This is a genomic window from Jannaschia marina (assembly GCF_013404595.1).
Lineage (GTDB): Bacteria > Pseudomonadota > Alphaproteobacteria > Rhodobacterales > Rhodobacteraceae > Jannaschia > Jannaschia marina.
On sequence record NZ_JABVAX010000004.1, the window covers coordinates 222,676 to 279,362 of the forward strand.

Genomic DNA, 56,687 nt, shown 5'->3' on the forward strand with positions numbered 1-56,687 from the left:
CGCGCGCGCGCCGCTGCCGGTGGCGCGGCTCGACCTGGCCGAGGTGGCGCGGCTCGATTTCCGGGCACCGGACCTCGAACGGTTTCCCGCGCTCGATCTGGCGCAGGTGGTGATGGACCGGGGCGGCCTCTCGGGCGCGGTCTTCAATGCGGCCAAGGAGGCGGCGCTCGACCTCTTCATCGACCGTCGCATCCGCTTCACCGACATGGCGGTGCTCGTGAAACGCGTTCTTGATCGGCTCGAGGGGCAGGGATGCCTTGATGCTGACACCTTGACCCTCGATATGGTGCTGCAAACCGACGCCCTGGCCCGGCGGACGGCGCATGCGCTCGCGCCGGACCTGACCTGAGCCCCCGAAGAAGGATCGCAGATGGCAGACCTCGCAAATATGTTCGGCGGCTTCGCCTGGATGATCCTGGCCTTCGTGGTGGCGCTGTCGATCATCGTGGCGATCCACGAATACGGCCACTACATCGTCGGCCGCTGGTGCGGGATCAAGGCGGACGTCTTCTCGATCGGCTTCGGCCCGGTGCTCGCGTCCAAGGTCGACCGGCACGGCACCCGCTGGCAGGTCGCGGCACTTCCCCTGGGCGGCTACGTCAAGTTTCGGGGCGACGCCAACGCGGCCTCGGTCGGCGACGACGGCACGGTTTCGGAGATGAGCGCCTCCGAACGCGCCGAGACGATGACCGGGGCCGCGCTCTGGCGGCGCTCGGCGACGGTGGCGGCGGGGCCGGTCTTCAACTTCATCCTGTCGTTCTTCCTCTTCGCGGGCATGGCGCTCATCCTCGGCCGTGCGGCCGAGACGCCGACGGTCGGTACGGCCGTTCCGTTGCCGGCGGAGATGCAGACGCTGGAGCCGGGCGATGTGATCCTGGCGATCGAGGGCACCGAGGTCGAGAGCATCGCGGCGATCGGGGCGATGCTGGAGGATCTGCCGTCGGAGCCGCTTCTGAGCTATACCGTCGAGCGCGACGGCGCGGTCACCCAGGTCGAGGCGATCGCGCCCGTGCCGGCCCGCGCCGCGACGGTGCAGCCGCGCTCGGCCGCCTGGGACATCGGGATGCGCCCGGGCGATGTGATCCTGACGGCCGACGGCGCGCCGCTCCATTCCTTCGCCGACCTGCAGGCGGCCGTCGCGGCCGTGGGCGAGGGGACGGTCGCGCTCGAGGTCTGGCGGGCGGACGGCGGGGCGGGCGAGCGGCTCGAGTTCGCGTTGCAGCCGCGCATCCGCGACGTGCCGCTGCCCGACGGCGGCTTCGAGACGCGGGCGCTGATAGGCATCACCTCGAGCCTCGCCTTCGAGGCGGCGACCGAACGCGCCGGCCCGGTCGAGGCGATCACCTTCGGCGCGGAGCGGGTCTGGACGATCCTGTCGCGCTCGATCTCGACGCTGGGCTACATCGCGACGGGGCAGATCAGCACCTGCAACATGTCGGGGCCGATCGGCATCGCGCAGACGAGCGCGGTGGCGGCGAGCCATGGCCTGTCGAGCTTCGTCAGCTTCATCGCGCTCCTCTCGGCCGGGGTGGGGCTCCTGAACCTCTTTCCGATCCCGGTGCTCGACGGCGGGCACCTCGTCTTCCACGCCTACGAGGCCGTGCGCGGCAAGCCGCCGTCGGACGGCGCTGTGCGGGTCTTCATGACGATGGGTCTCGCGCTGATGGCGGCGCTGATGCTCTTCGTGGTCTTCAACGATGTGACCTGCGTCTGACGCGGACGCGCGCCGCCGCAACAGAATCGCCCCGGCTTCGCCCCATTTGGGGCACATTCCGGGGGCAGGAAGGCAACGAGCAATTTCGAGGTCTTTCCGATGCGTCACGTACAGAATGGATACCGCGGTCTGTCGGTCTTTGTCGGCCTGAACATCGACCGCGTCCTGGCCGCCCTGTCGATCGGCGGCGCGGTGCTTCTGGCCGGCTGGATCCAGTCGCTCTGAGCGATCGGTCGCCGCGGGCGACCGCCCTTCGAGATTTCTGCGACAGCCCCCAGATTTAGGGGACTTGCCGCTTTGACATGCTTCATGGCGTTCGGTATCGACAGCAAAAGACTGTCGAAGCGGGGCGGATGACATGACGGATCACCACGGTGCAGGACCGGCTCGGGGGCTGGGACGGCTGGTCGCAAGTGGCCTTTTCGCGATGCGCCTCGGACTTCTGGCGGGGACGAGCACGGTCGTTCTCGGGTTCGCCGCCCCGGTGCAGGCACAGACCTTCCGCTTCAACACCTTCGAAGTGCAGGGAAACACCCGGATCGAGACCGCCTCGATCCTGACCCAGCTCGGCGTGACGCCCGGTGCCCCGATCAGCGCGGGCCAGCTCAACGACGGGTTCCAGCGCCTCCAGGCCTCTGGCCTTTTCGAGACGGTCGAGATCGTGCCGCAGGGCTCGAAGCTTCTCGTCATCGTCAACGAGTACCCGACGATCAACCGCATCTCTCTCGAAGGGAACGCCCGGCTCGACGACGAGGCCCTTCTGACGGTCGTGGGCAGCCAGGTGCGCCGCGTCTATTCGCCCCGCCAGGCCGAGCGCGACGCCGCCGCCATCGCCGACGCCTATGCCTCCGCCGGCCGGCTCTCGGCGACGGTGCAGCCCAAGATCATCCGCCGCAGCGACAACCGCGTCGACCTCGTCTTCGAGATCGCCGAGGGCCGCGTCTCGGAAGTGGAACGGTTGAGCTTCGTCGGCAACCGCGTCTTCTCCGACCGGCGCCTGCGTCGCGTGCTCGAGACGAAGCAGGCGGGTCTCTTCCGCGCGCTCGTCGGCTCCGACACCTTCGTCGCCGACCGCATCGCGCTCGACACCCAGCTTCTGCGCGACTTCTATCTCTCGCGCGGCTATGCCGACGTGCAGGTGCTGTCGGCCACGCCGGAGCTTTCGCCGAACCGCGACGCCTATTTCCTGACCTTCCGCATCCAGGAAGGGCAGCAGTTCCGCTTCGGCGAGGTCACGGCCGTCTCGGCACTGCCCGAGATCGACACCGCCGAGTACCAGTCCGAGATCCGGGTCCGCCCCGGCGACATCTTCAATCCGCAGAGCCTCGAGCGGCAGATCCAGCGACTGGAGCTTCTGGCGACGCAGCAGGGCCTCACCTTCATCCGCGTCACCCCGCAGATCACGCGCAACGACCGGACGCAGACGCTGGACGTCGATTTCGTGATCGAGAAGGGCGAGCGCGTGTTCGTCGAGCGGATCGACATCGAGGGCAACGCGACGACGCTCGACAGGGTGATCCGGCGCGAATTCGACACGGTGGAGGGCGACCCCTTCAATCCGCGCGCCATCCGCGCCGCGGCCGAACGGATCCGCGCCCTCGGCTACTTCAGCCAGGCCGAGGTCACGGCCCGCGAGGGGACGGCCGAGGATCAGGTGATCGTCGATGTCGACGTCGAGGAACAGCCGACCGGCGCGCTCGGCTTCGGGGTGAACTATTCGGTCGAACGCGGCGTCGGCTTCTCGCTCAGCTTCTCGGAATCGAACTTCCTCGGCCGGGGCCAGATCTTCAACTTCGCGGTCGATACGGGCACCGACAACGGCTCCACGAACCTCACCTTCGTCGAGCCCTACTTCCTCAACCGCGATCTCGCCCTGTCGTTCTCCGTCTTCTACAACGAGAACTCCTCGGACACGCTGACCTTCAACACCGAGAGCATCGGGTTCCGCACGGGCCTCGAGTTTCCTGCGGGCGATTTCCGCCGGCTCTCGCTCTTCTACGGCCTGACGCAGGACCGGCTGGAGGCACGCTCCGACACGCCGCTGTCGCCGATCCTGCTGGAAGACGAGGGCAAGTCGCTCACCTCCTTCGTGGGGTATACCTACAGCTACAACACGATCGGCACCGGGCTCGATCCGACGCGTGGCATCCGCCTGCGCTTCGGTCAGCAGTTCGCCGGTCTCGGCGGGGACGAGGAGTTCGTGAAGACGACCTTCCTCGCCGCCGCGCAGCGGACGATCCGCAACGACGAGGTGACGCTCAACGCGACCTTCGAGGGCGGGATCCTGAACTCGCTCGGCGACGACAACTCGCGACAGTCGAACCGCTTCTTCAACAGCCCCTCGATCATCCGGGGCTTCGAAAGCGGGGGCATCGGCCCGCGCGACCTCAACTTCTCGGACGCTGCTCTGGGCGGCAACTATTTCGTCGCCGCCCGCTTCGAGGCGCAGTTCCCGCTCGGGTTCGTACCCGAGGAATACGGCATCACGGCCGCGACCTTCCTCGACATGGGCTCCGTCTGGGGGCTGGACGATACCTCGTCGACCGGCCCGATCGCGGTGGACGACGACTTCTTCCTGAACTCGGCCGTCGGCGTCGGCTTCCTCTGGGATACGGCCATCGGGCCGCTGCGCTTCAACTTCACCCGGGCGATCAACAAGCGCAGCTTCGACCAAGAGCAGAACTTCGACCTGACGATCCAGACCCGTTTCTGATGCGTGGCCCCGCCCTGATCCTCGGGGCCGCGCTCGCCTTCGCGCCCGCGATTGCGCAGGAGCAGCTCGGCCCGGCGATCGGCGTGCCGCAATCGGCCGTGGTCGTCCTCGACCGCGACGCGCTCTTTTCGAGCAGTCTCTTCGGTCAGCGCATCTCCCGTGACATTGAGGCGGCCTCGGCCGCGCTCGCCGCCGAGAACCGCCGCATCGAGGAGGAGCTCGAGGCCGAGGAACAGGCGCTGACCGAACAGCGCGATACGATGGACATGGCGGCCTTCCGCAGTCTGGCTTCCGATTTCGACCGTCGCGTCACCGACATCCGCGAACGTCAGGACGCCAAGGCACGCGCCATCGCGCAGCAGACCGAGCGCGCGCAGCAGATTTTCCTGGAACAGGCGAACCCCGTCCTGGCGCAGCTCGCACAGGAGACGGGCGCGCTCGTCATCCTCGACCGCCGGTCGGTCATCGCCTCGGCGGACCGGATCGACATCACGGTCCTCGCCACCCGCCGCATCGACGCGGTGCTGGGCGACGGCGGCGATCTGGACGCCTCCTCGACCGAAGATCCCGCGCCCGGCGACGGTACGCCGGGCGGCGACTGAGCCCGCTTGCCCCGCCGCCCGTGTGCGCGTTAAGCCGGGATCACGATCAAAGGGGACGCCATGACCACCGAAGCCGACATTCACCTGATCCAGCGGATCATTCCGCACCGATACCCCTTCCTTCTGGTGGACAAGGTGCGCGACATCGTGGTCAACATCTCGGCCGTCGGCATCAAGAACGTCACCATGAACGAACCCCACTTCCAGGGGCACTTCCCCGGCACGCCGATCATGCCGGGCGTCACCATCGTCGAGGCCATGGCGCAGACGGCCGCCGTCATGGTGGGGGTGTCGAACGATTTGGCCGACAAGGAATTCCTCGTCTATTTCATGGCGATCGACGGCTGCAAGTTCCGTCGCAAGGTCGTGCCGGGCGACGTACTCGAAATGGAGGTCACGGTGACGCGCGGCAAGCCGGGCGCGAAGGTCTGGAAGTTCCACGGCAAGGCGACGGTCGAGGGCGAGACGGCGGCAGAGGCCGATTTCACCGCGATGATGGACCTGCCGAAGGACACCGCATGAGCATCGACCCGAGCGCCGTGATCCACCCTTCGGCCGTGGTCGAGGCGGGGGCCGTCATCGGGGCCGGGGCCTCGGTCGGCGCGTTCAGCCTGATCGGCCCCGAGGTGAGGCTGGGGCCCGGCGTCGACGTGCGCAGCCATGTCGTCGTGACCGGGGTGACCTCCGTGGGCGAGGGCACGATGATCTTCCCCTTCGCCTCGATCGGGGAGATTCCGCAGGACCTGAAATTCGGCGGCGAACGGACCACGCTGACGATCGGCGCGCGCAACCGCATCCGCGAGCATGTGACGATGAACACCGGCACCGAGCAGGGCGGGGGCGAGACGGTCGTCGGGGACGACGGCCTCTTCATGGCGGGCTGTCACATCGCCCATGACTGCCACATCGGGGACCGCGTCGTCGTCGTGAACCAATCGGCCGTCGCGGGCCATTGTCATATCGAAGACGACGTCATCATCGGCGGCCTCTCGGGTATCCTGCAGCGCGTCCGCGTCGGGCGCGGGGCGATCATCGGCGCGCTCTCGATGGTGACGCACGACGTGGTGCCCTACGGCCTCGTGACCGGACCGCGGGCGGAGCTCGACGGGCTGAACCTCGTGGGCCTCAAGCGCAAGGGCGTCGCGCGCTCCGACATCCAGGCACTCCGCGTCGCGCTTCTGACGCTCAAGCAGGGGGAGGGCACGTTCATCGAACGCGCGCGCCGCCTCGGCGAGGAAAGCGAGAGCGACTACGTGCAGCGGATGGTGGAATTCATCACCGGCACCTCGGGCCGCAGCTTCCTCGTGCCCAAGTGACGCTCGCGCTGATCGCGGGGCAGGGGGCGCTGCCCCGCACCCTGGCGGCGGCGCTCGGGGGTGACCCGGCCTGCTATCATCTCGTGGGCTTCGCGCCCGAGGGGCTGGCCTCCGCGCCGTTCCGCGTCGAGCACCTCGGCAGTTTCATCGCCGGGCTTACCGCAGAGGGGGTGACGCGCGTGTGCCTTGCCGGCGCGATCGCGCGCCCGAAACTCGACCCAGCGGCAATCGACGCGGCCACCCTGCCGCTCGTGCCCCGGATGATGCAGGCGCTGCAGGCGGGCGACGATGGGGCGCTGCGCGTCGTGCTGTCGCTCTTCGAGGAGGCGGGGATCGAGGTCGTCGCGGCGCAGGACCTGGCCCCCGACCTGTTGCGCATCCCGGAGGTCGGAACTCCCTCCGACCGCGACCGCACCGACATCGCCCGCGCGCGGGAGGTGCACGCGGGGTTGGCCGCGCTCGACGTGGGGCAGGGCTGCGTCGTGGCCGGCGGGCAGGTCCTCGCCCTGGAGGCGCTGCCGGGCACCGACTGGATGCTGCGGAGCCTCGCCGCGCCCTTTCCGCGCCCCGAGGGCGGGGTCTTCTTCAAGGCAGGCAAGCCCGCGCAGGACCGCCGAGTCGATATGGCGACCATCGGGCCGGAGACGGTGACGGCGGCGGCGGCGGCGGGGCTGTCCGGCATCGCCGTCGTGCAGGACGCGGTGCTGGTGCTGGAGGGCGAGACCCTGGCCGAGCGTGCCCGCGCGGCCGGCCTCTTCGTCGCCGCGCTGCCGGAGTGACGACGCTCTTCCTCATCGCGGGCGAGCCCTCGGGCGACCGCCTCGGCGCGGCGCTGATGCGCGGCCTCCGGATGCTGGAACCGGGTGTGACGATCCACGGGATCGGCGGGCCGGAGATGACAGCCGAGGGCCTCGAGAGCCTGTTTCCGATGGAGGTATTGTCGGTCATGGGCCTGACCGAGGTGCTGCCGCGCCTGCCCGACCTCCTGCGCCGGCGCGACGAGGCGGTCGAGGCGATCGCGGCGCTCAAGCCCGACGCGCTCGTGACGATCGACAGCCCCGATTTCTGCCTGCGCGTGGCCCGGCGGGCCCGGGCGGCGCGGCCTGACCTGCCCGTCGTCCACTACGTCGCGCCCTCGGTCTGGGCCTGGCGCGAGGGGCGGGCGGCGAAGATGGCGCGGAGCGTCGACCACGTGCTGGCCCTCCTGCCGTTCGAGCCGCCCTATATGGAGGCCGCGGGCATGAGCTGCGACTTCGTGGGGCATCCGGTGGTGGCCGAGCCGCAGGCCACGGACGCCGAGCTCGCGGCCTTCCACGCGGCGCACGGGGAACGCATCGCGCTCGTCCTGCCGGGCAGCCGGCGCGGCGAGGTCTCCCGCCTCGGGCCGATCTTCGGGGAGGCGCTGGAGCGTCTGCCGGACGATACGCGCGTCGTCGTGCCCACGGTACCGCACCTCGAAGGGACGCTGCGCGAGATGACGGCGACCTGGCCCGGGCGACCCCTCGTCGTGACCGACCCGGCGGAGAAGCGCGCGGCCTTCGGGGCGGCGACGGCGGCGCTGGCCGCCTCTGGCACGGTGAGCCTCGAACTGGCCGCGGCGGGGACGCCCATGGTCATCGCCTACGACATGAGCTGGCTCAGCTGGCAGATCATCAGCCGGATGATGAAGATCGACACGGTGACGCTCGTGAACCTCGTCGCGGGCGAGAAGGTCGTGCCCGAGTTCCTCGGCCCCGCCTGCCGGGCGGAGCCGGTCGGCCGCGCCTTTGCCCGGCTCCTAACCGTGCCCTCCGAGCGGGAGCGGCAGGCGGCGGCCCTCGGGCAGACGATGGAGCGGCTGGGCCGCGGGGGCGAGGCCCCGGGCCTGCGCGCCGCGCGCTCCGTTCTCGCGCAGGTGACGAAGTGACTTGCGGCCCTGCGGGTTCGCCGCTATCCCCGCCGCGTAGGCACCCATAGCTCAGCTGGATAGAGCGCTGCCCTCCGAAGGCAGAGGTCCCAGGTTCGAATCCTGGTGGGTGCGCCAAACTTTTCAAATACTTATGTGTCTGTAAGGCTTTATGGTCTATTTGCAGGTAGCAAATAGGTAGCACCGTGAGGGTAAAGCAAAGTCACTTTGCGCCGATTCCGGCCCCTTCTTCCCCTAAGATAGTTAGAGATAGGTATACCTATAAGATAGCTTGTTTTCCTCGGAGCCGCTTTCGCGCCCCTCACATGCGCGGCGGAGGCGGCTTCGAGGGAAACAAGCGGGTTTTCCTTGGTGAGCAAGAGCAAATCGCGGTTCGGGCCAACCGTTCCGTTCTGAGTCATCGGACGTCATCGGATGCCGTCTTTCTTTCCCTACCTCGCTGAACGCTCCAGACTCTCCTTTGGCCTTGCGTCAAAAGCCTTTGCTGTCTGCCCATATTTCGGGCTAAAGCTTGGGACGGAACTGTCACGCGCGGTTCTGGGGCGTAGAACACCCCTGCACTAAGCGGTAGGTGCTGACCGTTTTCAGCGCCACTCTCCTTGACCCCTGCGGTCGGGGAGCCTGTGGCGTATGTACAGGACCCCGGTCTAAAGGCCACAGGGACCGGCTTAGTGCGGTTGTTCTAACTCCCCGATCACCAGGATCAGGATCGAGACCACCTTGCGGGGGCGTACCGCAGGGAACGGTCTTTGGGAGAACCTCCCTTGCTTGCAAAGGATATTTCAGCCGCCGTTTCGATTTTTGATGGGACAGATCAGATCATCCATGACGCCCTTGGATTGCGCCCGGGGCAGTCACTCAAACAGATTTCAACCTGTCGCAGCCTTTGCAGTTCTCCGCTCCCCGAAAGTTTTTCGCCTGAAATCGTCACGATGCTTTTCGAGCAGGTCGTCGGAAATTGGCATGGCCGTATTCCGTCCCGCGAAAACTGGCGGCATGAGCGTAGGACCGAGATTGCCGATCAGAACAAAAGCCCGGAGGTCGTTTTGGAACGGGCGATTGTAACTTTGGCAGAACTTGGTGACTTGCCCGGATGGTACAATCAAATTCCCGTGGCTTCCGGGCTGGTGGATGATCGCTCTGATAAACGCGCGGCTTTGGATCTTGCCCGACTAAACAGCGACACCGCAGAACTGATTGAATTGAAGTGGGCCAGCGATACGCCGCTTTTCGCCCTGTTTGAGGTGCTTCGGTATGGACTGGCGCTGCTTCTGAGCAGGCAGAACGCCGCGAGTTTCGGATACTTGGGACGCCCCTTTATTGATGCCTCAGAACTGAGGCTCGTGGTATTGGCTCCTGCGCAATACTATGCGAATTGCAATCTCACTGGATTTGCAGGGGTTGTGAACAGTGGTTTGCGCGATCTGTCGGGCCAGCACTCGGATTTTCCTCCGATGGGCCTTGCTTTCATGTCATTCCCACAGGGCTTTGAGTTACCTTTTCAGCGCGGCTGCCAAGTCAACGCCATGCGGGACGGCGGAATGGCCGTCGCACGTTCTCAGTTGCTGAGCGCGGTCACCTCGCTACAGCCAATAGGTGTGATTTTTCAATGAAGATCAGGATTCACCGGGGCGGAAATGAGATCGGTGGGAACTGTGTTGAAGTCCATGCAGACGGCGCGTCAATCCTGCTCGACCTTGGGGAACCTCTCATGGGCGAAGTGTTTGGCGAAGCTGCGTTGCCTGCTGTTGAAGGGCTGACCGATGGTTTAAACCCGAACTTTCTAGGAATTGTGATCTCGCATCCGCATTTGGACCACTATGGGCTTGTTCAATTCGCATCGCCCTTGGTTCCGAAATACATAGGACAAGAGGCGGACAAGCTGTTGCGGGCGGCTAGCGCGTTCACCCCGTATGGGGTGACCTTTGACAATGTCCATCACTATCGAGATCGGGGGTCTTTTGAAATCGGGCCATTTCGGATCACGCCGTATTTGGCGGATCATTCCGCTTTTGACTCCTATTCACTGTTGATCGAAGCTTCTGGTAAGCGCCTGTTTTATTCTGGTGACCTTCGTGGTCATGGTTGGAAAAGCTGGGCTTTCAAGCGGTTGTTGTCCGATCCGCCAAGGGACATCGACGCCCTGCTGTTGGAAGGCACGACCCTGAGTAGGGATGATCGCGGGCCAGCTTTGACCGAGGCTCATTTGGTTGAGCAGATAGCCGCAAAAATCCGGGAGACCGAGGGCATCGTTTTGGCTGGTTTCTCCGGGCAGAACATTGACAGACTGGTCACCTTCTACAAGGCTACACTGAAATCGGGCCGGATCTTCATTGCCGACTGCTACATCGCCCATCTGCTGCGCTCGATAGGACGCGCCACGCTCCCCGATCCAACTTCGGGGGCGATGCGTATTTTCCTGCCAAGCCGCATGAAAGGACAGATTGTGCGGAACCAGCTTTTTGATGTGGTTGCGCCCTTCCGTAGGTCGCGCATCTACCCGGAGGAACTTTTCTCCGACAAGTCCAAATGGGTGATGACATTCCGCGCCTCGATGGCTGGCGATTTCGAGGGTGATGGCAAATTAGAGGGTGGCAGGCTGATCTATTCGATGTGGCCCGGATACTTGGAGCGTGGTTCCCCGAATTTGCGTGATTGGTGCGGCCAGAACGGTGTGGCTTTTGATATTCTACACACCTCTGGACATGCCAGTAGGGATGATCTCGCGCGGGTCGTCCAAGCTCTCAAGCCGAAAACCGTTCTGCCCATTCATACGGAAGCCCCCGAAAGGTATGGTGACTTTGGTGTCGCAGTTGAATTTTCCGCGAACGGACAGTGGCATGAGGTTGTGTAGATCTTGGTGGATTGTCCGGGGATAGAGTTCTTACCATCCCCGGACAAATATCGGTATCTCCCAACCGATAAGGGTCTGATTCCTTGATCCTATCATTTTGTCCTTGGGCAACGTCTTCATCCTTCCAAAGATAATGACTGCTGCGATCTTCTATCTGCACATCATAAACGGGCAGAACATGCTGAGTTTGTTTTGGGTGCCGGGCGCCCCGCCGTCGTCCTTGGTCACGCGATCTCGGCCCCGGCTGGCGAACGCGCGTGATTGCTGTCGGGCGTTCCATTGCCCGACGATCTTCAATACCGCCGCACAGACTCAAACACAGGAATCGGCAATGGCGATTCAGTGGTGGGTTTTGGTGTTGCCTTCCTGTTTCCTGATTCTTGCCGGGTGTTGCTGATCCGTTTCGCCTCTGGCGTTAAATCTCCGTGTCAGGGTCGATCTCTACTGCATAGGTGTCTTGCAGCGTGTTTCTTTCGTGTTTGCAGCCTATTGGCATAACGTGAGGTCTGCTGGTCTCCTTGGGGATGGTCTCGGACGGCAAGGCGTTTCCCTGTTTCTCTGGGGTAACATGGGGGAACCCGTCCAAGACGCGCTCTGATTGATGCACCTGTCGCAAGAGTTGGCCGCGTTTGTGCATCGGTCGCGGATCGTTCCCTACGGATGCCTCAATCCGCGCCTCCCGTGCGAGTTTCCTTGCCAGTTCCAAAGGAAAACCACCCGCTTTGCCAAGGGTTAGTTTGTATTGGCGCTTGTTCCCCTTGATCCTGAACATCACGATGTAAGATCGGGCACCGCTTGGGCGGATGCGCAGGCCGAACCCATGCGGTGTTTCCGACCAGATCGTGTATTCCACCGCGCGGGGTGGGGCAGTTGCCACGGTTTCCTCTGTCAGGTCAGGGCGTACCATGACAGCGAGCACTTGGCGGTCTGTATCAACGTGAGGAATGAAAAGCAGGTCCTCCGGGTCCACATCCGCGATGTATTCCTCGGAGACGCGCAGTTCTTCCTTGTAGTAGCGAGGTGGTATGTCTCGGAGGGCGCGTTTGGCGCACTGGTCCGAATATCCTTGCAAGCGGAGCGCCCAGTAGGGATCGTTCCTTGCTCTGGGGTCTTTCGGGTCAATGGGTTCCCGCTGCTGCCGCCGAACCATCTGAGAGTCGGTTGGGTTCTTGCGGGGTTTCATGGCGAGACCCCGCAAGTCATGGCCGGATCAGGCGATCTCAGCCTTTCGTGCCCCCAGGTATTCCGCAAGCTGGGGAATGGTTGCCGTCGTGTAGACCGATGGGCCGGAGGCCAGATAGAGGATTGCGCCATCGGCACCGTTGGCGCGGCCTCCTGCGACCTGACTGCGCCGCACGAGCGCACCGCCACCACTTTTGGCCGGGATGAGGATGAAGTTGTCTTGATTGTTTTCCATGACATGGGTCCTTTCATTGGCTTGCTGTCATGGTGAGGCCCTACAGCCTTCACCTTCCAATACAAACCAGACCCACAGATGGTGTCAATAAAGCATTTCTTGCAAGTCATTGGAAACACTCCTCAATCCAACTCCACCCAACCATCATCATAGCCAAGGGCTATTGGCTTTTGATCTGGATGAGGGCAAATACTTCCATGCTGGATTGCGGTGGCTTGCGTGGCGGTGCTGGCTTTGGGGGTCCTGTTTTCGCGCACCCAGTTGTCGAGGTCGATCTGGTCGTAGAAAACTGATGAGCCGATCTTGTAGAAGGGTGCACCGCCGCCAACGGATCGTAGCTTCGCCATGTAGGAGCGGCGCAAAGGTTTATTGTAGCGGGCTTTCAGATACAGAATCGCTTGATCCGGGTTCAGGGGCGTTTGTTCCATGGGAAGTCTCCAAATGCTGTGGTTTCACCCAGAGTGACCCTCTAGGTGGGTATATATACAGATTTGGGCGGATTTCTTTCAGCGACCCGGTGGAGAATCCAACTGACGCCTACTCAGGGTCCTCTCTGCCGTTTGGGATCATTGCCGAAATGAGGCTTTCGCTGCCTTCATTCAAGGCCCGGCGCAGTGGGTCTTCGGTTAGGTGGGCGTATCTTGCGGTTGTGGATGTGGATTTGTGTCCGAGCAACGCGCCAATTTTGGGAAGGCTCATGCCTCGGGCGACGTTCACGGATGCGAATGTGTGGCGTAGATCGTGCAACCTGACGTCATCAAGTCCAGCGTGTCGCGCGATCCGTGTCCAAGGTCTCTTGAGGTCTGATCTGGGCTTGTCCGGGTTCTTGCCGAGAATGACGTAGGTGCCGACCTTTGGTAAATCGTGTAGAACCCGCGCAGCGCCTTCGGAAAGGTAGACCACCTTTCGGCCCGTTTTGCTATCAGGCAGGTTCAACAGGTTTCTTTCAAAATCAACGTCTTTCCAGCGTAGATGCAAGATTTCGCGCAATCTGCACCCGGTCAGGAGCAAGAGGCGAATGGCCCCTGTGACATGAGGAGGGACAATTTCGCGCAGGTTGTCGTCGGACTTTGGGCGGTGCTTTAGCTTTCCGTCCTCGTTCAAATGCCAAGGGAGGCCGACCGTTTCGGCCAGAGAAAGGGTTTCGCCGAGACGGTTGATTTCGTCCTGCGACAGGAAGCGGTCTTTGGGATTATCAGGGAACTTCTTGACCCCGGTGCAGGGGTTGGATTGCAGATAGCCTTGGTTGATAGCGTAGGTAAAGATGCCCCCCAGCAGTCTGACAGTTCGTGTTGCTGTGCCTTTGCCGCCCTTCACGATGGATCGGCCTTTTGCGGTCTTCTCGTCCTTGGCGGTTTTTCCCTTCGCAACGTCATGCATGAACCGCTCAACCTCGGCCCGTGTCACTGCGCTTAGCTTTTTCCGTCCCAGAAGCGGTAGGATATGGCTGTTGATCCGTCCCACGTCCGTTTTGACTGTCGATTCCTTCTTGATTGCGACGCCATGCTGTAAGTATTCCGCACAGAGCGCGGCAACAGTCATTTCTGATCGTGCTTGGCGTTCTTCGCCGGCTAGATCATGCCCGGTTTTCGCAAGGGCTAGGTATTTTTCCGCTTCCTTTCGAGCCTGCTCCACGGTCAGGACCCCATAGGTGCCAACTGTCTTCTTGCGCTCGCGTCCGCTTCGACCACCCACGCGATATTGCGCAATGAAAGTCTTCTTGCCGCTCGGCCAGACCCGGCACCCAAACCCGCGCAGCTTGCCGCACCAGATAAGGTAGTCCTTATCGCGTGGCTGGGCGCGTTCAACGATGGTTTTGGTTAGGCGTTGGTCTGTCATGGCTGTAGGTAGCACATAGGTAGCGCATTTGAGGGAATTCGAAGTAATTTGCCTGCGAACGGATTCTCGCTTGATCACATATTAGAAACCTGATTTTAATATGAAAATCAAGTTTTCTGTCAGGGTGAGGTAAAGCGAGGTGATGCAGAGTAAAGCTATTCCTCACCCCTCCGAAGGCAGAGGTCTCAGGTTCGAATCCTGATGGGTGCGCCACTTTTCCCTCCGTATCGTCATGGTCGGGCCTGCGCCGACCATCTCCGACCGCTTCGCGCCCGGCGGCCGAAGATCCTCGGGTCGCGCCCGAGGATGACGGCTGCGGTTGGTGGCGCGGGGTGCCCGGCTCAGGCGCGGCGGCGGCGCAGGAAGGCGGAGACGCGGGGGAGGCCGGCGCGGAGGGCCTCGGGGGCGTTGGCGAAGCCGATGCGGAGCGTGCCCTCCACGCCCATGACGGCGCCCGGGGTGAAGAGGACGCCCTCCTCCTCCAGGAGGTCGAGGCAGAGCTGTTCCGACCCGATGTCGAGGTCGTAGGACAGAAGCGCGGTCGTGCCCGCGACGGGCTTGACCCAGTCGATGCCCGGCTCCGCCGTCACCCAGTCGGAGACGAGGGCGAGGTTGCCGCGCGTCATCTCGCGCGAGCGGGCGAGGATGCGATCCTTCGCCTCGAGGGCGAGGGTGGCGAGGTGGTCGTCGATCAGTCCGACCGAGATCGTGTTGTAGTCGCGGTGGTGGGAGACGGCCTCCAGCACCTCCGCGGGCGCGCAGACCCAGCCGAGGCGCAGCCCGGCGAGGGAGAAGACCTTGGACATGCTGGCCGTGGAGATGCCGCGACCATAGACGTCCACGATCGAGGCACCCATCCCGTCGCCCGCCTGTTGCGAGCCGCGATAGACCTCGTCGACGAGGACCCAGGCCCCCGCGCCGTGGTTCCCGCGCCGGGCGATCTCGGCCAGCCGGCGCAGCCCCGCCGCCTCGATCCAGGTGCCGGTCGGGTTGTTGGGGTTGGTGAGCGCGATCAGCCGCGTCTCCGCCGTCACCGCCCCATCGAGCACGTCCCAGTCGGGCAGCCAGCCGTCCTCGGGGCGCAGGCGCACCTGCGTGACGTCGGCCCCGAGGCTCTCGGGGATGGAGATGTGCTGCTGATAGGTGGGCACGAGGGAGACGACGGGATCGCCGGCGCTCGCCATCGCGGCCCAGACGAGCGCGTTGGCCCCGGCGGTGCCGTGGGTGACGAGCACGTCGGCGCGCGTCCGGTCGGCGTAGAGCCCGGCGATGGCGTCGCGCAGCCGGTCGGACCCCTCGATCGCGCCGTAGGTCAGGCGGGTGGGGCCGAGGCCCGCCAGCGGGTCGTTCCGGCCGGAGAGGGCCGTCAGCTCATCGAGCGTCAGGCTCGTCACGCAGGTCTCGGCAAGGTTGTAGGCGCAGTGGTTTTCGTGGGCGTTCATCCACATCTCGACGCCGAAGGGGTCAATGTGCATCGGGGGCTCCGTCGGTGAGGCCGGCGCGATAGGCGCGGTGGAAGGCGGCATAGCCCGGCGAGACGCGGGCCAGGTGGGACCGGGCGCGGGCGTGGAGCGCGGGCAACTGGTGGAAGGGCACGGCGGGCCAGGCGTGGTGCTCGGCGTGGAAGGGCATGTTCCACGCGAGGAAGCGGACGGCGCGGCTCGTGAGCGTGGTGCGGGTGTTGAGGAACATGTCGGCGACCGTGGGGCAGCGACCGTGCTCGGCCAGCAGGTAGAGGCGCAGGACCGGCTGCCCGAGGAGAAGGGGCATGATCCAGAGCCAGAGGAGCGCGGCCGTGCCCGCGGCGAGGCTCGCGAGGGCGAGGCCCGTGTAGATCGCCAGCATCAGGCGGGCCTCGCGCCGCAGGTCGGCGTGGCGGCGGGCGGGGATGTAGGGCGCGTCGATGGCCCCGAAGGCGTTGCGCCAGAGCGTCGACAGCTGGGCGCGCCAGGTGGGCAGGCCGGTCAGGTGCCAGGCGTAGCCCGCGCGGGTCGTCGGTTTCGGCGTCGCGAGTTCCGGGTCGCGGGCCGGGTCCTGCGTGTGACGGTGGTGGGCCATGTGGAAGAGCGTGAACCAGCCGTGGGGCAGGGCGAGGATCAGCCCGCAGAGACGCCCGACCCAGAGGCTCAAGGCCCGCGTGCGGAAGGGCGTCAGATGGGTCGTCTCGTGTTGCAGCGTGAAGAGGAAGACGAGCGCGATGCCGAGCGGCAGCATCAGGATCGGCCAGCCGGGCACTCCCGCCACGATGCCCGCGGCGGGCAGGGCGATGAGCGCCAGGTGCCCGGCCAGATGCGCAAGCCCCCGCGCGTCCGACCGGCGGGTCAGGCGCAGCCGATCCTCGGGCGGGACGCTGGCAAGGAAACGCGTGTGATCCATGTCTTGTCATAGACGCCGAATGGACCGGGCCGAAAGGGCGGGCGTTGTTAGTTACAAAAGCAACCGTTATGCGAGGCGCAGGCCGGAGGAGGATGCGATGAACAGGCAGACGAAGATCGACGCGATGACGCGGGCTCCCTCGCTTGCGGGACCGCACGAGGGCTACATGCCGGGCTTCGGCAACGACTTCGAGACCGAGGCGCTGCCCGGGGCCCTGCCGCAGGGGATGAACTCGCCGCAGCGCTGCGCCTACGGGCTCTATGGCGAGCAGCTGTCGGGCACGGCCTTCACCGCGCCCGGGCACCAGAACGAGCGGACGTGGTGCTATCGCATCCGGCCGTCGGTCCGGCACACGCATCGCTTCGCGTCGCTCGACCTGTCCTACTGGAAATCTGCGCCTCTCATCGACCCTGACGTCGTGTCGCTCGGCCAATACCGCTGGGATCCGGTGCCCCATGCCGAGGGGACGACCTGGCTCACGGGGATGCGTACGATGACGACGGCGGGCGACGTCAATACGCAGGTGGGCATGGCCGCGCATGTCTACCTCGTGACCGAGAGCATGGTTGACGCCTACTTTTACTCGGCGGATTCCGAGCTTCTGGTGGTGCCGCAGCAGGGGCGGCTGCGGTTCGCGACCGAACTCGGCACGATCGACCTCGCCCCGCAGGAGATCGCCATCCTGCCGCGCGGGCTCGTCTACCGGGTGGAGGTGCTGGAGGGGCCGTGCCGGGGCTTCGTCTGCGAGAACTACGGCCAGAAATTCGCCCTGCCCGAGCGGGGGCCGATCGGGGCAAACTGCATGGCGAACCGGCGGGACTTCAAGACGCCCGTCGCCGCCTTCGAGGATCGCAATGCGCCCTCGACCGTGACCGTCAAATGGGGCGGGCGGTTCCACGTGACCGAGATCGGCCATTCGCCCCTCGACGTGGTGGCCTGGCACGGCAACTACGCGCCGGTGAAGTACGACCTCAACACGTATTGTCCGGTGGGCGCCGTGCTCTTCGATCATCCCGACCCCAGCATCTTCACCCTGCTCACCGCGCCTTCGGGCGTGCCGGGAACGGCGAACATCGACTTCGTCCTCTTCCGCGACCGCTGGATGGTGGCGGAGGATACCTTCCGCCCGCCCTGGTACCACAAGAACGTCATGTCGGAGCTGATGGGCAACATCCACGGGCAATACGACGCGAAGCCGAAGGGGTTTGTGCCGGGCGGGCTGAGCCTGCACAACATGATGCTGCCCCACGGGCCGGACCGGCAGGCCTTCGAGGGGGCCTCGACCGCCGACCTCGCGCCGGTGAAGCTGGCCGATACGATGTCGTTCATGTTCGAGACGCGCTTCCCGCAGCACCTGACTCCGTTTGCGGCGCAGGAGGCCCCGTTGCAGGACGACTACATCGACTGCTGGTCGGATCTGCCGAAGCTCTTCGACGGGACTCCGGAGGGCAAATGAGGCTCGCGACGCTGTCCAACGGTCGCCCGGACGGTGCGCTCGTCGCCGTCGACGCGGATCGCAAGACCATGTGGCCCGCCGGCCCCGAAACGTTCCAGGCCCTTCTGGACGGAGCCCCGACGGGCAAGCCGGACGCGACCGGCCCGTTCGATGTGACGCGGTGCATGGCCCCGCTTCCACGGGCGTGGCAGTTCCTCGACGGCTCGGCCTATGTCAATCACGTCGAACTCGTCCGCCGCGCGCGAGGCGCGGAGATGCCGGAGCGGTTCTGGACCGATCCGCTGATGTACCAGGGCTGCTCCGACCCGTTCCTCGGGCCCGCCGACCCGATCGTGAGCGCGCCCGACTGGGGCACCGATTTCGAGGCGGAGGTGGCCGTCGTCGTGGCGGACGTGGACCGGGGCGCGAGCGTGGACGACGCGCGGGAGGCGATCCGCTTCGTGATGCTCTTGAACGATACCTCCCTGCGCGGCCTCATCCCCGACGAGCTGGCGAAAGGCTTCGGCTTCGTGCAGTCGAAGCCGCCCTCGGCGCTGGCCCCGCTGGCGCTCAGCCTCGACGAACTCGACGGGTGGGACGGCGACCGTCTACACGCGCGGATGTGCGTCGACCTGAACGGGGTGCCCTTCGGGCGGACGGATGCGGGACAGGACATGACCTTCGGGTTCCCCGAGCTCATCGCCCATGCCGCACGCACGCGGCCCCTGCGCGCGGGCACCGTCATCGGGTCCGGCACGGTGTCGAACAAGCGCGACGGGGGGCCGGGTGCCCCGGTCGCGCAGGGCGGGGCGGGCTATTCCTGCATTGCCGAGCAACGGATGATCGAGACGATCGAGACGGGCCACGCGGTCACGCCCTTCCTGCGGCCGGGCGACCACGTCGAGATCTGGATGGAGGACGCGGAGGGCCGCGACCTCTTCGGACGCATTTCGCAAAGGGTAGAGGCGGCATGAGCAAGGCATTCGCGTCCCGGGGGGACATGACCGAAAAGACGATCACCTTCGACGAGATCGGGGACGGCCTCTATGCCTTCACCGCCGAGGGCGACCCGAACTCGGGCGTCATCGTCGGCGACGAGAGCGTCATGGTCGTCGAGGCACAGGCGACGCCCCGGCTCGCGGGCAAGGTGATCGACTGCGTGCGGGGCGTGACCGACAAGCCGATCACGCATCTGGTGCTGACCCACTACCACGCCGTCCGCGTCCTCGGGGCCTCGGCCTATGGTGCCGATCAGGTCATCATGTCGGACGCCGCGCGCGGCATGGTCGCGGAGCGCGGGGCCGAGGATTGGGCGAGCGAGTTCCAGCGGTTCCCCCGCCTCTTCGAGGGCCACGAGAGCATCCCGGGCCTGACGTGGCCCACTACGACCTTCAGCCAAGCCATGACCGTCTGGCTGGGCAGGCGGCGCGTCGATATCCGCCATCTGGGCCGCGCGCATACGGCGGGGGACGCGGTGATCCATGTGCCCGACGCGAACGTCATGTTCACCGGCGACATCGTCGAGGATCGCTCCGCCTGTTACTGCGGCGACGGGTACTTCTCCGATTGGGGCGGCACACTCGACGCGATCGCGGGCTACGGCGTCGACGCCATCGCGCCGGGGCGGGGTGGGGCGCTGATGGGCGAGGCCGCCGTCACGCGCGCCATCGAGAGCACGCGCGATTTCGTGACCTCAACCTATGCCCCCGCCGCCCGTGTCGCGGCGCGGGGCGGGACGCTGAAGGAGGCGTGGGACGCGGTGCGCGCGGAATGCGACCCGAAGTTCGCCGACTACGCGATCTACGAGCATTGCCTGCCCTTCAACGTCGCCCGCGCCTACGACGAGGCGCAGGGCATCGCCCATCCCCGCATCTGGACGGCGGAGCGTGACATGGAGATGTGGGAGGCGCTGCAGGCATGACCGCGCCGATGCGCCCGCGCTACGAGCTGGCCGAGCGGCTCTACCCCTACGCGCGCAGCCCGGATCAGGACCAGGCGGAGCCGGCCCGGCATCCCGTCGTCGTCGTCGGGGCCGGGCCCGTGGGCCTCGCCACGGCGCTCGACCTCGCGTTGCGCGGGCAGCGGGTCGTGGTGCTCGACGACCACGAGGGCGTGGGGCAGGGGAGCCGTGCCATCTGCTTCTCCAAGCGGAGCCTGGAAATCGCGCATCGCCTCGGCTGCGGAGAGGCGATGCACGCGAAGGGCGTCGTCTGGCAGCGGGGCCGCGTCTTCCGCGACCGCGACGAGATCTATGCCTTCGACCTTCAACCCGAGGGCGGCCATCGCTTTCCGCCCTTCGTCAACCTGCAGCAGCCCTATGTCGAACGCTTCCTCGTGGAGCGCATCGCCGCCGTCCGGGCCGAAGGGGCCGAGGTCGAGATCCGGGGCGCGAACCGGGTGGACGACCTCGCGCAGGCGGCCGATGGCGTGACGCTCGACATCACGACGCCCGACGGGCCCTACCGGCTCCGCGCGGACTACGTGGTGGCCTGCGACGGGGCGCGTTCGCCGATCCGGGAGCGGATGGGGCTCACGTTCGAGGGCCGCGTCTTCGAGGACAATTTCCTCATTGCCGACGTGAGGATGACCGCCGACTTCCCGACCGAGCGCTGGTTCTGGTTCGAGCCGTGGTTCAAGTCCGGCGCCTCCGCGCTCCTGCACAAGCAGCCCGACGACATCTGGCGCATCGACTTCCAGCTCGGCTGGGACATCGACCGGGAGGCGGAGTTGCGCCCCGCGGCGGTGCGCGCCCGCGTTGACGCGATGCTGGGGCCGGATGTGGACTATGCGCTCGACTGGACCTCGATCTATACCTTCCAGTGCCGGCGCATGGCGCGGTTCCGCCACGGCCGCGTCCTCTTCGCCGGGGACAGCGCGCATCAGGTCTCGCCCTTCGGGGCACGGGGGGCCAATTCGGGCTTGCAGGACGCCGAGAACCTCGCGTGGAAGCTCGACCTCGTGCTGCGCGGGGTGGCGGGCGAGACGCTTCTCGACAGCTACGACACCGAGCGGGGGGCGGCGGCGGACGAGAACATCCTGAACTCGACGCGCTCCACGGATTTCCTGACCCCGAAGTCGGAGGCGAGCCGGCTCTTCCGCGATGCGGTGCTGGATCTTGCGGAAGGCCACGCCTTCGCCCGGCCACTCGTCAATTCGGGTCGGCTCTCGGTCCCGGCGGTCTACGACGACGCGCCGCTTGTCGGCCCCGATGCCCTCCCGGGTGGCCCGGCCGCGTCCCGTCCCGGTGCGCCCTGCCCGGATGCGCCGCTCGGGCAGGGGTTTCTGCTCGACCGGTTGGGAGGGGGCTTCGCGCTCCTCGCGCTCAACTGCACGCCGCCGTCGGTGGACGGCCCCGAGGGGGTGCCGTTCGAGCGGATCGGGCTGACCTGCGAGCGGGACGACCCGCTCGCCCGGCGCTATCTCGGCGATGCCGCGCGGGCGGTCTATCTCCTGCGTCCCGACCAGCACGTCGCGGCCCGCTGGGGTGATCCGACCCCGGCGGGGATCGGCCGCGCCCTGCGGCACGCCCTCGGGACGACGGCATGACCCTGACCACCGCACCGAACCTGCCCGACCCCGATGGCGTCTATGCCGCGCTCATCGACGCGCACGAGGGACTGACGAAAGCCGAGAGCGACGCGCTCAACGCGCGGCTGATCCTCGTGCTGGCCAATCATATCGGCGACCTTGACGTCCTGCGCGCGGCGCTGGAGGTCGCGCGGGGCGACGGGACGCCCTGAATCCGCCGACGGGGGCTTGAACGTCGCGGGCGTAGTCTTCATCACATGCGTGTCTCGTGGCCGCGGATGGCCCCGATGTGCCCGCCGTGACGGCGGCCATACCGGGCCAATGTGCCGGCGAGGTGGTCGTGACCCCCCGTGTCGTACGGGTCGCGTTCGTTGATTTCAGCTTTCATCGTCTCGATCGTGCCCGGAAGAGCGGTATCCGCCCGACCCCGGATCGGCGTCGCCGGCGTGTTCGAGACACAACGCCCACGGGCGCGGGACCGACGGCCGTTTTCGCCGCGCGGCTGCCGCTGCCCCCAGCTTCGCGGAAGGCGCCCAGGATGCACTCGACCACAGATGCCGCGGACGGCGGATCCATCGAACAGCGGAGCGGTGAACGGCCCGGACGTGCGACCCGGTGCCGTCAGGTCCGGTGGCTCCTGCGGCCGGCTCTGGCCCTGATGCTGCTCGCCGCGCCGGCGGCTCTGGCACAGGACAACGCGCCGCGTCCCGCCAAGGTGGCGACCGTCGCCGCAAGCGACGCGACCGTGAGCCGAACCTATCCCGCGACGGTCCTGCCCTCGCGCGAGACGGCGCTGTCGTTCCGCGTCGGCGGCCGTATCGTGGCGCTTCCGATCCGCGGGGCCATGCTGGTCGAGGAGGGGGCCGTCATCGCCAGGCTCGACCCGCGGGATTTCGAGCGGCAGATCGCGCAGATCGAGAGCCAGATCGCCCAGGCCGAGGCGCAGCTGGAGGCGCTGCGCGCGGGCGCGCGCCCCGAGGAGCTCTCGGCGCTCGAGGCGGCGCTCGAGGCCGCGGAGGCCCAGGCCGAGGCCGCGGGCGACACGCTCGAACGCACACGGCAGTTGCGCGAGCGCGGCGTCGTCGCCAAGGCCCAGCTCGAGCAGGCCGAGGCGGAGTTCCGCGTGGCCGAAGCCGAGGTGCGCACGCAGCGGGAGCAGTTGCGCATCGGTCAGGCCGGCGGCCGGGCCGAGGAGATCCGGGCGTCGGAAGCCGCGATCGAGGGGTTGCGCACCCAGCTCCAGGTCTCGCGCGACAACCTCGACGACGCGACCCTGCGCGCGCCCTTCGCGGGCATCATCGCGCGGCGGGACGTGGAGCCTTTCTCGAACGTGCAGGCCGGGCAATCCATCGCGCTCCTCCAGGCGCTCGATCCGATCCATCTCGCCTTCGACATTCCGGGTCCCGACGTGACGGCGCTCTCGCAGGGCGGCGTCGAGGCGATCGAGACCTCGGCCAGTTTCGACGCGATCCCGGGGGAGACCTTCGAGGCGGAGGTCGTGGAGTTCTCGGTGCAGGCCGACACCGGTACGCGTACCTATCGCGGCCGTGTCGCGATCCCCGCGCCGGCCGATACGGTGATCCTGCCGGGCATGACGGCGGAGGTGGTGTCGAGCGCCCCGGGCCGCGACGTGCGGCTGACCGTGCCGCTCTCGTCCGTGGCCGCCGCCCCGGATGGCTCGCCCTTCGTCTGGATCGTGGGCGAGACCGGCGCGCTGACCCGGCGCGACGTCACGCTCGGCGAAGCCATCGGAGATCGCGTCACCGTCACCGCGGGCCTCGAGGAGGGGGAGCGCGTCGTCGCCGCGGGCGTCGGACGCATCGTCGAGGGCATGACCGTCCGCCCGATCGCCGAGGAGGGCTGAGGCATGGACCTCGCGCGTTTCGCGATCGAAAAGCGGCTGGTCTCGGCCGTCGTCGCCCTGCTGATCCTGATCTCGGGCTATTTCGCCTATATGTCGCTGCCACGTTTCGAGGACCCGGAGTTCATCATCCGGCAGGCCCAGATCGTGACGCCCTATCCCGGCGCGACCGCGGGCGAGGTGGCCGAGGAGGTGAGCGAGGTCGTCGAGGACGCGCTCCAGCAACTGCAGGGCGTGGACGAGGTCACGTCGATCTCGGCCCCCGGGCTCTCGACGGTGACGGTCGAGTTCACCATCGCCTCCACGCCCGATTACGACCACCTCTATCAGCGGTTCGCACAGATGCGCGCGAAGATTTCCGACGCACAGGCCGACCTGCCGCCCAACGCGCTCGAAAGCCAGGTGTTCGACGATTTCGGCGATGTCTACGCGCTCTATTTCGCGGTGACGGGCGACGGCTGGACCCTGCCGGAGCTGCACGATTACGCCAAGACGCTCCAGCGCGAGCTGGTGACCGTCGACGGCGTCTCGAAGGTGGTGCTCTCGGGGACGCAGGACGAGGTCGTCTATGTCGAATACAGCCCCTCGCGCCTCGTGGAGCTGGGGCTGACGCCGAACCAGATCGCGCAGCTGATCGAGGGGCAGAACCTCGTCAGTCCGGGGGGTTCGGTCGTGGCGGGGGACATGCGGCTCGAAGTCCGACCGGCCGGCGGGGTCGGATCGGTCGAGGCGCTCGAGGAGGTCATCATCTTCGACCCGCAGTCCGGGGCGTCCTTCCGGCTGGGGGACGTCGCCACGGTCACCCGTGGCCTGGAGGAACCCGCGGGCCCGCGCCTCTTCCGCGACGGCCGGCCGGCCGTGGGCCTCGGCATCTCGAACACGCTCGGCGGCAACGTCGTGAGCATGGGGGAGGCCGTCAAGGAACGGATCGCCGAGCTCGAGCCCGACCGGCCGCTCGGCATCGACCTGATGCCGATCTCGGACCAGTCGCAGACGGTGAAGACCTCGGTCGACAACTTCGTCCTGAACGTCGTGGTCGCGCTCGCCATCGTCATCGGCACGCTCCTCGTCTTCATGGGCCTGCGGTCGGGCCTGCTGATGGGCGGCGTCCTTCTCGTGACCGTCGCCGGCACGCTGACGGGGATGTATCTCTACGGCCTCGACATGCAGCGGATCTCGCTCGGCGCGCTCATCATCGCGCTCGGGATGTTGGTCGACAACGCGATCGTCGTGGTCGAGGGCACGCTCGTCCGCGTCCAGAGGGGCGCGCCAGCGGGGCAGGCGGCCCGGGCGGTCGTCGAACAGACCAAGTGGCCGCTGCTCGGCGGCACCGTCGTCGGCATCCTCGCCTTCTCGCCCGTCGGCTTCTCGCCGGACAACACCGGGGAATACGCGGGGTCCCTGTTCTGGACGATCGCCATCGCGCTCCTCTTCTCCTGGCTCGTCGCGATCTGGCTCACGCCCTATTTCTGCACGCTGCTCCTGAAGCCTGCCGGGACGCCGGCCCCGGCGCGGGAGAATGCGATCCTGCGCGGCTACCGCCGGCTGCTCGCGCGCGCGATCCGGCTGCGCTGGATCACCGCGGGGCTCGTAGTGGCGTTGCTGATGTCGGCCATCGCGCTCGTCTCGCAGGTGCCCCCGGGCTTCTTCCCGGAATCGACCCGTGCACAGTTCGCCGTCGACTACTACCTGCCGGAGGGCACGGATATCGACGCGACCACCGAAGACCTGCTCGAGATCGCCGCGTTCGCCCGCGAGCTCGAAGGCATCACCGGCACCAGCACCTCCGTCGGCGGCGGGCACCAGCGTTTCATGCTGATCTATGAGGCCGAGACCCCGAACGGGGCCTACGGGCAGATCCTCTTCGACGTGGAGGATTACCGCCGGATCGACGGGTTGCGCACGACGCTCGCCAACCACATTTCCGAGACCTACCCCGAGGCCGGGGCCAAGGCCTGGAGTTTCGTGCTCGGGCCGGGCAGCGGCTCCCGCATCGAGGCCCGGTTCCTCGGGCCCGACGCCGCCACGCTGCGGCGGCTGGCCGAACGGGCCAAGACGCTCTTTGCCGAAGCCGGCGCGGTCGCCGTCAAGGACGACTGGCGCGAGCAGGTCCGCGTCGTGCGACCGGTCATCGACACAAGGAACGCGCGCCGCCTCGGCCTGACGCAGGGCGAGATCACCCAGGCGCTTCGCAGCCACCTCGCCGGGGCCACGCTCGGCGTCTACCGGGAGGGCGACGACCTTCTGGACATCGTGATGCGGCCGACCGAGGGCGCGCGCGACGACATCGCCGAGCTGCGCGATATCCAGGTCTTCAGTCAGGTCGCGGGCGGCTACGTCCCCATCGGCCAGGTCGTCGACCGCTTCGACGTCGTCTTCGAGGCGGGCAACCTGCGCCGCATCGACCGGCAGCTGGCGATCACCGCGCAGGCGGATCCCGCGCCGAGCGTGCTGTCGGGCGACCTCTTCGCCGAGGTCCGCCCGCAGGTCGAGGCGATCGAGCTTCCGCCGGGCTATCGGCTCGAATGGAGGGGCGAATACGGCGACTCGCAAGAGGCCAACGCGGGCCTCGCCGCCACCATGCCGCTCGGCTTCGGGGCGATGGTGCTCGTCGTGATCTTTCTCTTCAACGCGATCCGGCAACCGCTCATCATCTGGCTGACGGTGCCGCTGGCGCTGATCGGGGTGATCTACGGCCTCGCCCTGTCGCGCACCGCGCTGGAGTTCATGGCCATCCTCGGGATCCTGTCGCTCACGGGGATGCTCATCAAGAACGCCATCGTCCTCATAGACGAGACGGACACCCAGATCGCCGCGGGCAAGCCGCGGATGGAGGCGGTCATGGATTCGGCCGTGAGCCGCGTGCGCCCGGTCTCGCTCGGCGTGATAACGACCGTCCTCGGCGTCGTGCCCCTTCTGTGGGATCCGTTCTTCAAGTCGCTGGCCGTCGTCATCATCTGCGGCCTCAGCTTCGCCACGGTGCTGACGCTCGTGATCGTGCCGGTGCTCTACTCGATCTTCTTCCGCGTCCGGGAGGACGAGCGTGCGGACGGGACCGACGGGGACGCATCCGATCCGGTGCCGGCGCAATGAGGGGCTGGCTTCGGGCGATCGGTCTGGCCCTTTGCGTCACGGCCTGCGCACCACCGAGCGGCATCTCCCGCGTGCCCCTGATGCAGGCTCCCATCCTCTATCAGAGCGCAGCGCCGGCCCCTGCCGCCGCGCCCCGCGTTCCCGCCGATCGGGATGTGCCCTATGCCACGCAGCGGGCCCCCGCCGAGATCGGAGCTTACGGCGACGTGCCCTCGACGATCCTTCGGGTGGGCTTCTCGGAGGTCTCGATCGGGGCCTCGCGGACGTCTGGGGCGGCGGGCACGCGCCGGCCGGTCGTGGAGATCGAGGAGGTCGCGGAGACCGGCCCCCTGACCGCCTCGCGCCATGCGGCGGCCGATCCGCGCGATTTCAACGGCACGGGGCCCGAGGTCGACGCCGCCTTCGCGGGCCGCATCAACCGGCAGCTGGCCGAACGGCCGGGGGGCGACATCGTTCTCTATGTCCACGGTACCTGGACGGATTTCGCCAACCCCGTCCTGGCCGCGGCCGAGCTGCAGCACGTGTCGGGGTACCATCACCTCTTCATGGCCTATTCCTGGCCGGCGAACACCGGGCTTCTGACCTATTTCCAGGACACCGAGGACGCCACCAACTCCGCGTTCCAGTTCCGCCGCTACCTGCGCTTCCTCGCCGAGGAGACGGAGGCGCGGCGCATCCACATCGTCGCGCATTCGGCGGGGACGCGGATGGTGTCCGAGGCGATCGGGGCGCTCGCGCTCGAATACAAGGCCGCCCCCGAGAGTCGCATCCGCACGGAGCTTCGGCTCGGTCAGGTGATGCTCATCGGGTCGGACGCCGACCCCATCCGCGTGGGCGGCTATCTCATCGACGGGATCGACCGGATGGTCGAGGATCTGACGATCTATGTGTCGGGCCACGACCGGGCGCTGCGCCTGTCGAACATCGTCTTCGGCGAGCGCAACCGCCTCGGGCAGGCGACGCGGGGGCCGGTGCCTGCCTATATCCGGGGGTTCATCGGCAGCTTCGACAACGTCCACGTGATCGACGTCACCGACGCCGAGCGCTCCAGCGCGGCGAACGGTCACGGCTATCTGCGCGGCTCGCCCTGGGTGTCGAGCGACATCCTGGCGGCGGTCACGCTCGGCCTCGACCCGGCGGGGCGCGGACTGGTCCGTTCGCGCGACAGGGTGCGCTGGATCTTCCCGGCAAACTACCCGGAGCGGCTGCAGGCCATGGCCGGACCGCGGCTCCCGCGCGACGGAGGATGACCGGGCCACACGGGGGATCCCGAACCGAAACGGAAGACGCGAAAACGGGACCGCGACGCTCGCGCGGCGCAGCCAGTCACGTCGCGGGGCAGGGGCATCCATGTGTGAAATGGCGGACAGGAAGGGATTCGAACCCTCGAGACGGTTTCCCGCCTACGCACTTTCCAGGCGCGCGCCTTCGACCACTCGGCCACCTGTCCGCCGGCGGGTCTATGCAAAGCGACAGGCCGGTGCAAGGCGCAATCTGACCGAAGTGTGAACGCCGTGGCGTTGTCGCGGCGCGGCCGTCGTGGTTTGGAACGCCAGAGCCTCGACGGAGATGCCCGATGTTCCTGCGCGCCCTTGCCCTTGCCTTATTTGCCCTCGCCGTGCCTGCCATGGCGCAGGAGGAGGTCGCCGATCTCGCGCCCCGCGACGGCTGGGTGGTGACGCCGACCGACAAGGACTTCGAGACGCTGGTGCAGGATGTGCGCGAGAATGCGAAGGCCGGCAAGCTGGCCGTCGTCACCATGGCCGGGCCGACGGGGGCCGCCGCGAACCGGGGGATCGACATCCCCGGGAACCGCGTCATCGGCCTCTTCAACAATGATTTCGCCGTGCGTACCCTGCGGCAGAGCACGGCGGCGATGATCGAGGCTCCGATCCGCGTCTACGTCACCGAGAACGCCGACGGCACCGCCACGCTCGGCTACAAGCTGCCCTCCGCCGTGCTCGCACCCTATGCCGCCGATGCGCCGGGCCTCGGCGAGATCGGTGCGGAGCTGGACGCGGCCTTCGCCGCCGTCGCCGGGGCCGCGACGCAGTAGGCATTTTCCCCGCTAGACCGGAGTGCTATCGGAGCCCATGAGCAGAATTCGCGCCGCCGACGCCCTTGCGCGTCGCCTCTATCACGCCGGGTGCCGCCGGGCCTTCGGGATGCCCGGGGGCGAAGTCCTGACCATCGTCGACGCGCTCGAGGCCGCGGGGATCGAATTCGTCCTCTGCCACCACGAGAACGCGGCCGGCTTCATGGCCGAGGGCGCGCATCACGTCGACGGGGCCCCGGCGATCCTGGTGGCGACGGTGGGGCCGGGGGCGATGAACGGCGTCAACGTCGTCGCCAACGCCGAGCAGGACCGGGTGCCCATGATCGTGCTGACGGGCTGCGTCGACCCGGACGAGGCCGAGACCTACAACCACCAGGTGCTCGACCACCGCACCGTCTTCGCGCCGATCACGAAGGCGACCTTCACGCTGACCGAAGGGGCGGCGGCGGTGCAGGCCGACAAGGCCGTGCGGATCGCCACGGGTGCGGCCGGCGGGCGCTGCGGGCCGGTGCACGTGGACGTGCCGATCTCGGTGGCGGATGCCCCCGTTCCGGACGAGATGATCCTGCGCCCCGATGCGGCCCCGGGGTCGATCGGCGGCGCGGCGCTGGCGACGGCGCGGGAGATGCTCGCCCGGGCGGAGCGGCCGATCATGCTGGCCGGTCTTGATGCCGTGCGTGACGGGGCGGGCGACGCGATCCGCGCCTTCTGCGAAGCGTATTCGGTGCCCCTGGTGACGAGCTACAAGGGCAAGGGCCTTCTCGATGAGGCGCATCCGCTCGCGCTTGGCGGGGCGGGGCTTTCGCCCAAGGCCGACACGCATCTTCTGCCGCTCTTCCGGGAGGCCGACCTGATCCTGCTCGCTGGCTACGACCCGATCGAGATGCGCACCGGCTGGCGCGGGGTTTGGGATCCGGCCACGCAGGACGTGATCGACATCGCCCACGACGCCAACCTGCACGGGATGCACGGCGCGACGCTCGAGGTGATCGCGCCCGTGGGCGAGACGCTCGACGCGATCCGTGTGGGCCTGGAGCCGCGCCCCGTCTGGGACTGCAGCGAGACGCGCGCCGCGCTCAAGGCGGCCTTCGCCGCCGAGGACTGGGGGCCGGGGGCCATCGTGGAGACCTGCCGCGCCGTCTGCCCGCCGGGCACGATCGCAACCGCGGATTCGGGGGCGCATCGTATCCTGCTCAGCCAGATGTGGGATTGCGATCTGCCGCGCACGCTTCTGCAATCCTCGGGCCTCTGCACCATGGGCTGCGCGCTGCCGCTGGCCATCGGGGCGAAGCGGGCGGCCCCCGAGCGGGCGGTCGTGGGCTTCATGGGGGACGCGGGGTTCCTCATGGTCGCAGGGGAACTGGCCTCGGCCGCCGCGCTCGGTGCGCCGGTCGTCTTCGTCGTCTTCGTCGACCGGAGCCTCGCGCTCATCGAGCTGAAGCAGCGGCAGCGCCAGATGCGCAACGCGGGCGTCGACTTCGGCGCGACCGACCACGCCGCCGTCGCGCGGGCCTTCGGCGGGGCGGGCGTCACGGTGCGCGACCGTGCGGGACTGCGGGACGCGATGGAGGCGGCGCTTGCGGCCGAGACGTTCACTCTGATTGCCTGCGAGATTGACCGGAAGGCCTATGACGGACGCATCTGAGACCCCCAGGGGCCCGCTGGCCGGCGTTCGTGTGCTCGATTTGAGCCGCATTCTGGCCGGCCCGACCTGCACGCAGCTGCTGGGCGATCTGGGCGCGACCGTCCTCAAGATCGAGAACCCCGGAACGGGGGGCGACGACACCCGCCAATGGGGGCCGCCCTACGTGAAGGACGGCGCGGAAGATACTGATCTGTCGGCCTACTTCATGTGCGCGAACCGCAACAAGCTTTCGGTCGCGATCGACATCGCCAGCGCGGAGGGCCAAGCGCAGGTGAGGCGGCTCGCCGGCATGGCGGACATTCTGCTGGAGAACTTCAAGCCCGGCGGTCTCGCGAAATACGGGCTCGACTATGCCAGCCTTCGGGCGCTGAACCCGCGCCTCGTCTACGGCTCCATCTCGGGCTACGGCCAGACGGGGCCGAACGCGTCGAAACCGGGCTACGACCTCATGGCGCAGGGTTACGGCGGGATCATGTCGATCACGGGCGAGCCCGCCGGCGCGCCGATGAAGGTGGGCGTGGGTATCGCCGACGTGATGTGCGGCATGTACGCCGCCGTCGGCCTTCTCGCCGCGCTGCGCCACGCCGAGGCGACGGGCGAGGGGCAGCAGGTGGACGTGGCCCTTGTCGACAGTCAGATCTCCTGGCTCATCAACGAGGGGGTGAACACGCGGCTCTCGGGCGAGGCCCCGATGCGGCGCGGCAACGGGCACCCCAACATCGTACCCTACGGCGTCTACGAGACGGCCGACGGCCATGTCATCGTCGCCGTGGGGAATGACAGCCAATTCAAGCGCTTCTGCGACGTTCTTGACCTGCCCGACCTGCCTAGCGATCCGCGCTACGCGACCAACCCCGCGCGGCTCGAATATCGCGACACGCTGGCCGAGCATCTGGTGCCGGCGCTGCGCGCGCAGGCCACTACGGACGTCATCGCCGCGCTCGAGGCCGTGCGCGTGCCGGTCGGACCGGTGCAGACCCTGCCGCAGGTCTTCGCCTCCGATCAGGCGGCGGCACGGGGCCTCGTGCTCGACATGGAAACGGAGGGACGCGACGGCCCGCTCAAGCTGCCGCTCATCGGCAACCCCCTCCATCTGTCGGCGACGCCGGTGACCTATCGGAACCCGCCGCCGCGGTTCGGCGCGCAGACCGACCGGCTCGATGCGGACGACCCGTTCGACATCGACTGATCGGCAAAAAATGGCCAGATTTCCGGGCGTTTTGACGAAAAGCTGCTCATTTCGATGACGGACGCTCACGAGTGCGTCAGGCCAGGTCATCCCCTATAGGCTCCGTCAGGTCCGGTCGATAGGTATCGGGAAATACAGTTTTTCGCCCTTCCGGAGTCGCCGATGTCCCGCAACGATCTTTTCGACCAGCCCGTCACGCTCACAGAGGCGGCGGCCGTCGAGGAATGGAACGCGATGATCCGCGCCTTTCTCGCCCATGGGGCCGCGACGCCGGTGCATCTGGGCAAGCTCCTGGAGCGCGCGCCGGACCACGCGGCGACCCATGGTCTCAAGGGGCTCTTCTATGCGCTGCTCGGGCGTCGGGAGTTGATGGCGGAGGCCGCCGGCGCGCTCGAAATGGCCGAGGCAAGGCTCGAAGGGGCCAACGCGCGGGAGCGGGGCTTCGTTGTGGCGCTGCGCCACGTGCTCGCCGGCGAGACGACGCGGGCGATCGCGGCGCTGGAGGCGATACTGGCGACCGCTCCGGCGGATACGCTCGCCATGAAACTTGGCCACGCGCTGCGCTTCATCATCGGGGACGGGACGGGGATGCGCGCCTCGATCGAGGCGGTGCTGCCGCAGTATGCGGACGACCACGCGGGCCGGGGCTACCTGCTCGGCTGTCACGCCTTCGCGCTCGAGGAGACGGGGGAATACGCCCGCGCCGCCCTGACGGGGCGCGCGGCGCTCACCCTCGCGCCCGACGACGCCTGGGGCCTGCACGCCGTCGCCCACGTCCACGACATGACGGCCGACGCAAGGGGCGGCCTCGACTGGCTCGAGGGGCGCGAGGCGGCCTGGGCGCATTGCAACAACTTCCGCTTCCACGTCTGGTGGCACAAGGCACTGATGATGCTCGACCTCGGCCAGCACGATGCGGCGCTCGCGCTCTACGACAGTGACATCCGTGCCGAGAAGACCGACGACTACCGCGACATCTCGAACGCGACCTCGCTCCTGTCGCGGCTGGAGCTCGAGGGTGTCGACGTCGGCGACCGCTGGGAGGAACTGGCGGATCTGTCGGAGACGCGCACCGAGGACGGCTGCCTGATCTTCGCCGATCTGCATTACCTCCTGGCGCTCAGCCACGAGAATCGCGACGACGCGATCGCGCGCATGATGGCCCGTCTCGGGGCCGATGCCGCGCGGGCGGGCAACGACGTGGAGAAGCGCATGGCCGTGCCGGGCCTCAACGCCGCGCGCGGGCTCGAAGCCTTCGGCGACGGGGACTACGGCCTGGCCTTCGCCGCGCTCTCGACGGCGCGGCCGCATATGCAGGGGGCCGGCGGCAGCCACGCGCAGCGCGACGTCTTCGAGCGGCTGACGATCGACGCGGGCCTGCGGGCCGGGCGCTTCGCGGATGTCGAGGCGATCCTCGCCGATCGGACCGCGCGCCGGGGCGGTCACGAGGATGGCTACGCTGCCGCCCGTCGGCAAATGATCGCGCGAGCGGGGCAGACGGCTTGTGCGCACGGGGCGACCGGGTAATTCAGCGACCTGAAACGACACAGGGATTCTTGCCCAGATGAACTCAGAACGCCCCGTCCGGCAGGCACCCGCCATCCCCGTGGCGGCACCGGCGGTCACCACCGCCACCGCCGGCAAGACGATACGGGATCCGCGGCTGGACTTCTTTCGCGGCATGGCGATGTTCATCATCCTGATCGCCCACACGCCGGGCAACGCCTGGACCCTCTGGATCTTTCCCGCCCGCTGGGCCTTCTCCGATGCGACGGAGATCTTCGTCTTCTGCTCGGGCATGGCCTCGGCCATCGCCTTCGGCCGGTCCTTCGACCGCTCGGGCTGGACGATGGGAACGGCGCGCGTGACCTACCGCATCTGGCAGATCTACTGGGCGCACATCTGCATGTTCGTCGCCATCGCGACCATGCTCGCGGCCATCGACGCCACCGGCTGGCACCCCGACAAGGAATATATCGGCTCGCTGAACCTCTGGAAGTTCTTCGCCGATCCGGCACCGCAGCTCATCGGTCTCGTCACGCTGACCTACGTGCCGAACTATTTCGACATCCTTCCCATGTACATGGTCGTGCTGGCTTTCATGCCGCTCTTCATGGTCGTCGGTCGCGGCTCCTTTCCGGCGCTGGCCGCGCTCTCGGTCACGATCTGGATCTTCGCGCAGCGCGTCATCCTGGAGCCGCTGGGCCTCGGCCACCTCCATCTGTCCTTCCCGGCGGAGCCCTGGTCGGACCGGCTCTGGTTCTTCAATCCGTTCGGGTGGCAGCTCATCTTCTTCACCGGCTTCGCGCTGATGCGCGGCTGGATCCCGGCCCCGCCGGTGCGCACCTGGCTCGTCGTCCTCAGCGCCGTCTTCATGGTCGCCTGCATGCTCGTGTCGAACGTGGGCTTCCGCCTCTTCCAGACCGACCTCGTGCGCGACGCCTACACCGCGCTCACGGCGTGCACCGAGACGGGGTTCGGGCGCTGCAACCCGGTGCTCGACGTCCGCCAGGCGCTCAGCGGCTGGTTCAACAAGTCGGATTTCGGCCTTCTGCGGTATCTCAACCACCTGGCGATCGCCTATCTCTTCTGGGTGGCCGCCGGAACCCAGGGCAAGCGCCTCGTCGCCAAGGGTACGAGCCTCGCTGCCCGCATCTGGGACGAATTCGTCACCATCGTGATGAAGGTCGGCCAGCAGAGTCTTGCCGTCTTCATCTTTTCCATGGGTCTGGCGCGGGTGAACGGCTATCTACTCGACGTGATCGGGCGCAACGGCTTCACCTGGACGCTCATCAACCTGACGGGCATCGGCCTGTGCATCGCCTGCGCCTACGGCGTCGCCTGGTTCAAGTCCCAACCCTGGAGGGCGAAGCGATGAACCGCCGCACGGTCCTGGCCGGCGTTTCGGCCCTGGCACTTCTGACGCCGACGGCGACGCGCGCGGCCATGCCGCGCTTCATCGAGACGACGCCCTTCACCCCCGATACCGTGCGGGAGATGGCCCGCGCGCTGGCGGCGAAGCCCTTCGAGCCCCGCGCCGAGGTTCCGGCCGAATGGCGCAACCTCACCTACGACGAATACCGCAAGATCTGGTTCGACACCCGCAGCGCCATCTGGGCGGAGCAGGACCTTCCGTTCGAGATGGATCTCTTCCACCCCGGTCTCTACTTCCCGCGGGCGGTGGAAGTCGACGTCGTGCGCGCGGGCGAGGCGAACCGGCTCGCCTTCGACTTCGACCTCTTCGACAAGACGGACGACGCGCCCGAGCTGCCGGTGGACGAGAACATGGGCTATTCCGGCCTGCGCCTGCGCCACCAGTTCGCGGGCGAGGAGAACCACCGCGAATTCGCCGTCTTCCAGGGGGCGAGCTATTTCCGCGCGATCGGCGCGATGCAGGCCTACGGGCTCTCGGCGCGGGGGCTCGCGCTGCGCACGGGCGACCCCGAGGGCGAGGAATTTCCCGACTTCATCCAGTTCTGGGTGCAGGAGCCGGCCCAGGGCGATCCGAACATCGTCGTCCACGCCCTGATGGACAGCCCCTCGGTCACGGGGGCCTTCCGGTTCCGCCTGACGCCGGGTGTCGCCTGCGAGATGGGCGTCGATTGCACGCTCTTCCCGCGGGTCGACCTCGATCACGTGGGCATCGCGCCGCTGACCTCGATGTTCCTCTACGATCAGACGAACCGTCCCCGCTTCCGCGATTTCCGCCCCGCGATCCACGACAGCGACGGGCTCCTCGTGTGGAACGGCGCGGGCGAGATGCTCTGGCGGTCGCTGGCGAACCCGGTCGCGCTGCAGGTGTCGAGCTTCGTCGACAACAACCCGCGCGGCTTCGGCCTGATGCAACGGGCGCGCAAGCTGTCGGATTTCGCCGATCTCGAAGCCCACTACCACGACCGTCCCAGCCTCTGGATCGAGCCCGAGGGCGACTGGGGACCGGGCGTGGTGCGCCTCGTCGAGATCCCGTCGACGGAGGAGATCTACGACAACATCGTCGCCTACTGGCGTCCGCGCGCGCCGCTGCCCGCCGGCAGCGAGCACCGCTTCGCCTACAAGATGCTCTGGACGGACGAGGAGAACGCCGCCCCGCCGCCCCGCCGGGACGTGGCCAAGGTGCTCAACACGCATATGGGCCTGAACTTCAAGCGCGACGCCTGGCTGGCGGCCGTCGATTTCGCCGGCAGTCCGGTTCTCGATGCGCTGACCGAGAAATACGGCGCGCTGGAGGGGGCAACGGTGCACGTGGGCGCGCGGGTCGAGACCGGCTCGCCCGTTCTGCAACGCAATCCCGAGACGGGCGGCGTGCGCGTGGCCTTCTCCTTCGACCCGGCCGATCAGGATCTGGTGGAACTTCGCGCACAACTCTTCGTTGACGGAGAGGCCGCAACGGAAGTCTGGCTCTACAGGTGGACACGCTCATGACCAAGACACCTGTTTTCTCCGTGATGCCCCCGCAGGCTCCGATCGCCCATCCCCGGCAGAACCTCTCCCGCCAGTTCCGCGATCGGCAGGCCCCGCCGCTGTCGCCGGATGCGGATGCCGCGCTCTGGCGGCTCGGTACGTTCCTGCCCGCCGCGATCGGGACGGTGGCGCTGCTCTGGGCGTTCCTTTCGTGGTTCGCCAACGACGGGACGAGCTGGGCCGAGGCCCTGCTGGCGGTGCTGATCGGGGCGGGCTTCTTCTGGATCGCGCTGACCTTCGTGACCGTCCTCGCGGGGTCCGGCGCGCTCCTGCGGCGGCACGGGGATGAGACCGGGGCGGTCACGCCCCTCGACGTCGCGCTCCTCATTCCCGTGCACGAGGAGGCTCCGTGGGACGTCTTCGGCAACGCCGCGGCCATGCTCGAACGGCTCGAGGCGGCACCCGGGGCGCACCGCTGGTCGCTCTACATCCTGTCGGACACCCGCAGCGCCGAAGGGGCCGCCCAAGAGAAGGCCGCCTTCGAGGCCCTGCGCGCGCGGCTGCCGCAGGTCCGCGTCTGGTATCGCCGGCGCGAGCGCAACACCGACCGCAAGGTCGGCAACCTCGCGCAATGGGTCGAGGGCTGGGGCGGCGCGCATGACGCCATGCTCGTGCTCGACGCCGACAGCCTGATGTCGGCTCAGGCGATCCGCGCCCTCGCCGACACCATGGGCCGCGACCCGACGGCCGGTCTCATCCAGTCCTTCCCGCAACTCATCGGCGCCCGCAGCCTTTTCGCCCGCAGCCAGCAGTTCGCGAATGCCATCTACGGCGTGGCCCTGGCCGAGGGCCTCGCCCGCTGGACGGGGCGCGAGGGCAACTACTGGGGGCACAACGCGATCATCCGCCTCAAGGCCTTCGCGGCCTCGGCGGGCCTGCCGCACGTGCGCGGGCTCCGGGGGCGGGATAACCTGATCCTCAGCCACGACTTCGTCGAGGCGGGCCTTCTGCGCCGCGCCGGCTGGTCGGTGCGCTTCCTGCCGCGGCTGCGCGGCAGCTACGAGGAGACGCCGCCGACGCTCATCGACCACGTCATCCGCGACCGTCGCTGGTGCAAGGGCAACCTGCAGCACCTCGGCCTTCTGGGGACGCGGGGGCTGCATTCGCTCTCGCGCTTCCACATGTTCCACGGGGCCATGGGCTACCTGCTGTCGCCGCTCTGGTTCCTGCTGCTCACGCTCTGGGCGGTCATCGGCGTCTCAGAGGATCGGTCGATCATCAACTACTTCTCGCCCGAGAACCCGACCATCCCGAACTGGCCCGAGATGTCGCCTGTCAACCATGTCTGGCTGATGGTCACGATGTACGCGCTCCTGCTCGCACCCAAGATCGTGGGGGCCTCCGCGCTCATCGCCTCGGGTATGCCGGTGTCGCGGATGGGCGGGGGGCTGCGGTTCGTCGTCTCCCTCCTGGCGGAGATCGCGGTCTCCATCGCCTATGCGCCGATCCTGATGGTGCAGCAGACCATGGCGGTCACGTCGGCTCTGACGGGCCGCGCGCTCGACTGGGCCCCGCAGGTCCGTGCGGGCGGCCGGCGGGGCTGGGGCACGCTCCTGAGGTTCCATGCCTTCGAGACGGTCCTCGGCGCGCTCCTGCTCCTAGGGATGGTGACGGGCTACGTATCGTTCTGGCTGATCCCGATCATGGCGAGCCTGCTTCTGGCCGCGCCGCTCTCGCGGCTTTCGGGGGTGGATCTCTCGGGGATGATGTCCACTCCGCAGGAGGTGCGGGCGCCCCTCGTGGCCAAGCGCGCCCGCGCCTGGCGCGACGAGCTGAAGGCCCGTCTCGGCGTGACGCCGGCCGAATAGGCTCAGCCCGGCGTCGCCGCGGCGTCGGGCAGGGCCTCGTACCAGTCGAGCATCATCTCCGCCCAGCCGGCCGGAACGCCGTGCCCGCCGGGGAAGAGCGCGAACTCCAGCGCACTGCCCTCGTCGCAGTCCCACGACCGGCGCAGGAATTCTCCCGTCGTGGCGTGCCCCGTCGGATCGGGCCGCGCGCAGCCGTTCGCCGCCCGGAAGAGGGCGAGACCCTCGAAGATGTCGCCCTGCAGCCATTGCCCCCCGCGCAGCGGCCGACCTTCGAGCGGCACCGTCCCGTCGCGCCAGCCATGGGTGTGGAAGAGCCGCACCGGCCCGGCACAGGCCTCGGGATGGGGCCGCCAGAAGCCGCCGGAGACGGGGGCGTAGGCGGGGAAGGCCCCTGGCGTCTCGCAGGCCAGGTAGGTGACCATGAACGCCCCGGCCGAAAAGCCGGCGAGGATCACGCGGTCGGGGTCGATCCCGTGGCGATCGGCGGCGTCGGCGATTACCTCGGCGAAGAAGGCGGCCTCGTCGCGCGGGGTCTCGCGCACGAGATCCCGCCGAAAGGTCCAGATCCCGCCGGTGCGTCCGCTCCGCCAGGGCAGGCCGTCCGGTGCGATGACCGCATAGCCCCGCGCCGTGATCGCCTCGACCGTGCCCGTCATGCCGAGCACGCCGCGCCCCGTGCCGCCGGCCCCGTGCAGGAAGAGCACGGCGGGCACGGCCCCGCCGGCATCGGGCAGGGCGACGCGGTACGCCCCGAGCGGCACCTCGCAGACGGGGCCGTCGCGCGTGCAGGCGTCAGCGTGCGCCGGGAGGCCCAGGAGGGCGAGGGCCGTGACCGCCGCGCGCAGGATCACGGACGCACCACCGGCAGGCCCCGTTCGAGCCAGCCCGGGCCGGCGGAGGAGCCGAGCATCCCCTCGGGCACGTCGATGATGCTGGTGAACCCGGCCTCGGCGAGCCGTGCGCTCATGCGGTCCGAGCGGACGCCCCGCGCGCAGATGAGCGCGATGGGCCGGCCGGTGTCGCCCCCGGCCAGATCGGTCAGGGCGGCCACGAAATCGTCCCGCCTCATGTCGAGCGGCCGCGCGCCCGGGGCGATGCCGGTCTCCTCCCATTCGCCGGGGCGGCGGATGTCGATCAGCAGGATCTCTCCCGCCTCGACCGCGGCCAGCGTCTCGGGCGGCGTCAGCGCGGCCCCCTCGAAGCGGTCGCGCCGGACGTAGGCGGTGGCCGCGGCAACGCTCGCGAGGCCGGCCCCGCCGGCGAGGATCAACAGGCGGCGGCGCGACAGGCGCGGGGCGGCAAGGGTCTGATCTGTCATGGACACTCCTTTGCGCCGACATAGCCTGCGCCCCGCGCCGGGCCAAAATCAACTTCCGGTGACGGAATTAGGCCTGCGTTAAGGGCCGCGCGGTAGGAGGGGTATGTCACCCAGCACGGATGGAGCGCAGAGATCAACGCGGGCCTCGATACGCAGACGGGTTCTCCACCGTCCCGCCACCCGGACGAGGGACGGCGCGACGTCGGGCAGGGGGCCTATGCGCTCGGCACCGCGGCGCTGCCCCGCCTGGTGGCGACGCTCGGATCCTGCGTGGCGGTGATCCTCCACGACCGGCTCGCCGGGCGCGGCGGGATGACCCATATCTTCCATTGCGTCGATCCCGGGCCCATGGGCGGATCCGCTGTCGTCGCCGAGATCGAACGGCTGGTGAACGCGCTGATGCGGGCCGGCTCCCCGCGCATCGCGCTCGACGCGCGGATCGTCGGCGGGGCGCATCTTTTCGGGCGCGGGCGCGACGTCGGGGCCGAGATCGCCGGCGTCTGCGAGCAGTATCTCCTGTCAGAGCGGATTCCGATCGTCGAGCGACGGCTCGGGGGGCACGACGCGCGGCGCATCGTCTTCGACTGCCGCACGGGCGACCTGCAGGTCACGCTCCCGGCCGTCCCGCCGCCCGATGCGGAGCGGAACACGCGGCCGGCACGGGATCCGGAGATCTTCTAGACGGGCCGGCGGGAGGTCGTCGGGTCTAATCCGACGACGGGGCACCGCTCCGGCCGTAAGGTGCCGTCATGGTGGGGCTCGCCCCGACCATCTCCGCCCCGTACCCCGTCGCTGGCCATCGCCGCTCGCCCGCGCTAGCCAAGGGCGACACCGCTGCCGGAGGACACCCATGAAGAAGATCGTACTGACGGGGGCCGCCGGGCGCCTCGGCTCCTACCTGAGGGAGCCGCTGACGAAGCTCTGCGACACGCTCGTCTCCACCGACATCGCCGAGGACATCGGCACGCCCTATCCGGGCGAGACCTACATGCAGGCCGATCTCGCCAGCCTCGACGACATGCTGCGCGTGCTGGAGGGAGCCGAGATGGTCGTCCACTTCGGGGCCTTCGTCGACGAGGGGCCGTTCGAGGAGTTGCTCGGCCCGAACTTCATCGGGGCCTACAACGTCTGGGAGGCGGCGCATCGCCACGGACTCCGGCGCGTGGTCTATGCCTCCTCGATCCACGCGGTCGGCATGTATCCCAAGACCGAGTGCATCGGCACCGACGTACCCCACCGGCCGGATACATTCTACGGTCTCGCCAAGTGCTTCGCCGAGGACCTGGGCCGCATGTACTGGGAGAAGCGGGGTCTCGAGAGCGTCCACCTGCGCATCCTGTCCTGCGCGCAGGTCAACAACGCGCGCGCGCTCGGCTCCTGGCTCAGCTACGACGATCTCATCCAGCTCGTGACCCGCTCTATCGACACGCCGGTGACCGGGTTCTCGGTGGTCTACGGCGTCTCGAACAACGACCGCGCTCCGGTCGACAATTCGAAGGCCGCGTTCCTCGGCTACCGCCCGAAGGACAACGCCGAGGTCTTCGCCGAGCAGGTGCTGGCCGCGACCGACCCTCTCGACCCGCAGGATCCGGGGCACATGTGTCACGGCGGGCCGTTCGCCGCCGTCGAACTCGGCAATTCGGGGCTCGCGACGATGAACGTGATCGACGACCGCAAGACGACCTGAGGCCGGAACGGAAGGCGGGGAAGCGTGCGGTATCTTCGCCGCCTGTCATGTCATGGCGAACACCGGCGGCGTCACGAAGGAGTGCGGTCTTTCGACGGCGTGCCGCGACACGAGCCCGTGGCCGCCGGACGGCGTGCAATGCGCGTCCCGGCCATCGCCCCGCCGACTTGCGCTGCGGGGATATGGCGCGGGTCCGATCCGCTCTCGCCGCATCCGGGTGGGCAACGGCTGTGAGGCGGGTGTCACGAAATCCGCCTCACCGGAGATCACCGTCGACCGAGTGGGTTTCCGATGACGTGAGACGAGAGGGGGCCGGCTTCCCGCCATCGCCTCTCCGTTTGCCGTCGCGATCCTTCTATCCGAAGAGGAAATCCTCCTCCTGAAGGCAGCCCGTCGTGCCGAAGAGCAGAATGGAGTCACCGTCGCCATAGACTATTTCCTGGCGGCCCCAAGCGCCCTGTTCGATCCGGAGATCCTCGAAACTCAGGCCGGTGGCGGAGAGGTCGATGACGTCGGTTCCGGGCTCGAAGCGCAGGAGACGGTCCCGCCCGTCGCCCAACTCGAAAACGAACCTGTCGGCCCCGCGGCCACCCTGCAGAAAGTCTGCGCCACGCCCGCCGTCGAGGACGTCGTCGCCCGAGCCACCGCGCAGGTGATCGCGTCCCTCGCCGCCCTCGAGCCAGTCGTCGCCGCCGCGCCCGCGGAGGCGGTCATGGCCCGCACCGCCCAGTAGCCTGTCTTCGCCGTGACCGCCCGAGAGGTTGTCATGGCCGCCCAGTCCGATCAGCTGATTGTCCGCATGCGCGGCATCGGGCGTCTGTCGCAAGACGTCGATCCTGTCGTACCCGTCGGTTCCGATCCGGAGGGTGGAGCCGTCCGTGAACTCGAACCGGCCGGTGTCCAGCGCGGAGATGGCCCCGTCGAGGGTAAGCGACACATCGGCTGCAGTCACCTTTGTCCGGGGCGATCCATCGACGGACGTCGCTTCGGACAGGTTCAGATCGGCCGCCGGGACCGCCATTTCGAAGACATCCGAGTCGGGATCGAAGCGGCCCCATTCCTCGTCGTTGAAGAGCGCGGCGAAGGCTTGCAGCATCAGGTCTGCCGGATCCGCGTCGAAATGGGAGGCCGCCACGGAGACGATGGTTCCCGTCTCGACGTCGAGGAAAGTCGCGGACCGCGTTCCCAGCGTGCCGCCCTGAAAGCCGATCAGCTGCTTGCCGAAGACCACCCCGGAGGAGATGCCGAGGCCCTCTCCGGCCATGTCGGGGTTACCATCCTCTGCCCGGAAGTCGAGCATCTGCTCCAGAATTTCGGGCGGCAGCAAGGTTTTCGATACGAGAAGCGCGTCGAAGAACCGGATCATGTCGGACGTCGTCGACACGACACCGCCCGCGCCGCCGAGATCGATCGGCATGTCGGTGACGTCGAGCGCAGGCCCGTCACCGAGATCGACATAGCTGCGGAGCCGGTCGTCCGACCGATCCGACGGATCGAGCTTGCTGTCCTCCATACCCGCACCGTCAAAAATGCGGTCCTGGAACAGATCGGAGAGCGACTCACCGGTCACCGCTTCCACCAGACGTTGGAGCAGCAGATAGTTTGTGTTGGAATATGCATAGGCGGTGCCGGGCTCGGACAGGGGCGGCACATCCTCGACGAAAGTCAGAAGACGGTCGGGGCCTATCGGTTTGGTCGGATCGGCCAGCAGCTCTTCGAACATGGCCGGAAGGCCGGACTGCCCTGGAACACTGTCGAAATCTGCGATGCCCGAGCGATGCGAGAGAAGTTCCCGCACCGTGACCACCTCCGCGTTCGCGACCTCGGGCATGTCGTAATAGTCCGAGGCGCGGGCATCGAGGTCGATAAGCCCCTCGGCTGCGAGCTGCAGGACGATGACCGACGTCATGATTTTGGTCTGCGAGCCGATCTCGAAGGTGTTGGACACGCGCGCGGCCTCACCGGTGTCGACACCGGTGAGGCCCTTCGCCTGTGCCACCGAAAGGCCGTAGCGCCAGCTTTCCACCAGGACGGCGGGCGCGGGGGTGTCGTCAAAATAGGCATCGAGCGCTGCGCGTTGGGACGCGCCGAGGGCGGATGGATCGAAGACTGTCATGGGGTCACCTCGTTGTGTCGCATACCCTGTGCATGCCGGACGTCCCCTATCGGTGGAGGAATGCCGAGGTGGCATCGCGTGACGGGGAGGACAGGCTTGCGTTCCGACAGGAAGGCCGGCACAGGGCGGACGAGCGTTTCAACGGAAGCGGGGAGATGAACCCGTGATCGACATCGAGGTCTTCCAGTTCGGGCTTTCGACCCTTCTGCTGGGTATGTCGAGCTTCTGCGCCAGCAGCCTCCTTCTGCGGCATCGACGGGGGCATCCGACCCTGCCCTTGGCGCTGTTCTTCCTGGCACTTTCGATCATTCTGCTCCCGATCTTCCTGCGGGCGTTGGATTCGGGCGCTCGTCTGGGCTGGGTCCACCTGGCGATCGAGTTTCTCGAGATACCGCTCGGCATGACGCTCGCGCCTCTCTTCTGGCTCTACGTCCGGGGCCTTACATCGGAGGACGATGCGCCGCCGGTCCGCTTCAAGGCCCTTCATCTCGCCCCTATCCTGCTCGGCATCGCGATCTACGGCGTCTTTCTGTCTTTGCCGGGCGATATCGTCATTCGCCTGGAACGGGGGGAGGTGCTCGAGGGCGCGACCGCACCGTTTTTCGTCGCCTGCCTGTATGTGCTGACGTCCGTGTTCCACGGCCAGCTCGCTCTCTACCTGATCCTCGTCTTCGGGATGCTGAGACGCTACAACGCTCGCCTGAAAGACCTGTTTGCGAGCACCGAAACGCGTGAACTGAATTGGCTCTGGTGGATCGCAGGCACCGGCTGGGCCTATTGGGCCTTCTCGGTCACGAGCCTCCTTGCGGCGTCGCTGGGCGGGGAAAGCTTCGACCTGTCGACCGGGGCAAGTATCGCTCTCACGGCCGTCTTCACGATTCCCGTGCTGTGGATCCTGGCCCTCTGGAGCCTGCGGCAACAGCCCGGACTATCGCAGCCGGTCGGGGTGCCCGCCTCGGTGGCACCCGCGGGAAAATACGAAAGATCGGCACTCGATGAGGGCCGCGCCCGCCGGCTGGCCGCCAGGATCGAGGCGGCGATGCGGGAGGATCGCCTCCACCGCAATCCGAACCTGTCGCTTTGGGATCTCGCACGCCATGTCGGCGGAACCGCAAATCACGTTTCACAGACGCTCAACGAGACCGTGGGGGAAAGTTTCTTCGACTACGTCAACCGCAAGCGGGTGCGCGATGCGATGGCTCGGATCGCGCGCGGGGACGAGACCGTTCTGGCAATCACCTATGACGTAGGCTTCAACTCCCGGTCGGCGTTCTACCGGGCTTTCCGGCGCGAAACGGGCCTGACGCCCGGTGCCTGGCGCAAGAGCCGCGACGCGGCCCGGGATCCGGCCTGAGCCGTTGCAACCGGCCCGCGCTCCGTTGTCTGACAGGATACGGGCGGTCGCGACCACCATCCGCCCGGCTGGGCGGTATCGGACGAAAACTCGGTGACAGTGGCCATTTTCGGGCGTGCTGAATATGAAGTATACCGTCGTGCATGCGCGTATTCGGAACATCGGGGATATTCTGGCGGGACGGTCGTCGTCGCCACTGGGATGAAGATCAATAAAATGTTTGTAATCCAGAATGCTAGGCTGTCCGTGGCGCCCATGATGGACTGGACCGACCGGCATTGCCGGGCGTTCCACCGCGTCCTGTCGCGCCGGGCGCTTCTCTATACGGAGATGGTGACGGCGGCCGCGCTGATCCGGGGTGGCGCGCATCATCTGCTCGACTTCGACGCCGGGGAACATCCCGTCGCCCTGCAACTCGGGGGCAGCGATCCGGCGGAGCTGGCAGCGGCCACGTCGCTCGCCGTCGAACGCGGCTACGCCGAGGTGAACCTCAACGTCGGCTGCCCGTCGGACCGGGTGCAATCGGGCTCCTTCGGCGCGATCCTTATGGAGACACCGGAACTCGTCGCCCGGTGCCTGCGGGCCATGGCGGATGCGGCCGGTGACGTGCCCGTCACCATGAAATGCCGTCTCGGCGTCGACGACCAGGTGCCCGAAGACGTGCTGCCCGATCTGCTCGCCCGGATGGTGGATGCCGGCGTGGGCCGGGTGACGGTGCATGCGCGCAAGGCCTGGCTCCAGGGGCTCAGCCCGAAGGAAAACCGGGAGATCCCGCCGCTCGACCACGACCTCGTCCACGCGATGAAGGCGCGTTTCCCGGCGCTGCATCTCTCGATCAACGGCGGCATCGCGGACCTAGATGCGGCCCTTGCCCATCTCGACCATGTGGATGGGGTGATGATCGGGCGGGCGGCCTACCACGACCCGGGCCGTCTCCTGTTGCAGGCCGACAGCCGTGTCTTCGGCGTGGCCGACCCGATGCCCGACCGCACCGCCGCCGCGCTCGCCATGGTGCCGCATATCGAGGCGCATCTCGCCTCGGGCGGCAAGCTCGGGCAGGTGACGCGGCACATGCTGGGTCTCTTCGCCGGGCTGCCGGGCGCGCGGGGCTGGCGGCGGATGCTGTCGGACGGCGCGGCGCGGCCCGGGGCCCGGGTCGACGTGCTGCACGCGGCGCTCGATCAGGTCACCGACGTCGCCGCCTGACTGGCGACGAGAAGCGTCGAGGGAAGCGCCATACCACCGCAGAGCGGATGCCGCCGCGACCTGCGTATCAGGTAATCCGAAGGTCGTGACAGCCGGGTGCGCCATCAGCCGTCCTGTCCCGGTGCGGGTCGGCCAGTCGCGGGGGCTCACCATCGCTGCCGAGGCTGCGAGCCCCCGAAGCGCGCGCCACGGACGTCCCCACGCCCGCGCGGTCCGGACAGAGGCGATAACGTAGAGCGAGCCCCGCGCCCAAATGCCCGGTGGTCGGGCCGAATCCGCGCAAATCGGCGCTGGCAGGGCGGAAAGCGGGGTTGTATGTGCATCGGGCCAAGATGGAGAGCCCATGCCCGACCTCGCCACGTTGCTGCCGCTCCTTGCGTTTCTGCTTGTCGTCGGGGCCTTCGCGGGGGTGCTCGCCGGGCTTCTGGGGGTTGGCGGCGGGATCGTCCTGGTGCCCGCATTCTACTATGTCTTCCAGGTCCTTGGATACGATGGCGACAGCATCATGCAGGTCTGCGTGGCGACTTCTCTGGCGACGATCGTGGTGACGAGCTGGCGGTCGGTGCGGGCGCATCACGCCAAGGGTGCGGTCGACGTGGCGATCCTGCGCGGCTGGGGGCCCGGTATCGTTCTGGGGGCGCTTGCCGGATCGCTCGTGGCCACGCAGCTGCGATCCGAGACGCTGACGGCGATCTTCGCGGGGCTCGCCCTCGTGGTTGCGGCCTATATGGCCCTTTCGAAGCCCCACTGGCGTTTGGCCGATTCCATGCCAATCGGTTGGAAACGCTATATCTATTCGCCCGGTGTCGGGTTCGCCTCGGTCCTCATGGGCATCGGCGGCGGCAGCTTCGGCGTACCCCTGATGACGCTCCACGGCGTCGCGATCCACCGGGCGGTGGCGACGGCGGCGGGCTTCGGGATGCTGATCGCCGTGCCGGCTGTCGTGCTGTTCCTGCTGCTTCCGGCGGCGGGGGATCTGCCACCCTATACGCTGGGTCTGGTGAATGGTCCTGCCTTCGTCGTCGTCATCGCGATGACGCTGCTGACGGCTCCTTTGGGCGCGAAATTGGCCCATGCGATGGATCCGGCACCGCTAAAGCGGGCCTTCGCGGTGTTTCTCTTTCTCGTCGCGCTCAACATGATGCGGAAGGCGCTCTGGGGCTGAATTGAACGTTTTGTACGTATTTCCGGGGTGCGGATTTACATTTTGTACGGATCTTCATCCGAACCTCCAAGCAGGGTTCAACGGCGATGGAGGAAGAATAGAGAGATACGCAGCCAGATTTCGACGACGCGGTCTCGTCAGTCGCGGCCGCGGTCCTTGAGGCGCGCGGCGCGGCCTCCTTTGCGCGCCGGGGCAACTGCGGCACGGGCGGGAAGTTCGGCCATGACCGCGCGGCGGGCCTCGGGCGACATGCGCGACCAGGCGGAGATTTCGTCGATGGACCGGTGGCAGCCGGCACAGAGACGCGTCTCGGGGTGAACGACGCAGAGCTTCACGCAGGGGCTTTCGATCTCGGCGCGGGACCAGATCTCGTCGGATGTCGGGTCGTGGGTCATGTCGGGTCGGGCGTCATGTCGGGGTACGACTCATGTCGGATGGTTCGCTCATGTCGGGATGTGTGATCTATCGAGGCACGACCCGCAACGGGGCTTCGGTTCGATCGGAGCGTTGCCTATTCGGGTCATGGGCGCGGCGCGAAAGCGGCCCATGTCGGATAGCGGGTTCGGTCGGGGGTGGCTCGTGTCGGTGTGATGATCTCTCAATGCGGTCCGAGATGGCGAAGGCGGTCGAGCGCCCCCTGCAGGATATAGCCGGCAGCGACGTGGTCGATGACCTCGGCGCGACGCTTCCGTGACGTATCCGCCTCCAGGAGCGCGCGTTCGGCGGCGACGGTCGAGAGACGCTCGTCCCAGAATGCGATCGGCGTATCGATCCGGCGGGCGAGGTTGCGGGCGAAGGCCCGGGTCGATTGCGCGCGGGGGCCCTCGCTGCCGTCCATGTTGAACGGCAGGCCGAGGACGAGCCCGGTGACGGCGCGCCCGTCCAGGATCGCCTCGAGCGCTCCGGCATCGGCGGTGAACTTCGTCCGGCGGATGGTCTCGAGCGGAGTCGAGACGCCGCGCAGCGCATCGCTCACGGCGACACCGATGGTCTTGGTCCCGAGGTCCAGACCGGCAAGTGCGCCCACGGACGGAAGAGCGGCAGCGAAGTCTTCGATGGTGTCGCAGATCATGGCGTGTTTTCGACGGTCTTGCGCCGGACGTCCAGAGCGATGCCGTTGCCCGCGACCTGACCTTTACGGATGGCTATCCTTTTCTCCCGGGTGAGCATGGGGTCGTGAAAGGCGGCTCCGCCGGACGGGAGCGCGCCGACATGCTCCCGCGCGGTGCGAGATGCTCAAGTCCTCCGAGCGTCTTCCCCGGTTGCGACGCTCGGCGGATAAACACGCAACCGGCCCGCCGGCCGGTCGCGGAGATGCCCGCGGGCGGCGGGAGAGAGGCCAAGCGGAGCGCTGGCGCGTTGGCCGGAACGGCCGGCAGGGTGCCGGTGGCGGCTTTGACGTCGCGCGAGACGGTTTCGCGACCGGCGCTGGATACCGGCCGAGATCGGGCGGGACCCTCTCTGGCGAAGCTGCTCCGAATGATACCTCTGGCGGCCCTCGGATCCGGATGTCGTCGCGCCCGACGTCCGACGAGCCGTATGCAGGTCTTTCGAATGACGTCGCGCCTCCGCCGTACATTCGGGGTCGCGATGGCTGGAGTCGGGCGCGGGGGAGGATCATGCGGCGCTGCCTTCGCGATCGCATCAGTCGCTGCCCGGACGAGCCCCCCGGATCGACAGGTGATCGTGACATGTGGCGCAGTCCCCGAAGATCGCGGCACTGTCTCGGATGACGTCATGCCTGCTGATAGACCCGGCGGCGCGAGGTCGAGTATTCAGGTTCGGAGGCGAACCGACGCCGCGGGATCACGTGGCGCTGCAGTCAAGACCGGGAGCGTCGCTGGCGAGCGAGGCGCGGCGGAGCATCGGCGAATTGGCGGAGGAGTTCTAGCCGGTGCAGAGGCCGGGCGGATCTATCTCGCGTGGGGCGATTTGCGGCGCGGCACGGATCTTCGCGCGTCGCCGTCATCAGGTGCAAGATCGGCCAGGATGAGGAAAACGACAAACGGGTCGGAGGCGTGCTGCGGGTACGCGGGTGGGCACCGAGCTTTGGGGTGTCGGAGTCGGCACCGGGTGTCCACACCGCACCTAGCGGCAGTTCGGCCGTTTCGAATGTGTCACAGCGCGCAGGTCAGGCGGGCACCGCGCGTCTCCGCGACAAACAGGGCGACACGTCCTTGCGGTGAAGCTGCGCGCTCTCCGGGTCCGGGCCGGCGGAGCGCCCCGGGGCACCGCGGTTCAGGGCGCGAGCCCCGCGCGGTCGGCGGCGGCGGCGAGCATATCGAGCGCGCCCGGGTCGGCGGCGAAGACGGTGCGCGCCTCGGCGTAGACGGCGGCCGCGGCATCGGTGCGGCCGAGCACGCCGTAGGACGTGATGAGCCGGGCCCAGTCCTGCGGGGAGCCGCCCTCAGTCGCGAGGCGCTCGGCCAGGCCACGGACCATATTGCCCACCATCTCGATCCGCTCCTCGGGCGTCAGGTCCTCGGAGGCGGCCACGTCCCCGGACGTGGGCCCGGTCGGCTGCGGCAGCTGGTCGAGGGGCGTCGGGTCGCCGGCGAGGGCGGAGATGCGCTCGATGCGGGCATAGATCGGTTCGAGCCAGGGCGCGTCGGGCGTGCTGTCGGCCAGAAGAGCGCGCCAGATCGAGAAGGCGCGGTCGGGGCGCCCGCCCTGCGCGTACATATGGCCGGCGTAGTAGCGGGCGGTGCCGTTCAGCGGATCGCGGCGCACGGCCTCGGCCAACGCGGTCTCGGCCTCGGGGCTCACGTAGCCGTCGGCCGCCAGGATCATCAACTCGGCCAGGAGCGCGAAATCCTCGCCCGTGGCGTCGTCCCCGAGGATCGCGACGACGCGGTCCTGCGAGCGCCAGGCGGTTTCCAGGTCGCCCAGCCCCGATTGCGTCGAGACGGCCAGCTGCCAGCCGCGCAGATCGTCGGGCCGGTCCTTCAGAACCTCCTTGAGCTGCGCGGCCATCTCGGTGACGTCGTCGCGGCTGTCGTCGATGCGGTCGGGCACTTCGGCTTCGGCGCTGGCCTGATCGGGGCGGGCGGCGCGGCCCGCCTCGATGAGCGCGATCCGGTTCGCGAGCGGCAGGTCCGGATAGCCCGGTGCGCCGATGGCGAGATAGGTCACGACCGAGAGGCCGATCACGGGCAGGGCGACCAGGGCGAGGCCGAGGGGTGCGTTGCCGGCCCCCGTGGTCGGGGCGGGCGCGGCGCGATCGGCGGCGAGCAGGCGGCGCGCGACCTCGGTGCGCGCGGCCTCGGCCTCCTCCTCCGAGAGGGTGCCGCGCGCGCGGTCGCGGTCCAATTCGCGCAATTGATCGCGGTAGACGGCAACGTCGGGGCGCGGGCCGCCGCCCCGCACGCGCAGGGCGCGGGCCACGAAAGTCACGCAGAGGGCCAGCAGGAGGCCGGCGACGATCCAGAACACCATGACGTTCCCCGCAAGTTGCGACTTCCTCCTAGCGGGCGCGGGGACGGGGATGAAGCCCCGCTGGCGGCTTCGTGACCGCCCAGGGGCCTTTGGCGACAGGGTGTCGCGGGGCGCATGTCGCAAAGATGGCAGAAGGTGCCGCTCAGCCGCCACTCCACGGGCGACGATCGGTGCAGATCAGGGCGGGACAGGGTGAGTTCTGGGGGTCTCGACCGGATGCGACGTTTTTCCGCCTTCGCCATCGCGCGCGAGGCCCTGCGCCATCACGAGGGCTGGGGCCGGACCTGGGCCAAGCGGCCGCCGAAGGCGCGCTACGACGTGGTGATCGTCGGGGCGGGCGGACATGGGCTGGCGACGGCCCATTACCTCGGCAAGAACTTCGGGATCACCAATGTCGCGATCCTGGAAAAGGGCTGGCTCGGGGGCGGGAACACCGGACGGAACACGACGATCATCCGCTCGAACTACCTGCAGGATCCGTCGGCCGCGCTCTACGAGAAGGCGCGCTCGCTCTACGAGACGATGAGCCAGGATCTGAACTACAACGTGATGTTCAGCCCCCGGGGCGTCATCATGCTGGCGCAGACCCACCACGAAGTCCGCGGCTACAAGCGCACGGCGCACGCCAATTCGCTCCAGGGCGTGCAGACCGAGTGGATCGGGCCGGAGCGGGTGAAGGAGCTCTGCCCCATCATGAACATCGAGGGGCCGCGCTATCCGGTGCTGGGCGGCCTCTGGCAGGCGCGGGGCGGCACCGCGCGGCATGACGCGGTGGCCTGGGCCTATGCGCGGGCGTGCACCGACATGGGGATGGACATCCTCCAGACCTGCGAGGTGACGGGGATCCGCCGCGACGGCGGGCGGGTGACGGGCGTCGAGACGAACCTCGGCGAGATCGGCTGCGACAAGCTTGGTATCGTGGTGGCGGGGCATTCGGGCGTGCTGGCCGAGATGGCGGGGTTCCGTCTGCCGCTCGAGTCGGTGGCGCTGCAGGCGCTGGTGAGCGAGCCGATCAAGCCCTGCATGGACGTCGTCGTGATGGCGAACACGGTGCACGGCTACATGAGCCAGTCCGACAAGGGCGAGATGGTGATCGGCGGCGGGACCGACGGCTACAACAACTACACCCAGCGGGGCAGTTTCCATCACATCGAGGAGACCCTGCGTGCGCTGGTGGAGACCTTCCCTATGATCTCGCGGCTCAAGATGCTGCGGCAGTGGGGCGGGATCGTCGACGTCACCGGCGACCGCTCCCCGATCCTGTCGAAGACGCCGGTGGAGGGGGTCTTCATCAACTGCGGCTGGGGGACGGGCGGGTTCAAGGCGATCCCCGGCTCGGGCTGGGGCATGGCGGAACTGATGGCGAAGGGGCATTCGCCCCTGACGGAGGCCTTCGGGCTGGAGCGTTTCCGCGAGGGGCGGTTCATCGACGAGAGCGTGGCGGCGGGAGTGGCACATTGACGGCGATCTGCGATCACGGGCGCACACAAGGCGCGGCGACCCCCTGTTTGGGGGCTGGGCGGAACCTTGCCGATGATCTATGTGTTAAGCGTATTGAGTCTGCATTTAGAGGCCACCTGCCATGGCTGCCCATTCTTCCCGCCGCCTTCCGCGCGGCATCAATTTCCTTCTTGGCGGCACCATCGTCGCCGTCGGCTTCGCGCTGTTCTTCGTTTTCGGCGGGTCGTTCAACCTTGCCGTCGGGGCCGCGCCGGACGTTCGGATCGACGAGACGGCCACCGCCTCCCGGTAGTCGAAACGCGGGCACGGCCCTCGCTGAGGGGGGCGTGCCGTGCTTTTGCTGACCTGTCCCAATTGCGGCCTGACGGTCGAGGAAACCGAGCTCGCACCGGGCGGTGAAGCGCATCTGACGCGCTTTGGTCCTGCGTCCGGCGACGCGGAGTTCGAGGCATACCTCTTTCTGCGCGACAACGCGAAGGGTGTGCATTTCGAACGGTGGTGCCATGCGTATGGCTGCGGCAAATGGTTCCTCGCGGCGCGGGATACGGCGACGTTGCAGGTCTTTGGGACCTATTCGGCGCAGACGAAGGAACCGCCGGCCGAGATCCTCGAGAGTATCGCGAAAGGACGCGCGACATGAGTCGGCGTCTGAAGACGGGCGGGCGTCTGATCGACCGTGACCGGCCGGTCGAGTTCACCTTCGACGGCAAGGCCTTGCGCGGCTACGCCGGCGACACGCTGGCGTCGGCGCTTCTGGCGAACGGGCAGCGCGTGATGGGGCGCAGCTTCAAGTACCATCGGCCCCGGTCCGTCGTCGCCGCCGGCCCCGAGGAGCCCAACGCCCTGATGGAGATCGGCACCGGGGCGCGTTTCGAGCCGAACCAGCGCGCGACGGTGCAGCCCCTGTGGGAAGGGCTTTCGGCGCGCAGCCAGAACGCCTGGCCATCGCTTGCGTTCGATGTCGGCCGTGTCAACGACCTGGCGTCGCGGTTCTTGCCCGCGGGCTTCTACTACAAGACGTTCATGGCCCCGCGGCCGGCGTGGAAACACGTCTTCGAGCCCTTCATCCGCAAGGCCGCGGGCCTCGGGTCGGCACCGACCGAGGCCGATGCCGACCGCTACGAGTTCAAATACGCCTTCTGCGACACGCTCGTCGTCGGCGGCGGCATCGCCGGGTTGACCGCGGCGCTTGCTGCAATGCGTGCAGGCGAGCGGGTGATACTGGTCGAGAGCCGGGCCACCTTGGGCGGTCGTGCCGCGACGGATGGGGCCGAGATCGACGGGAAGGCGGCGGAAGACTGGATCAAGAACGCCGTCGAAGCGCTTGAAAAATCGGAAAGTGTGACGCTCGTGGCACGCTGCGAGGGCTCGGGCGTCTACGATCACGGCTATGTCATCTGCACGGAAGACCTGACCGGCTTCAAGGCCGACAAGAGCGGCCCGCGGGAACGGGTCTGGCGCATTCGCGCGGGGCGGGTCATCGCGGCGACGGGGGCGATCGAGCGGCCGCTCTCCTTTGCGGGCAACGACATTCCCGGCGTCATGCTGGCCTCGGCGGTGCGGGATTACCTTCTCGACTACGGAGTCTCGCCGGGTGAGCGCACCGTGATCGTGACGAACAACGACGATGCCTACCGAACGGCGAAGGCGCTTCTGGAGGCCGGCCTGCGCGTGCCTGCGATCCTCGATGTGCGACCGGAGGTGAATTCTCCGATTGTTCGGGATATCAAGGACTTGGGTGTCAAAGTTCACATGGGTCGCGGGATCGCGCGGGTTCACGGCAACGACGCGGTGACGGGTGTTTCGGTCTGTCTGCAGGCGGGCGACGGAGCCGTGATGCAGGAGATCCGCTGCGATGCGGTGGCGATGTCGGGTGGATGGTCGCCGGTCGTGCACCTCTGGTCGCACTGCGGCGGCAAACTTCTCTGGGATGCCGAGCGCGCGATGTTCCGGCCGGACCCCGCTCGACCGCCGACCGGCGCGGACGGCGAAGGCTTCGTGAAGACGGCCGGGGCCGCGTCGGGCGCTTTGACGACGGCGGAGGTGCTCGCGGACGCGGCGGAGACTGTGGGCGGCGACGCGCCCTCGACAGCGGTGGTCGAGGAAGCCCCGATCCGCCCGGTCTGGGTGATGCCCGAGGGCGCGGGGCCGAAGCTGCGCGCGAAGATGTGGCTCGACTATCAGAACGACGTGAAGGTGTCGGACGTGCGGCTGGCCGCGCAGGAGGGCTTCGAGAGCGTCGAACACGCCAAGCGCTACACGACGCTCGGGATGGCCACGGATCAGGGGAAGTTGAGCAATATCAATGGTCTTGCCGTATTGGCCGACCGTCTGGACCGGACGATCCCCGAGGTCGGGACGACGACGTTTCGCCCGCCCTATACGCCGACGACGATCGGCGCGCTGGCGGGGGAGGCCCGGGGCGAGACGTTCCAGCCGCTGCGGCGGACACCGATGCATGACTGGGCCGAGACCCACGGAGCGTACTGGGAGCCGGTGGGACACTGGCGGCGGGCCTACTGCTTCCCGAGGGCCGGGGAGAGCCATGCCGATGCCGTCTCCCGCGAGGTGAAGAACACCCGCGAACACCTTGGAATGCTTGACGCTTCCACGCTGGGAAAGCTTCTTGTGCGCGGGCCGGATGCGGGGCGTTTCCTCGACATGCTCTACACGAACATGATGTCGACACTGAAGCCCGGGCGCTGCCGCTACGGGCTGATGTGTGACGAGAACGGCTTCCTCATCGACGACGGTGTTGTCGCGCGGATCGACGAGCAGACCTGGCTTTGCCACACGACCACCGGCGGGGCCGACCGTATCCACGGCTGGATGGAGGACTGGCTGCAGTGCGAATGGTGGGACTGGAAGGTCCATGTCGTGAACCTGACCGAGCAATTCGCGCAGATCGCCGTGGTCGGCCCAAACGCGCGCAGGGTGCTGGAGAAGCTGGGCGGCATGGACGTCTCGGCGGAGGCGCTGCCCTTCATGGCCTGGGCCGACGGGACGCTGGGTGGTGTCGACGTGCGGCTATATCGCATCAGCTTCTCGGGTGAGCTCAGCTACGAGATCGCGGTGCCCGCGTCGCGGGGGGCCGCGCTCTGGTCGGCGCTGATGGAGGCGGGGGCGGACTTCGACGTGATGCCTTACGGGACCGAGGCGCTCCATATCATGCGGGCCGAGAAGGGGTTTATCATGATCGGGGACGAGACCGACGGCACGGTCGTTCCGCAGGATCTCGGCCTCGACTGGGCGATCTCGAAGAAGAAGGATGACTATCTCGGCAAGCGCGGGCAGATGCGGTCGGAGTTCCACAAGCCGGACCGCTGGAAGCTCGTGGGCCTCGAGACGCTGGACGGAACGGCATTGGAGGACGGGGCCTATGCGATCGGCGAGGGCACGAACGCCAACGGACAGACGGTCGTGCAGGGGCGCGTGACCTCGACCTATCATTCGCCGACGCTCGACCGCGGAATCGCCATGGGCCTGGTCGCGCGCGGCCCGGAGCGGATGGGCGAGGTGATCCGGTTCACGCGCATCGGACAGGAGCCTCAGGAGGCGCGGATCGTGAGCCCGGTGTTCTTCGACCCCGAGGGAGAGAAGGCAAATGTCTGACATTTCCATCGAGGCCCTGCCGCCCGTCGGCATGATCGCCTTGCGCGGCGAGATGGGAAGTCTCGGGCGGGCGGTAGAGGCGGTGACGGACTGTGCGCCGCCGGAGCAGCGCATGTCGACACGGTCGGGCGACGTGACCGTGATGTGGATGGCCCCCGACGAGATGCTCATCGTCTGTGACCATGGCGCGGCGGGCGCGCTTGCGCAAAAGCTGACGGCGCAATTGTCTGACGTTTTCGCCACGGTCGTCGAGGTGAGCGATGCGCGGCAGGTGTTCGACCTGACCGGGGCGGATGTCGAAGCGCTTCTGTCGAAGCTCATGCCCGTCGACTTCGACCGACTCGGCGCGACGGAGGTGCGGCGGACGCGCATGGCGCAGGTGCCCGCCGCACTCTGGCGGCACTCGGGCGGATACCATGTCATGTGCTTCCGATCGGTTGCCGGCTACGCGATGCGACTGATGGAGGATGCGCGCCCCGTCGGGGGTTGACCCGGGCGGCAATGGCCCGACATGTCCCTGCAGGAACAACCAACAGGAGACATTCCATGGCCTTCGAGCTTCCCGATCTGCCCTATGCCCACGACGCCCTCGCCGACAAGGGCATGTCGAAGGAGACGCTGGAGTATCACCACGACCTCCACCACAAGGCCTATGTCGACAACGGCAACAAGCTGATTTCCGGGACGGAATGGGACGGCAAGTCGCTCGAGGAGATCATCAAGGGCACCTACGACGCGGGCGCGGTGGCCCAGTCGGGGATCTTCAACAACATCAGCCAGCTTTGGAACCACAACCAGTTCTGGGAGATGATGGGCCCGGGCGAGAGCAAGATGCCGGGCGAGCTGGAAAGCGCGCTGACCGAGAGCTTCGGGTCAATCGACAAGTTCAAGGAGGAATTCTCGGCCGCGGGTGCCGGGCAGTTCGGCTCGGGCTGGGCCTGGCTCGTCAAGGATACGGACGGCGGCCTGAAAGTCACGAAGACCGAGAACGGCGTGAACCCGCTCTGCTTCGGTCAGACCGCGCTTCTGGGATGCGACGTCTGGGAGCACTCCTACTACATCGACTTCCGCAACAAGCGGCCGGCGTATCTGACGAACTTCCTCGACAATCTCGTCAACTGGGAGAACGTCGCGTCGCGGATGTGACCCCGGTCGCAATTGTCTGACATTTGAAGGGGCCCCGCGCGGACCCCTCTCGCATCCGGAACCGCGGTGCAGGGATCGCGTTGATTTCCTGAAACCCAGATGGAGGATGCTGTGACCGAACTCAAGAACGGAACCATGGTCGTTGTGGCCGACAGCGAGAAGGCCCTCTTTGCGATCAACCTGACCGACGGCGACGATCCGAACCTCGACATCGTGCGCGTCGACGAGGAGGACAATCCGCCCGACCGCGAGCAGACGGAGAACCGGCGCGGACGGGTGCAGGAGAGCGCGGCCCCGGGCGGACACGCCTACGACGAGACCGATTTTCACGAGTTGCAGAAGGAGCGGTTCGCCTCCGATCTGGCCGACAAGCT

51 protein-coding genes and 2 tRNA genes (2 of these 53 only partly in view) are annotated in these 56,687 nt (G+C 67.6%); 40 read left to right on the top strand and 13 right to left on the bottom strand.

Translation table 11 applies throughout. From position 1 onward, the window contains the following. From dxr to HSX43_RS09885, 13 genes are all read left to right on the top strand, one after another. On the top strand, positions 1-349 hold the end of the coding sequence (gene dxr, locus HSX43_RS09830; protein WP_179379944.1) for a 1-deoxy-D-xylulose-5-phosphate reductoisomerase. Its footprint begins 815 nt before the window's first position; only the last 349 of its 1,164 coding nucleotides appear in the window; its start codon lies beyond the left edge, outside the window; the stop codon is at positions 347-349. A 21-nt stretch (positions 350-370) separates the two neighbouring features. Continuing rightward, on the top strand, positions 371-1,714 hold the full coding sequence (gene rseP / locus HSX43_RS09835) for an RIP metalloprotease RseP (RefSeq protein ID WP_235962602.1): 1,344 nt from the start codon (positions 371-373) through the stop codon (positions 1,712-1,714). A 99-nt stretch (positions 1,715-1,813) separates the two neighbouring features. Next, entirely contained in the window at positions 1,814-1,939 is a 126-nt protein-coding gene (locus tag HSX43_RS19810; protein ID WP_268884053.1) for a hypothetical protein, read from the top strand. Between the two features lie 133 nt (positions 1,940-2,072). Next, complete coding sequence (gene bamA, locus HSX43_RS09840) at positions 2,073-4,427, top strand: outer membrane protein assembly factor BamA (protein ID WP_235962603.1); 2,355 nt, start codon at positions 2,073-2,075, stop codon at positions 4,425-4,427. Next, a complete protein-coding gene (locus HSX43_RS09845; protein WP_179379945.1) occupies positions 4,427-5,029 on the top strand; it encodes an OmpH family outer membrane protein in 603 nt (200 codons plus the stop codon). Before bamA ends, HSX43_RS09845 begins: the two co-directional genes overlap by 1 nt. A gap of 60 nt (positions 5,030-5,089) precedes the next feature. Then, positions 5,090-5,551: a 3-hydroxyacyl-ACP dehydratase FabZ gene (fabZ, locus tag HSX43_RS09850; protein ID WP_179379946.1), complete on the top strand. Its 462-nt coding sequence runs from the start codon at positions 5,090-5,092 to the stop codon at positions 5,549-5,551. Next, positions 5,548-6,345, top strand: a complete 798-nt coding sequence (gene lpxA / locus HSX43_RS09855) for an acyl-ACP--UDP-N-acetylglucosamine O-acyltransferase (RefSeq protein WP_179379947.1) — start codon at positions 5,548-5,550, stop codon at positions 6,343-6,345. The genes fabZ and lpxA overlap by 4 nt, the downstream gene beginning before the upstream one ends. Continuing rightward, positions 6,342-7,124 carry an LpxI family protein gene (locus tag HSX43_RS09860; protein ID WP_179379948.1) on the top strand — a complete coding sequence of 261 codons (783 nt, stop codon included), beginning with the start codon at positions 6,342-6,344 and terminating at the stop codon, positions 7,122-7,124. The genes lpxA and HSX43_RS09860 overlap by 4 nt, the downstream gene beginning before the upstream one ends. Then, positions 7,121-8,251 carry a lipid-A-disaccharide synthase gene (lpxB, locus tag HSX43_RS09865; RefSeq protein ID WP_179379949.1) on the top strand — a complete coding sequence of 377 codons (1,131 nt, stop codon included), beginning with the start codon at positions 7,121-7,123 and terminating at the stop codon, positions 8,249-8,251. The genes HSX43_RS09860 and lpxB overlap by 4 nt, the downstream gene beginning before the upstream one ends. Positions 8,252-8,291: 40 nt before the next feature. Beyond that, positions 8,292-8,368: transfer RNA gene (locus HSX43_RS09870), tRNA-Arg, on the top strand. A 647-nt stretch (positions 8,369-9,015) separates the two neighbouring features. Beyond that, entirely contained in the window at positions 9,016-9,864 is an 849-nt protein-coding gene (locus HSX43_RS09875) for a hypothetical protein (RefSeq protein WP_179379950.1), read from the top strand. Next, positions 9,861-11,105, top strand: coding sequence for an MBL fold metallo-hydrolase (locus HSX43_RS09880; protein ID WP_179379951.1), 1,245 nt, complete (start codon positions 9,861-9,863; stop codon positions 11,103-11,105). The genes HSX43_RS09875 and HSX43_RS09880 overlap by 4 nt, the downstream gene beginning before the upstream one ends. A gap of 133 nt (positions 11,106-11,238) precedes the next feature. Next, entirely contained in the window at positions 11,239-11,502 is a 264-nt protein-coding gene (locus HSX43_RS09885; RefSeq protein WP_179379952.1) for a hypothetical protein, read from the top strand. Positions 11,503-11,520: 18 nt separating this feature from the next. On the opposite strand, the gene HSX43_RS09890 is transcribed toward HSX43_RS09885, so the two are convergent. The 6 genes from HSX43_RS09890 to HSX43_RS09915 form a co-directional block, all read right to left on the bottom strand. Beyond that, positions 11,521-12,288 (bottom strand): Arm DNA-binding domain-containing protein, encoded by a 768-nt coding sequence (locus HSX43_RS09890; RefSeq protein ID WP_179379953.1) that lies wholly within the window; start codon positions 12,286-12,288, stop codon positions 11,521-11,523. A 27-nt stretch (positions 12,289-12,315) separates the two neighbouring features. Then, positions 12,316-12,522, bottom strand: a complete 207-nt coding sequence (locus HSX43_RS09895; protein ID WP_179379954.1) for a hypothetical protein — start codon at positions 12,520-12,522, stop codon at positions 12,316-12,318. Positions 12,523-12,644: 122 nt separating this feature from the next. Next, positions 12,645-12,950 (bottom strand): hypothetical protein, encoded by a 306-nt coding sequence (locus HSX43_RS09900; protein ID WP_179379955.1) that lies wholly within the window; start codon positions 12,948-12,950, stop codon positions 12,645-12,647. Between the two features lie 109 nt (positions 12,951-13,059). Then, positions 13,060-14,361: a tyrosine-type recombinase/integrase gene (locus tag HSX43_RS09905; RefSeq protein WP_179379956.1), complete on the bottom strand. Its 1,302-nt coding sequence runs from the start codon at positions 14,359-14,361 to the stop codon at positions 13,060-13,062. A gap of 341 nt (positions 14,362-14,702) precedes the next feature. Beyond that, a complete protein-coding gene (locus HSX43_RS09910; RefSeq protein ID WP_179379957.1) occupies positions 14,703-15,836 on the bottom strand; it encodes an aminotransferase class I/II-fold pyridoxal phosphate-dependent enzyme in 1,134 nt (377 codons plus the stop codon). Further along, on the bottom strand, positions 15,826-16,737 hold the full coding sequence (locus HSX43_RS09915) for a fatty acid desaturase (protein WP_179379958.1): 912 nt from the start codon (positions 16,735-16,737) through the stop codon (positions 15,826-15,828). Before HSX43_RS09915 ends, HSX43_RS09910 begins: the two co-directional genes overlap by 11 nt. Positions 16,738-16,834: 97 nt before the next feature. Here HSX43_RS09915 and hmgA point away from each other — a divergent pair, with 97 nt between their 5' ends. The 8 genes from hmgA to HSX43_RS09955 all read left to right on the top strand — a co-directional run bounded on the left by hmgA (position 16,835) and on the right by HSX43_RS09955 (position 27,904). Further along, the gene (gene hmgA / locus HSX43_RS09920) at positions 16,835-18,193 is read left to right on the top strand and encodes a homogentisate 1,2-dioxygenase (RefSeq protein ID WP_179379959.1); all 1,359 of its coding nucleotides are present in this window, start codon (positions 16,835-16,837) and stop codon (positions 18,191-18,193) included. After that, the gene (locus tag HSX43_RS09925; RefSeq protein WP_179379960.1) at positions 18,190-19,146 is read left to right on the top strand and encodes a fumarylacetoacetate hydrolase family protein; all 957 of its coding nucleotides are present in this window, start codon (positions 18,190-18,192) and stop codon (positions 19,144-19,146) included. The genes hmgA and HSX43_RS09925 overlap by 4 nt, the downstream gene beginning before the upstream one ends. Then, positions 19,143-20,093 (top strand): MBL fold metallo-hydrolase, encoded by a 951-nt coding sequence (locus HSX43_RS09930; RefSeq protein ID WP_179379961.1) that lies wholly within the window; start codon positions 19,143-19,145, stop codon positions 20,091-20,093. The genes HSX43_RS09925 and HSX43_RS09930 overlap by 4 nt, the downstream gene beginning before the upstream one ends. Beyond that, the gene (locus HSX43_RS09935) at positions 20,090-21,718 is read left to right on the top strand and encodes an FAD-dependent oxidoreductase (RefSeq protein WP_235962604.1); all 1,629 of its coding nucleotides are present in this window, start codon (positions 20,090-20,092) and stop codon (positions 21,716-21,718) included. The genes HSX43_RS09930 and HSX43_RS09935 overlap by 4 nt, the downstream gene beginning before the upstream one ends. Beyond that, positions 21,715-21,912 (top strand): DUF2783 domain-containing protein, encoded by a 198-nt coding sequence (locus HSX43_RS09940; protein WP_179379962.1) that lies wholly within the window; start codon positions 21,715-21,717, stop codon positions 21,910-21,912. The genes HSX43_RS09935 and HSX43_RS09940 overlap by 4 nt, the downstream gene beginning before the upstream one ends. 326 nt (positions 21,913-22,238) lie before the next feature. Further along, on the top strand, positions 22,239-23,564 hold the full coding sequence (locus HSX43_RS09945; protein ID WP_179379963.1) for an efflux RND transporter periplasmic adaptor subunit: 1,326 nt from the start codon (positions 22,239-22,241) through the stop codon (positions 23,562-23,564). 3 nt (positions 23,565-23,567) lie between these two features. Continuing rightward, entirely contained in the window at positions 23,568-26,654 is a 3,087-nt protein-coding gene (locus tag HSX43_RS09950; protein WP_179379964.1) for an efflux RND transporter permease subunit, read from the top strand. Then, entirely contained in the window at positions 26,651-27,904 is a 1,254-nt protein-coding gene (locus HSX43_RS09955; protein WP_179379965.1) for an alpha/beta hydrolase, read from the top strand. Before HSX43_RS09950 ends, HSX43_RS09955 begins: the two co-directional genes overlap by 4 nt. A gap of 110 nt (positions 27,905-28,014) precedes the next feature. On the opposite strand, the gene HSX43_RS09960 is transcribed toward HSX43_RS09955, so the two are convergent. After that, positions 28,015-28,104, bottom strand: a tRNA-Ser gene (locus HSX43_RS09960). A 126-nt stretch (positions 28,105-28,230) separates the two neighbouring features. Here HSX43_RS09960 and HSX43_RS09965 point away from each other — a divergent pair. The 7 genes from HSX43_RS09965 (at position 28,231) to mdoH (ending at position 37,813) form a co-directional block, all read left to right on the top strand. Next, a complete protein-coding gene (locus HSX43_RS09965; protein ID WP_179379966.1) occupies positions 28,231-28,710 on the top strand; it encodes a DUF302 domain-containing protein in 480 nt (159 codons plus the stop codon). Positions 28,711-28,747: 37 nt separating this feature from the next. Next, positions 28,748-30,355 (top strand): thiamine pyrophosphate-binding protein, encoded by a 1,608-nt coding sequence (locus tag HSX43_RS09970; RefSeq protein WP_179379967.1) that lies wholly within the window; start codon positions 28,748-28,750, stop codon positions 30,353-30,355. Further along, positions 30,339-31,544 carry a CaiB/BaiF CoA transferase family protein gene (locus tag HSX43_RS09975; protein ID WP_179379968.1) on the top strand — a complete coding sequence of 402 codons (1,206 nt, stop codon included), beginning with the start codon at positions 30,339-30,341 and terminating at the stop codon, positions 31,542-31,544. The genes HSX43_RS09970 and HSX43_RS09975 overlap by 17 nt, the downstream gene beginning before the upstream one ends. Positions 31,545-31,706: 162 nt before the next feature. Continuing rightward, a complete protein-coding gene (locus HSX43_RS09980) occupies positions 31,707-33,071 on the top strand; it encodes a tetratricopeptide repeat protein (protein ID WP_179379969.1) in 1,365 nt (454 codons plus the stop codon). A 37-nt stretch (positions 33,072-33,108) separates the two neighbouring features. Then, the gene (locus HSX43_RS09985) at positions 33,109-34,422 is read left to right on the top strand and encodes an OpgC family protein (RefSeq protein ID WP_179379970.1); all 1,314 of its coding nucleotides are present in this window, start codon (positions 33,109-33,111) and stop codon (positions 34,420-34,422) included. Continuing rightward, positions 34,419-35,966 (top strand): glucan biosynthesis protein, encoded by a 1,548-nt coding sequence (locus tag HSX43_RS09990; protein WP_179379971.1) that lies wholly within the window; start codon positions 34,419-34,421, stop codon positions 35,964-35,966. The genes HSX43_RS09985 and HSX43_RS09990 overlap by 4 nt, the downstream gene beginning before the upstream one ends. Further along, complete coding sequence (gene mdoH, locus HSX43_RS09995) at positions 35,963-37,813, top strand: glucans biosynthesis glucosyltransferase MdoH (RefSeq protein ID WP_179379972.1); 1,851 nt, start codon at positions 35,963-35,965, stop codon at positions 37,811-37,813. The genes HSX43_RS09990 and mdoH overlap by 4 nt, the downstream gene beginning before the upstream one ends. Positions 37,814-37,815: 2 nt before the next feature. On the opposite strand, the gene HSX43_RS10000 is transcribed toward mdoH, so the two are convergent. Both HSX43_RS10000 and HSX43_RS10005 read right to left on the bottom strand, forming a co-directional pair. Next, on the bottom strand, positions 37,816-38,664 hold the full coding sequence (locus HSX43_RS10000; protein ID WP_179379973.1) for an alpha/beta hydrolase family esterase: 849 nt from the start codon (positions 38,662-38,664) through the stop codon (positions 37,816-37,818). Beyond that, positions 38,661-39,131, bottom strand: a complete 471-nt coding sequence (locus HSX43_RS10005) for a rhodanese-like domain-containing protein (RefSeq protein WP_179379974.1) — start codon at positions 39,129-39,131, stop codon at positions 38,661-38,663. Before HSX43_RS10005 ends, HSX43_RS10000 begins: the two co-directional genes overlap by 4 nt. A 249-nt stretch (positions 39,132-39,380) precedes the next feature. On the opposite strand from HSX43_RS10005, the gene HSX43_RS10010 reads away from it, so the two are divergent. Together HSX43_RS10010 and HSX43_RS10015 are read left to right on the top strand one after the other, a co-directional pair. Continuing rightward, positions 39,381-39,812, top strand: a complete 432-nt coding sequence (locus HSX43_RS10010; protein ID WP_179379975.1) for a chemotaxis protein CheD — start codon at positions 39,381-39,383, stop codon at positions 39,810-39,812. 169 nt (positions 39,813-39,981) lie between these two features. Then, on the top strand, positions 39,982-40,818 hold the full coding sequence (locus tag HSX43_RS10015; RefSeq protein WP_179379976.1) for an NAD-dependent epimerase/dehydratase family protein: 837 nt from the start codon (positions 39,982-39,984) through the stop codon (positions 40,816-40,818). 355 nt (positions 40,819-41,173) lie between these two features. On the opposite strand, the gene HSX43_RS10020 is transcribed toward HSX43_RS10015, so the two are convergent. Next, positions 41,174-42,934 carry a serine hydrolase gene (locus HSX43_RS10020; RefSeq protein WP_179379977.1) on the bottom strand — a complete coding sequence of 587 codons (1,761 nt, stop codon included), beginning with the start codon at positions 42,932-42,934 and terminating at the stop codon, positions 41,174-41,176. Positions 42,935-43,097: 163 nt separating this feature from the next. Between HSX43_RS10020 and HSX43_RS19935 the strand changes: the two genes are divergently transcribed. The 3 genes from HSX43_RS19935 to HSX43_RS10035 all read left to right on the top strand — a co-directional run bounded on the left by HSX43_RS19935 (position 43,098) and on the right by HSX43_RS10035 (position 46,659). Next, complete coding sequence (locus HSX43_RS19935) at positions 43,098-44,288, top strand: helix-turn-helix domain-containing protein (protein WP_179379978.1); 1,191 nt, start codon at positions 43,098-43,100, stop codon at positions 44,286-44,288. 255 nt (positions 44,289-44,543) lie between these two features. Then, on the top strand, positions 44,544-45,494 hold the full coding sequence (dusA, locus tag HSX43_RS10030) for a tRNA dihydrouridine(20/20a) synthase DusA (protein ID WP_235962605.1): 951 nt from the start codon (positions 44,544-44,546) through the stop codon (positions 45,492-45,494). A gap of 343 nt (positions 45,495-45,837) precedes the next feature. Then, entirely contained in the window at positions 45,838-46,659 is an 822-nt protein-coding gene (locus tag HSX43_RS10035; RefSeq protein WP_179379980.1) for a sulfite exporter TauE/SafE family protein, read from the top strand. Between the two features lie 137 nt (positions 46,660-46,796). Here the strand turns inward: HSX43_RS10035 and HSX43_RS10040 are convergent, their stop codons facing one another. The 3 genes from HSX43_RS10040 to ccmI form a co-directional block, all read right to left on the bottom strand. Next, complete coding sequence (locus HSX43_RS10040) at positions 46,797-47,054, bottom strand: DUF1289 domain-containing protein (protein ID WP_179379981.1); 258 nt, start codon at positions 47,052-47,054, stop codon at positions 46,797-46,799. A gap of 203 nt (positions 47,055-47,257) precedes the next feature. Beyond that, entirely contained in the window at positions 47,258-47,731 is a 474-nt protein-coding gene (gene ruvX / locus HSX43_RS10045) for a Holliday junction resolvase RuvX (RefSeq protein ID WP_179379982.1), read from the bottom strand. Positions 47,732-48,897: 1,166 nt separating this feature from the next. Beyond that, complete coding sequence (ccmI, locus tag HSX43_RS10050; RefSeq protein ID WP_179379983.1) at positions 48,898-50,094, bottom strand: c-type cytochrome biogenesis protein CcmI; 1,197 nt, start codon at positions 50,092-50,094, stop codon at positions 48,898-48,900. Between the two features lie 216 nt (positions 50,095-50,310). Here ccmI and HSX43_RS10055 point away from each other — a divergent pair, with 216 nt between their 5' ends. The 7 genes from HSX43_RS10055 to HSX43_RS10085 form a co-directional block, all read left to right on the top strand. Then, positions 50,311-51,555 carry a sarcosine oxidase subunit beta family protein gene (locus tag HSX43_RS10055; protein WP_179379984.1) on the top strand — a complete coding sequence of 415 codons (1,245 nt, stop codon included), beginning with the start codon at positions 50,311-50,313 and terminating at the stop codon, positions 51,553-51,555. Positions 51,556-51,676: 121 nt separating this feature from the next. Beyond that, positions 51,677-51,847 carry a hypothetical protein gene (locus tag HSX43_RS10060; RefSeq protein WP_179379985.1) on the top strand — a complete coding sequence of 57 codons (171 nt, stop codon included), beginning with the start codon at positions 51,677-51,679 and terminating at the stop codon, positions 51,845-51,847. 39 nt (positions 51,848-51,886) lie between these two features. Then, on the top strand, positions 51,887-52,195 hold the full coding sequence (locus tag HSX43_RS10065) for a sarcosine oxidase subunit delta (protein ID WP_179379986.1): 309 nt from the start codon (positions 51,887-51,889) through the stop codon (positions 52,193-52,195). Further along, positions 52,192-55,167: a sarcosine oxidase subunit alpha family protein gene (locus HSX43_RS10070; RefSeq protein WP_179379987.1), complete on the top strand. Its 2,976-nt coding sequence runs from the start codon at positions 52,192-52,194 to the stop codon at positions 55,165-55,167. The genes HSX43_RS10065 and HSX43_RS10070 overlap by 4 nt, the downstream gene beginning before the upstream one ends. Continuing rightward, positions 55,160-55,657, top strand: coding sequence for a sarcosine oxidase subunit gamma (locus HSX43_RS10075; protein ID WP_179379988.1), 498 nt, complete (start codon positions 55,160-55,162; stop codon positions 55,655-55,657). The genes HSX43_RS10070 and HSX43_RS10075 overlap by 8 nt, the downstream gene beginning before the upstream one ends. A 56-nt stretch (positions 55,658-55,713) precedes the next feature. Beyond that, positions 55,714-56,313 carry a superoxide dismutase gene (locus tag HSX43_RS10080; protein WP_179379989.1) on the top strand — a complete coding sequence of 200 codons (600 nt, stop codon included), beginning with the start codon at positions 55,714-55,716 and terminating at the stop codon, positions 56,311-56,313. Between the two features lie 111 nt (positions 56,314-56,424). Then, positions 56,425-56,687: the 5' portion of a host attachment family protein gene (locus HSX43_RS10085; protein ID WP_179379990.1), read on the top strand. The gene runs 196 nt beyond the window's last position; the window shows 263 of its 459 coding nt (coding positions 1-263); it begins with the start codon at positions 56,425-56,427; its stop codon lies beyond the right edge, outside the window.

What these genes read in the sequence shown, in the direction of transcription:
- rseP (WP_235962602.1), top strand. Translation starts at nt 371, where the DNA reads ATGGCAGACCTCGCAAATATGTTCGGCGGCTTCGCCTGGATGATCCTG.
- HSX43_RS19810 (WP_268884053.1), top strand. Translation starts at nt 1,814, where the DNA reads ATGCGTCACGTACAGAATGGATACCGCGGTCTGTCGGTCTTTGTCGGC.
- bamA (WP_235962603.1), top strand. Translation starts at nt 2,073, where the DNA reads ATGACGGATCACCACGGTGCAGGACCGGCTCGGGGGCTGGGACGGCTG.
- HSX43_RS09845 (WP_179379945.1), top strand. Translation starts at nt 4,427, where the DNA reads ATGCGTGGCCCCGCCCTGATCCTCGGGGCCGCGCTCGCCTTCGCGCCC.
- fabZ (WP_179379946.1), top strand. Translation starts at nt 5,090, where the DNA reads ATGACCACCGAAGCCGACATTCACCTGATCCAGCGGATCATTCCGCAC.
- lpxA (WP_179379947.1), top strand. Translation starts at nt 5,548, where the DNA reads ATGAGCATCGACCCGAGCGCCGTGATCCACCCTTCGGCCGTGGTCGAG.
- HSX43_RS09880 (WP_179379951.1), top strand. Translation starts at nt 9,861, where the DNA reads ATGAAGATCAGGATTCACCGGGGCGGAAATGAGATCGGTGGGAACTGT.
- HSX43_RS09885 (WP_179379952.1), top strand. Translation starts at nt 11,239, where the DNA reads ATGACTGCTGCGATCTTCTATCTGCACATCATAAACGGGCAGAACATG.
- HSX43_RS09890 (WP_179379953.1), bottom strand. Translation starts at nt 12,288, where the DNA reads ATGAAACCCCGCAAGAACCCAACCGACTCTCAGATGGTTCGGCGGCAG.
- HSX43_RS09895 (WP_179379954.1), bottom strand. Translation starts at nt 12,522, where the DNA reads ATGGAAAACAATCAAGACAACTTCATCCTCATCCCGGCCAAAAGTGGT.
- HSX43_RS09900 (WP_179379955.1), bottom strand. Translation starts at nt 12,950, where the DNA reads ATGGAACAAACGCCCCTGAACCCGGATCAAGCGATTCTGTATCTGAAA.
- HSX43_RS09905 (WP_179379956.1), bottom strand. Translation starts at nt 14,361, where the DNA reads ATGACAGACCAACGCCTAACCAAAACCATCGTTGAACGCGCCCAGCCA.
- HSX43_RS09910 (WP_179379957.1), bottom strand. Translation starts at nt 15,836, where the DNA reads ATGCACATTGACCCCTTCGGCGTCGAGATGTGGATGAACGCCCACGAA.
- HSX43_RS09915 (WP_179379958.1), bottom strand. Translation starts at nt 16,737, where the DNA reads ATGGATCACACGCGTTTCCTTGCCAGCGTCCCGCCCGAGGATCGGCTG.
- hmgA (WP_179379959.1), top strand. Translation starts at nt 16,835, where the DNA reads ATGAACAGGCAGACGAAGATCGACGCGATGACGCGGGCTCCCTCGCTT.
- HSX43_RS09925 (WP_179379960.1), top strand. Translation starts at nt 18,190, where the DNA reads ATGAGGCTCGCGACGCTGTCCAACGGTCGCCCGGACGGTGCGCTCGTC.
- HSX43_RS09930 (WP_179379961.1), top strand. Translation starts at nt 19,143, where the DNA reads ATGAGCAAGGCATTCGCGTCCCGGGGGGACATGACCGAAAAGACGATC.
- HSX43_RS09935 (WP_235962604.1), top strand. Translation starts at nt 20,090, where the DNA reads ATGACCGCGCCGATGCGCCCGCGCTACGAGCTGGCCGAGCGGCTCTAC.
- HSX43_RS09940 (WP_179379962.1), top strand. Translation starts at nt 21,715, where the DNA reads ATGACCCTGACCACCGCACCGAACCTGCCCGACCCCGATGGCGTCTAT.
- HSX43_RS09945 (WP_179379963.1), top strand. Translation starts at nt 22,239, where the DNA reads ATGCACTCGACCACAGATGCCGCGGACGGCGGATCCATCGAACAGCGG.
- HSX43_RS09950 (WP_179379964.1), top strand. Translation starts at nt 23,568, where the DNA reads ATGGACCTCGCGCGTTTCGCGATCGAAAAGCGGCTGGTCTCGGCCGTC.
- HSX43_RS09955 (WP_179379965.1), top strand. Translation starts at nt 26,651, where the DNA reads ATGAGGGGCTGGCTTCGGGCGATCGGTCTGGCCCTTTGCGTCACGGCC.
- HSX43_RS09965 (WP_179379966.1), top strand. Translation starts at nt 28,231, where the DNA reads ATGTTCCTGCGCGCCCTTGCCCTTGCCTTATTTGCCCTCGCCGTGCCT.
- HSX43_RS09970 (WP_179379967.1), top strand. Translation starts at nt 28,748, where the DNA reads ATGAGCAGAATTCGCGCCGCCGACGCCCTTGCGCGTCGCCTCTATCAC.
- HSX43_RS09975 (WP_179379968.1), top strand. Translation starts at nt 30,339, where the DNA reads ATGACGGACGCATCTGAGACCCCCAGGGGCCCGCTGGCCGGCGTTCGT.
- HSX43_RS09980 (WP_179379969.1), top strand. Translation starts at nt 31,707, where the DNA reads ATGTCCCGCAACGATCTTTTCGACCAGCCCGTCACGCTCACAGAGGCG.
- HSX43_RS09985 (WP_179379970.1), top strand. Translation starts at nt 33,109, where the DNA reads ATGAACTCAGAACGCCCCGTCCGGCAGGCACCCGCCATCCCCGTGGCG.
- HSX43_RS09990 (WP_179379971.1), top strand. Translation starts at nt 34,419, where the DNA reads ATGAACCGCCGCACGGTCCTGGCCGGCGTTTCGGCCCTGGCACTTCTG.
- mdoH (WP_179379972.1), top strand. Translation starts at nt 35,963, where the DNA reads ATGACCAAGACACCTGTTTTCTCCGTGATGCCCCCGCAGGCTCCGATC.
- HSX43_RS10005 (WP_179379974.1), bottom strand. Translation starts at nt 39,131, where the DNA reads ATGACAGATCAGACCCTTGCCGCCCCGCGCCTGTCGCGCCGCCGCCTG.
- HSX43_RS10015 (WP_179379976.1), top strand. Translation starts at nt 39,982, where the DNA reads ATGAAGAAGATCGTACTGACGGGGGCCGCCGGGCGCCTCGGCTCCTAC.
- HSX43_RS10020 (WP_179379977.1), bottom strand. Translation starts at nt 42,934, where the DNA reads ATGACAGTCTTCGATCCATCCGCCCTCGGCGCGTCCCAACGCGCAGCG.
- dusA (WP_235962605.1), top strand. Translation starts at nt 44,544, where the DNA reads ATGATGGACTGGACCGACCGGCATTGCCGGGCGTTCCACCGCGTCCTG.
- HSX43_RS10035 (WP_179379980.1), top strand. Translation starts at nt 45,838, where the DNA reads ATGCCCGACCTCGCCACGTTGCTGCCGCTCCTTGCGTTTCTGCTTGTC.
- HSX43_RS10040 (WP_179379981.1), bottom strand. Translation starts at nt 47,054, where the DNA reads ATGACCCACGACCCGACATCCGACGAGATCTGGTCCCGCGCCGAGATC.
- ruvX (WP_179379982.1), bottom strand. Translation starts at nt 47,731, where the DNA reads ATGATCTGCGACACCATCGAAGACTTCGCTGCCGCTCTTCCGTCCGTG.
- ccmI (WP_179379983.1), bottom strand. Translation starts at nt 50,094, where the DNA reads ATGGTGTTCTGGATCGTCGCCGGCCTCCTGCTGGCCCTCTGCGTGACT.
- HSX43_RS10055 (WP_179379984.1), top strand. Translation starts at nt 50,311, where the DNA reads ATGCGACGTTTTTCCGCCTTCGCCATCGCGCGCGAGGCCCTGCGCCAT.
- HSX43_RS10060 (WP_179379985.1), top strand. Translation starts at nt 51,677, where the DNA reads ATGGCTGCCCATTCTTCCCGCCGCCTTCCGCGCGGCATCAATTTCCTT.
- HSX43_RS10070 (WP_179379987.1), top strand. Translation starts at nt 52,192, where the DNA reads ATGAGTCGGCGTCTGAAGACGGGCGGGCGTCTGATCGACCGTGACCGG.
- HSX43_RS10075 (WP_179379988.1), top strand. Translation starts at nt 55,160, where the DNA reads ATGTCTGACATTTCCATCGAGGCCCTGCCGCCCGTCGGCATGATCGCC.
- HSX43_RS10080 (WP_179379989.1), top strand. Translation starts at nt 55,714, where the DNA reads ATGGCCTTCGAGCTTCCCGATCTGCCCTATGCCCACGACGCCCTCGCC.